Raw genomic sequence first — 57,053 nt, forward strand, 5'->3', positions numbered from 1 at the left:
ATGGTGACGGGCGCGTTCGAAGCGCTGGGCCGGCGCCATGAGCTCGTCGTCGGCGGCAATTGGTACGACCGCAGCGCGCGCTCATACAACGCCTATTCGCTGCCGGGCTTCCCGCCGCAGCTGGTGGACGTCTTCCACTACGACGTCCGCGACTATCCCGAGCCGGCCGATCCGCAATGGGGCAGCCAAAGCGACGTCAAGACGCGGCAGTCCGGCGTCTACGCGATGGCCCGCCTGAAAGTGGCCGACCCGCTGACCCTGGTGCTGGGCACGCGCATGAGCTGGTGGCGCACGCAGAGCGAAAACCTGATGACGGACGTGGCCGCCCCGGCCGTCACCGAACACGGCCGGATGACGCCGTATGCGGGCCTTGTCTACGACATCGATGACCACTGGAGCGCCTACGCCAGCTACGCCGACATCTTCCGCGTGCAAAGCGATCTACGCACCGCCGACGGCGGTTCGCTGCCGCCCGTGGTGGGGTCGAACTACGAAGCCGGCGTGAAGAGCGAATGGCTGGACGGGCGCCTGAACACCTCGTTCGCGCTGTTCCGCATCACCGAACGCAACCGCGCGCAAAGCGACCCCAACTATCCGGAAGTGGGCGATTGCTGCTACCAGGCCAGCGGGCAGGTGCGCAGCCAGGGCATCGAGGCCGAGGTTTCCGGTCGGCTGGCGCCGGGCTGGGAAGTGTCGGGCGGCTACACCTTCAACACCACGCGCTATCTGAAAGACGCGGAGAACGGCGGCGCGCCGTTCCGCACCTTCACGCCCAAGCACATCTTCCAGCTATGGACGACGTATCGGTTGCCCAGCCAATGGAACCGCTGGAGCGTCGGCGGCGGCGTCAACGTGAAGAGCGGCGTCTACACCGAAAGCGCCGTGCAAGGCCCGGTCAGCGGCAGTTCGGTGCGCGTGTCGCAGGGCGGCTACGCCATCTGGAACGCACGCATCGGCTACCGCGTGAGCGATCACGTGTCGTTGGGCCTGAACGTGAACAACCTGTTCGACAAGGTCTATTACCAGCGGCTGGGCAACGCCGACATGGGCAACGCCTATGGCGAACCGCGCAGCGTCATGCTGAACATGCGCGTCAAGTATTGATTGAACCCCAGGAGAAGAACGATGAAGATTTCCTTACAACAGGCGCTGCGCGCCGCCGCCTTCAGCGTTGTGCTGTGCGCAGGCCTGCCGGCGCATGCCGCAACGACAGCGCCCGCCCCGCAGGCGGCGGCGACCGCCGCCGCCTTGTCCGCCGGCGAGTACCGTTGGACGATCGATGACGGCAACGGCGACCCGCCCTACACCTTGCGCCTCTTCGTGCAGCCGCTGCCTTCGGGCGACTACGCGCTGACCGGCAGCCTGCTGCTGGACGACGCCGAGCTGGGCGCCTCCGGGTCGGCGCGGGTGCGCGACGGCAAGCTGGTGCTGGACCTGACCGCCAGCGGCGGCGTGCTGCAAGCGCCGATGGAAGACAGCAAGCGTGCCTTGTATCCCAAGGGCCGCGCGCCGGCGCGCGTGGACTCGGCAGGCTTCGCGACGATGCGCGCGCTGCTGGACCCCGCGACGCTGGGCGGCGTCGTGCAGCGCTATCAGACCAACGTCATGACCGGCCATCTGGTGCAAGGCCCGATGTACGCCAATAGCGTCATCCGCCGCCAGCCCTAGCGCCAAAGGAGGGCGGCGTTCACCTCAGGCGAAGGCCGCCCTCCAGATTGCAGAATAGGCATTTGCCCGCGCGGCGCACACACTCTGTCTCCACAAGTTGATCAATCAATGATCACGTCGGGAGACAAGCATGTTGCACGCGCATCGCTGGCTGGCTGCCGGCGCGATGGCATTCGCCCTGGCAAGCCAGGCCCATGCCGCCTGGCCCGAGCGGCCGATCACCCTCATCATCCCGGCCGCGCCCGGCGGCACCACCGACATCTCCGCGCGGCTGATCGCCGACAAGCTGGGCGCCAAGCTCGGGCAGCAGGTCATCGTCGAGAACCGCGCGGGCGCCGCCGGCATCATCGGTGCGCAGGCGATGGCGCGCGCCAAACCCGACGGCTACACCTTGCTGATGGGCAACATCGGCCCCAACGCGATCAACTACGCGCTGTACAAGACGCTGCCTTACAAGCCCGCCGACTTCGCGCCGGTGACGCTGGTGATTTCAGTGCCCAACGTGCTGGTCGTGAACGAAGCCTCGCCCGCCCGGTCCGTCGCCGACCTGTTGGCCCTGGCCAAGCGCGACCCGGCCAAGGTGTCGTTCGGCAGCTCCGGCTCGGGCCAGTCGCCGCACCTGTCGGCGGAACTCTTCAAGCAGCGCGCAGGCATTCCCGGCACGCACGTGCCCTACAAGGGCGCGGGCCCCGCGGTCGCCGCGCTGCTGGGCCAGCAGTTCACCTTCATGATCGACAACCTGCCCAGTTCGATGCCGTTCATCCAGTCCGGCAAGCTGCGCGCGCTGGCCGTCACCAGCGACCACCGCCTGGCCGAACTGCCTGACGTGCCGACCATGGCCGAAGCGGGTGTGAAGGACATGGTGGTGACCGCCTGGTTCGGCCTGGTCGCTCCTGCCGGCACGCCGCCGGAGGTCATCGGCAAGCTTTACGAGGCAACGCGCGACGTCGTGAGAAGCCCTGAAATCAGCGAGCGTTTCAAGGCCATGGGCGGACAGGCGGGCGGCAACACGCCGGCCGAGTTCACCGCGTTCATCGGCGAGGAGCGCGCCCGCTGGAAACAGATCGTGGACACGGCCGGACTGGCGCAGGAGCAATAAGTGATCGACAAGATTCAAGCATCCATGGCCGAGGCCGTGGCGGCCATCCCCGACGGCGCGTCCGTGCTGGTGGGCGGCTTCGGCGAAGCGGGCGTGCCCTACGAACTGCTGCAATGCCTGGCGGAATCGGGGCGCCGCGACCTGACCATCATCTCGAACAACGCGGGCACGTTCGAACGCGGCATCGCCGCGCTGCTGATCCGCAAGCAGGTCCGCAAGATCATCTGCTCGCATCCGCGTCCGCCCAATTCCGACGCCTTCGCACGCGCATTCCGCGCCGGCGAGGTGGCGCTGGAATGCGTGCCGCAGGGCACGCTGGCCGAACGGCTGCGCGCCGCCGGCGCCGGACTGGGGCCGTTCTATACGCCCACCGGCTACGGCACCGAACTTTCCGCGGGCAAGCATCAGGAAGTGATCGACGGCGTGGGCTATGTGCTGGAGCATCCGCTGCGCGGCGACTACGCGCTGATCCGCGCGCACTTGGGCGATCGCTGGGGCAACCTGATGTACCGGCACGCGGCGCGCAACTTCAACCCGGTGATGTGCATGGCCGCGGGCCACGCCATCGCGCAGGTCGACGAAGTCGTACCGCTGGGCGCCTTCGTGCCCGAGCAGGTCATGACGCAGGGCATCTTCGTGAAATCCGTGGTGCGGGTGGAGGCCTGACATGCAAGACATCACCGGCTTGACCCGCCAGCAGATCGCGCAGCTGCTGGCCAGCGACATCCCCGACGGCGCCATCGTCAACCTGGGCATCGGCATGCCGACGCTGGTGGGCGATTATCTGCCGACCGACAAGGACATCCTGCTGCACAGCGAGAACGGGATCCTGGGCATGGGCCCCGCCGCCAGCGGCGAAAACGTGGACCCGGACTTGATCAACGCCAGCCGCCAGCCGATCACGCTGCTGGACGGCGCGTCCATCACCGAGCACACCGTGTCGTTCGCGATGATGCGCGGCGGCCATCTGGACTACGCGGTGCTGGGCGCCTTCCAGGTGTCGGAGTCCGGCGACCTGGCCAACTGGAAGACCGACGCCGCCGACGCCATTCCCGCCGTGGGCGGCGCGATGGACCTGGCCGTGGGCGCCAAGCAGGTGCTGGTCACGATGGAGCACCGCGGCCGCGACGGCACGCCGAAGATACTGCGGCAATGTACTTATCCGCTGACCGGCAAGGGCGTGGTGACGCGCATCTATACCGACTTGGCGGTGATGGACGTGACGCCCGGCGGGTTGGACGTCTACGCCATGAAGGCCGGCATCAGCGCCGCCTTCCTGCGTTCCGTGACCGATGCGCCGCTGAACTTCCCGGCGACGCCGCGGGTGATCGTGCTGGACCCGGCGGGCGCCCCGCGCTACGCCTGACGGTTTGCGCCCGGCTGCGGGCCAAGGAGACCTCTGATGATCCGTTCCCTTCTGATCGCGGCGTCGCTCTGCGCGCTGTCCGTTGGCGCTGCGCAGGCCGCGCCCGCGTATCCCGACAAGCCCGTCACCCTGCTGATCCCGTATCCGCCGGGCGGCAGCGCCGACATGCTGGCCCGGCCGCTGGGCGCGGAACTGCAGAAGAAGTGGGGGCAGCCGGTGGTGCTGGAATACAAGCCGGGCGCAGGCGGCGCCATCGCGTCCGCGCAGCTGGCGCGCGTCAAACCCGACGGCTACACCTTGCTGATGGTGCTGGCCGCGCACGCCATCAATCCCAGCCTGTATCCGTCCTTGCCCTACGACACCCGCCGCGACTTCGCGCCGGTCTCGCTGGTGGCGACGTTGCCCATGCTGGTGGCGGCGCCGCTGTCCACGCCGGCCAGCACCATTCCTGAACTGATCGCCTACGGCAAGAGCCATCCGGGCAAGCTCAGTTTCGCGTCGGCAGGCAACGGCAACACCAGCCATCTGGCCGCCGAGATGTTCAAGAGCCAGACGGGCGTGGACATGATGCACGTGCCGTACAAGGGCAGCGGGCCGGCAGTCGTCGCCTTGCTGGGCGGCGAAGTGTCGTTGATGTTCGACAGCATCTCCACGTCGTTGCCGCAGGTGCAGGCGGGCAAGCTGAAGGCGATCGCGGTAACGGGCGAACACCGCTCGCCCTTGCTGCCCGACGTGCCGACGGTGGCGGAAAGCGTGCCGGGCTTCGTGGTGAACGGCTGGTACGGGGTGCTGGCGCCGGCGGGCACGCCGCCGGAGGTCGTCAATGCGTTAAGCCGCGCGATCGCCGACGCGGTGGCGCTGCCGGCGTTGAAGCAGCAACTGGCGGGCTACGGCTATGAAACCGTGGGTTCCACGCCGGCTGAATTCGCCGGCCATATCGACCGCGAACTGGAGACATGGAAAAAAGCAGTGGAGGTCTCGGGGGCCAAGCTGAATTGAACAAGGGGCCTGCGGGCCCCTTGTCCGGAGACTCCGCCGCGCTACACCGTCAGCACGCAATCCAGCGCTTCGGGCGCGCGCAGTTTCGCCCGGAACGCGCGCAACTCGTCGCGGCGGAACACATGCACCGTCACGCGGTCGCCGGGGCGGTATTGCGCCAGCAGCAGATCCAGGCCTGCGGGCGCATCCACCCGCAGGCCATCCACCGATACCAGCACATCGCCTGCCGACAGGCCGGCCTGGTGGCCCGCGCCGCCTTCCAGCACGGTGGCCAGCACCAGCGAGTCGCCCTGTTTGCGCGTGCGCACGTCCAGCGACGGGATGTTGGCCGCCGTCTTCCATTGCAGCGTGAAACCCTGGCCGGCCAGCAGTTCGGCCAGCGGCACATCGGCCGTGCCGTAGGCGTGGCGCGCGATGAAGCGGCGGGTGTCCACCCCGGTGGCTTCCTGGATCAGCGCAGGCAAGCCGTCTTCGGGCAGGCCTTGCGGATTGCCTTGATAGAAGTCGCGGCCATAGCGGTCCCACAGCAGGCGCATCACGTCGTCCAGCGAATGGCGGCCGGCGCTGTCGCGGCGGATCAGCAGGTCCAGGCCCAGCGCCACCAGCGCGCCCTTGGTGTAGTAGCTGACCAGCGCGTTGGGCGAGTTCTCGTCCTGCTTGTAATAGCGCGTCCAGGCGTCGAACGAGCTTTCCGCCACCGACTGCTTCGCGCGGCCGGGCGTGCGAGCCACGCTGGTGATGGTCTTGGCCAGCAGGCGCAGGTAATCGGACTGCGTGATCGTGCCCGAACGCAACAGCAGCAGATCGTCGTAATAGGACGTGAAGCCTTCGAACACCCACAGCAGGCGCGTCAGGTCGGGCTGGTCAAGATGGTAGGGCGCAAAGGCTTGCGGCTTGATGCGCTTGACGTTCCAGGTATGGAAGTATTCGTGGCTGACCAGGCCCAGAAAGCCGCGGTAGCCTTCGCCCTGGCCTTGCTGGCCCAGCACCGGCAGATCCTTGCGCGAGGTCATCAGCGCGGTGCTGGCGCGATGCTCCAGGCCGCCGTAGCCGTCGCCCGTCACCATGGTCATGAAGACGTAGCGGTCGGCGCTGTCCAGGAAGGGCGCGCGCTTCGTGCGGGGTTCGAAGAATTCGATCTGCGTTTCGCAGATCTTCTTCACGTCGCCCGTGATGCGGGCCAGATCCAGGTTCGGCGTCACGCCGGTGAACACCAGTTCGTGTTCCGCCCCGTGGGCGGTGAAAGTCGCCACATGCGGCGTGCCCATTTCCACGGGGTGGTCGATCAGCGCGTCGTAATCCGGCGCCAGGTACAGGCCGAAGCCGTGGCGGCGGGCGGCGCCCTTGTGGCCGCGGGCCTCCGGCAGGCTGGTATAGACCTTCCAGCCGTCCAGCCCGCGCGGCGGCGCCAGGTCCACCAGGCAGGGCAGATGGTCCTGGCCATGCACGCGCAGGAACACGCTGGTGCCGTTGAAGAAGCCGTGGCTTTCGTCCAGATGCGCGCCGCGTACCGACAGGTCCCAGGCGTAGACTTCGTATTCGATCCGCAGCGGGCCGTCGCACGGCGCGGCCTGCCAGGTATGGTTGTCGATTTTGTCGACATTCACGCGCCGCGCGCCCGCATGCGCCGTCAGCGATTCGATCTGGCGCGAGAAATCGCGGATCAGGTAGCTGCCGGGAATCCACGCCGGCAGCGACAGGCGCTGGCCTTCGGCGCAAGGCGTGTCGACGGTTAGGGTTATCCGGTAGCGGTGTCCTGCCGGATCGAATGGCGCAAGGCGGTACAGTATCGGAAAAGCGGCATCTGATTTTTTCATGCTTCTATCTTATTACTGGAGACATTCAATGAGCGAGTCGTTTGTACTGGTCGAAACCCGGGGCCGCGTCGGCCTGCTGACGCTGAACCGCCCCAAGGCGCTGAATGCGCTGAACGATCAACTGATGGACGAGCTCGGCGCGGCGCTGCTGGCGTTCGAGGCGAATGCCGACATCGGCTGCGTGGTCATCACCGGCAGCGAGAAGGCCTTTGCCGCGGGCGCCGACATCGGCGCGATGAAAGACTGGTCGTACATGGACGTGTACGGCAGCGATTACATCACCCGCAACTGGGAAACCTTAAAGCGCATCCGCAAGCCCGTGATCGCCGCGGTTGCCGGCTACGCCCTGGGCGGCGGCTGCGAACTGGCCATGATGTGCGACATCATCATCGCCGCCGACACCGCCAAGTTCGGCCAGCCGGAAATCAAGCTGGGCGTGATTCCGGGAGCCGGCGGCACGCAGCGCCTGCCGCGCGCGGTGGGCAAGGCCAAGGCCATGGACCTGGCGCTGACTGCCCGCATGATGGGCGCCGAGGAAGCCGAACGCGCCGGCCTGGTGTCGCGCGTGGTGGCCGCCGACAAGCTGATGGAAGAAGCGCTGGACGCCGCGACCGTCATCGCGTCGATGTCGCTGCCGTCCGTCATGATGGCCAAGGAATGCGTGAACCGCGCGTTCGAAAGTTCGCTGAACGAAGGCCTGCTGTTCGAACGCCGCGTGTTCCATTCGCTGTTCGCCACCGAAGACCAGAAGGAAGGCATGGCGGCGTTCACCGAAAAGCGCAAACCGGACTTTAAACACCGTTAAGCCTTGTTACGTCCGCGCGGCAGGCGCGGGCAAGGCCGGATTCACCCCACGCGCCCGCACCGGGCGCGTTTTTCATGGGTGTCCGGGGCGGGTTTGTGCGTTGCGCCTTGAAACGTCTGGGCAGCACCTTGTTGCAGACTTCTTCCCTATGCTGGGTAGGCGTCATCAAGAGGTGCCGCGCCAGAGCGGCTTGCCCAACCTGGCAAGTCCCGCGCGGCGGCTCGCTTGCAAACAAAATCAAGAAGGAGCCTTGCATGCGTACTTTTATCGCCAATCGCCGGTGGTCCGCCGCAGTACTTGCGGGGGCGCTCAGCGCCTGCTTCGTGACCGCCACTCAGGCTCAATCGCCGCAGTCCACGCTGCGCCTGGTGTCCGAAACGCCCTATCCCGCCAACACTGCCGCGCCGCAAATGAGCGAGCAGGACCTGCGCGACACGGCCATCGACGCCTATGTCTACGCCTATCCCATGGTGCTGATGGAGCTGGCGCGCCGCAAGGCGACTGCCGTGCAAAGCCCGTTGGACGGCCGCGCGCCGGTGAACCAGTTCGGCCACAAGACGGCTTTCCCGGACCCGCGCGCCGCCGATACGCCGTGGCCCAGCGCCGATGCGCTGTATTCCAGCCTGTGGTTCGACGTGTCGCAGGCGCCGTTGATCGTGAACCTGCCCGACACCGGCGGACGCTATTCGGTGCTGTCGGCGCTGGACATGTGGAGCGACGTGTTCGCCTCGCGCGGCACCCGCACCAACGGCCCCGGCCCGCAATCCTTCGCCATCGTGGGCCCGAACTGGCAGGGCAGCGTGCCCGCCGGCATCGACGTGATCCGCAGCCCGACCGCGACCGGTTGGCTGATCGGCTGGACGCAGACCGGCGGCCCGCAGGACTACGCCGCCGTCAACCAGATCCAGGCCGGCATGACCGCCACGCCGCTCCTCTCGCAGACGGCGTCCACGCCGGTGCGCGGCAGCCGCTACGCCGGAGGCGCCTACCCGCAGACGGGGGCCGGCGTGGGCTCGGCCCCGATCGGCAGCGGCCTGCCGATGCCCATGCCGGTGAACCTGCCCGAGGGCACGCCGGCCGAGCAGGCGGCCAGCATGGACGCGGCCTCGTTCTTTGCATTGTTCTTCGATGTGTTGCGCAACAATCCGCCGCACGCCAATGATTCGCCCATTCTGGACCGCATGCGCCGCATCGGCCTGGACGGCCGTCAGCCGTTCTCTTACGGGCGCTTGAGCCCGGCCGTGCAGCAGGCCTTGGCCGATGCACAGCCGCTGGCGGGCCGCCGCATCGCCGATGGCGTGTCGCGCCTGGGCACGCCGATCAACAACTGGAACACGGTCCTCTCGGGCATCGGCACGTATGGCACGGACTATGCGCGCCGCGCGGCCATCGCCTACGCGGGCCTGGGCGCGCCGACGCCGGAAGACGTGCTGTATCCGGTGACCGTGGCCGACGCGAAGGGCCGCCCGCTGGATTCCCGCGAAGACTACGTGCTGCACTTCGACAAGGGCCAGCTGCCGCCGGTCAACGCGTTCTGGTCGCTGCAGGTCTATAACGACAAGCACGGCTTCGCCGACAACCCGGCCAACCGCTACGCGCTGCGCAGCACCGACGCGCTGAAGTACAACGCGGACGGATCGCTGGACATCTACATCCAGCGCCGCGACCCGGGCGACAAGAAGCGTTCGAACTGGGTCAGCACGCCGGCAGCCGACGGCCCGTTCCTGCTGAGCCTGCGCCTGTATTGGCCGCAAGACACGGCGCTGGACGGCTTGTGGGCGCCGCCGCCGGTCAAGGAAGACTAAAACCCCCGCGGGCGGTTGGAACCGCCTGCCGGAACAAAGCGGCCCCGATGTCGGGGCCGTTTTTTTTGAAGGAGAGGTGATGGGCTGCGCAAGGCTTGCGCACCCGCCTGGGAGCCGGCTTGAAGGCCGCGTTCGCGTCCCTATTTTTTGTGTGGTCCTTGGTGCGTGCTACCCGTTGTTCGCACCTTACAAACCCCCGAAAGTTCATTTGCTTGGGCAAAAAGAATCACGCTATACTCTGCGGGTTTGACGCTTGCGGGATAAGAACACGTGGCGGCTGGTAAGCAGTGGATGGGAGTGGAATGCACGCGGAATGCAGGGTAGAGGGCGCTAGATAGCGCGCGGCTGAATAAGCAAACCCCCAGCAAACCCGGGCAGGCTGAATCCAGACACTAGCGCGTACTGAAAAAGCGGTGCCTTTGACTCATGTAAGGCCAAAGCATCAGGTTTCAAGTGCGGGCACGCCGGTTCTGATAGGGGCAAGAAGTACAGCGGGGAAGTTTGATGCAGCAGAACTCGATGCAACATGTGCAACAGGGTTTGTTGGACCAGGACGAGATGGACAAGGTTCTGGTTCTTAGCGACGCGGATCGCGCGGCGCTGGATGCTCAAGCTAGCCGCGGGCTCCTGTTGGCATTGGCGGCGCAAGGCGCCATGGGGCTCGCAGCGGCAGTAATTGCGGGGGTTGTCGGAGGGGCGGCGGCGGGTTGGTCGGCGCTGGCGGGGGCGGGAGCGTATTTCATACCCAATGCGTTGTTCGCATTGCGCCTGGTTGTCAGCGTTCGGGCCGGTCGCACCAATCCCTTTACCTTTCTCTCTGGTGAGTTGATCAAGTTGTTCGCAACGGCGTTGCTGTTGTGGGGGCTTTCGCGTGTGGCGCAGGACACCCTGGTGTGGCCCGCCGCATTGCTCGGTCTGATACTCACATTGAAGGGCTACCTCCTGCTCTTGATGTTCCGCAAGTTGTCTTAGCGCCGAGTAGTAAGTAGCGGCAAACGTGATCGTGGAATCGTCCGGCTCGCAAGGGCCGGGCATACAGCAAATAGGGTAGGATTCAAATGGCTGCTGCCAGCGACGTGTCGCCTCAGTCCGCGTATATTCAGCATCACTTGGTGCACCTGAACAATACCGGTGAGAAACAGAGCGCAATTGCTCAGTTCGACATCATCAATTACGACTCGTTGTTCTGGTCCGGCCTGATGGGCCTGATCGTCATTTTCTTCCTGTGGCGCGCTGCTCGCCGCGCCACCAGTGGCGTGCCGACCCGCTTCCAGGCATTCGTGGAAATGATCGTCGACATGGTCGACGACCAGGCCAAGGGCATCGTCCACAACGCCAAAAGCCGTCTTTTCATCGCCCCGCTGGCGCTGACCGTGTTCCTCTGGATCATCCTGATGAACGCGCTCGACTTGCTGCCGGTTGACCTGTTGCCCTCCATCTGGCGCCTGACCGGCCTGGGTGCCGAGCACGGCGATCCCCTGTACTACCACCGCATTCTGCCGACGGCCGACCTGAACGTGCCGATGGGCATGTCGCTGGGCGTGCTGCTGTTGATGTTCTATTACGGCATCAAGATCAAGCACCCGGGCGGCTTCGTCAAAGAACTGTTCACTGCGCCGTTCCATGCGCATGGCCTGGCCGCCGTCGTGCTGGCCCCGTTCAACCTGCTGCTGAACCTGATCGAATACGCCGCCAAGTCCGTGTCGCTGGGCATGCGGTTGTTCGGCAACATGTTCGCCGGCGAACTGATTTTCATGCTGATTGCCCTCTTGGGCGGCGCCTGGACCGGCTTCAACGGTGCCAGCATCGGCTTGGGAATCGGCCACATCCTGGCCGGCTCCATCTGGGCGATCTTCCACATCCTGATCGTTCTGCTGCAGGCCTTCATCTTCATGATGCTGACGCTGGTGTATCTCGGCCAGGCACACGAAGGCCACTGATCCCCCGAATTTCTTGCGCTGGCCACCCGGCCAGCGTGGGATAGCAAGATTATCTTGCATTGAGCTGTACCCCTTATTTTTCAATTTTTGACTTCAGATTTCTAACCAAGGAGTTGTCATGACCAACGTCGCTTTCGTTGCCCTCGCTTGCGGTCTCATCATCGGTTTGGGTGCTATCGGCGCTTGCATCGGCATCGCACTGATGGGCGGCAAGTATCTGGAAGCTTCGGCTCGTCAGCCTGAGCTGATGAACGCTCTGCAAACGAAGATGTTCCTGCTGGCTGGCCTGATCGACGCGGCATTCCTGATCGGCGTGGGTATTGCCATGCTGTTCGCCTTCGCCAACCCGTTCGTCGGATAAGGCAGCGCCCGCCGGCGAATAGGCGGGTCATGACGCTGGCGGCGATGTGGGCGCAAGTCCCGTCGCCGGTCAGCACAGTATCGAGTGCTCCGTGACGCCCCTTTCCGGGTGCGGTCGGAGCCGCAAGGTGTTAAAGGAACGACCGTGAATCTGAACGCGACGATCATTTTCCAGATGCTCGTGTTCTTCGTTCTGGGCTGGTTCACGATGAAATTCGTGTGGCCTCCTCTGACGAAGGCGATGGACGAGCGCCGCCAAAAAATCGCCGACGGCCTTGCCGCCGCCGAGAAGGGCAAAGCCGACTTGGCTCAAGCCCAGGCGCGTGTCAGTCTTATCGAGGCTTCTGCCAAGTCCGAAAACCACGCCCGCATCATCGAGGCCGAAAAGCAAGCCGCCTCCCTGATCGAGCAAGCCCGCCGTGAAGCGGAAGCTGAACGCGCCCGTATCGTGGCTCAAGCAGCTCAAGATGCCGCGCAGGAAGTCCAGCGCGCTCGTGACTCGCTGCGCGACGACGTTGCCGCGTTGGCTGTCAAGGGTGCTGAACAGATCCTCAAGCGCGAGGTTGACGCCCGCGCCCACGCCGAGCTGCTGAACCAGCTTCGCGCGCAGCTTTAATCCGGGACCGTCATGGCTGAACTTTCCACTGTTGCCCGGCCCTACGCTGAAGCGCTCTTCAGCGCAGCGCGCGACGACAAGGCCGGCTTGCCGGCTTGGGCCGACCTGGTCAGCGAAATGTCGCAGGTCGCCTCCAACCCCGACGTGCGCGAGGCCATGGCCGACCCGCGTCTGGGCGACAAGCAGCGCGTTGAGCTGTTTTCCGGCCTGATCAAGGCCGAACTGCCGCAGGCCGCCCGTAATTTCATCGAGCTGCTGGTTGAAAACGACCGACTGCTGCTGCTGCCCGACATCGCCACGCAATTCGTGGTGCTGCGGAATCGTCACGAGGGCACGGCGCAGGCGGAAATTACCAGCGCGTTCGAACTGAGCGACGACCAGGTCAAAGAACTGGTTGCCGCGCTCGAACAAAAATTCGGCCTCAAGCTCAAGCCCAACGTCACCGTCGACAAGTCGTTGATCGGCGGCGTGCGCGTGGCTGTCGGCGACCAGGTGCTCGATACTTCCGTACAAGCCCAATTGGTCCGCATGCGCGATCAGCTCGCCGCTTAAGGCAACTAACAGGATTCCAGGAGTCAATATGCAACTCAATCCCTCCGAGATCAGCGAACTGCTCAAGAGCCGCATCGAGGGCCTGGGCGCTTCGGCTGATGTCCGTACTCAGGGCACCGTCGTGTCCGTGACCGACGGTATTACCCGCATCCACGGCTTGTCCGATGTGATGCAGGGCGAAATGCTCGAATTTCCCAACAACGTTTTCGGTCTGGCGCTCAACCTCGAGCGTGATTCCGTCGGCGCCGTTATCCTCGGTGACTACACCGGCATCTCCGAAGGCGACCAGGTCAAGACGACCGGCCGCATTCTGGAAGTCCCGGTCGGTCCGGAACTGAAAGGCCGCGTGGTCAACACGCTGGGCGAGCCGATCGACGGCAAGGGTCCGGTCAACGCCAAGGAAACCGACATCATCGAAAAAGTGGCGCCTGGCGTTATCGCCCGCCGCTCGGTGTCGCAACCGCTGCAAACCGGCATCAAGGCTATCGACTCGATGGTGCCGATCGGCCGCGGCCAGCGCGAACTGATCATTGGCGACCGCCAGACCGGCAAGACTGCCGTCGCTGTCGACACGATCATCAGCCAGAAGGGCAAGGGCGTCACCTGCGTGTACGTCGCTATCGGCCAGAAGGCTTCCACGATCAACAACGTGGTCCGCAAGCTGGAAGAGCACGGCGCGATGGAATACACCATCGTCGTGGCCGCTTCGGCTTCCGACTCCGCCGCCATGCAATACCTGGCCGCCTACGCCGGTTGCACGATGGGCGAATACTTCCGCGATCGCGGCGAAGACGCCCTGATCGTTTATGACGATCTGACCAAGCAAGCCTGGGCCTATCGCCAAGTGTCGCTGCTGCTGCGCCGTCCGCCGGGCCGCGAAGCCTACCCGGGCGACGTGTTCTACCTGCACTCGCGCCTGCTGGAACGTGCTGCCCGCGTGAACGAAGACTACGTCGAGAAGTTCACCAACGGCGCCGTCAAGGGCAAGACCGGTTCGCTGACCGCGCTGCCGATCATCGAAACGCAAGCCGGCGACGTGTCCGCCTTCGTTCCGACCAACGTGATCTCGATCACCGACGGCCAGATCTTCCTGGAAACCGACCTGTTCAACGCCGGTGTCCGCCCCGCAATCAACGCCGGTATCTCGGTGTCGCGTGTGGGTGGCGCTGCGCAGACCAAGGTCGTCAAGAAGCTGTCCGGCGGTATCCGTACCGACTTGGCGCAGTACCGTGAACTGGCCGCCTTCGCGCAGTTCGCTTCCGACCTGGACGACGCGACCCGTCGCCAGCTGGAACGCGGCAAGCGCGTGGTGGAACTGCTCAAGCAGCCGCAATACCAGCCGCTGCAAGTGTGGGAACTGGCCGTCACGCTGTACACGGTCAACAACGGCTACCTGGATGACGTGGACGTGGCCCAAGTGCTGTCGTTCGAGAAGTCGCTGAAGGATCAGTTGAAGGCCAAGCATGCGGCCATGATCCAACGCATCGAAGACACCAAGGAACTGTCCAAGGACGACGAGGCCGAACTGGCCACCGCCGTTCAGGAATTCAAGAAGCACGGTGCTTTTTAAGAAAGTGATGGGTTAGGCGTCTGCAACGCCTCACCCATCCTTACCGGATGGTTGAGGCGTGAGCGGAACCCATCGGCCAGTCTTCACAGGAAAGCGCAATGCCCGGAATTAAGGAAATCCGAACCAAGATCAAGAGCGTGCAAAACACGCGCAAGATCACCAAGGCGATGGAAATGGTCGCCGCATCCAAAATGCGCAAGGCGCAGGAACGGATGCGTGCTGGTCGTCCGTACGCCACCAAGGTGCGCGAGATTGCTGCGCACCTGATGCAGGCCAACCCCGAGTACAGCCACCCGTACCTGGTCGAACGCGAAATCAAAGCGGTCGGCGTGGTCATGGTGACGACTGACAAGGGTTTGTGCGGCGGCTTGAACACCAACATCACTCGCGTGACGTTGGGCAAGCTGAGAGAGTTCGAGAAAAACGGCATCGCCGTGCAAGCGACCGCTTTCGGCAATAAGGGCGTGGGTGTGCTGACCCGTATCGGCGCCAAACTGGTTTCCCAGGAAGTGCAACTGGGCGACAAGCCGCAACTGGACCGCCTGCTGGGCGCGATCAAGGTGCAGCTGGACGCCTACCTGGATGGCCGCATCGACGCGCTGTACGTGGCTTCGACCCGCTTCGTCAACACGATGAAGCAGGAGCCGTTGTTCTTGCGTCTGCTGCCGTTGGCCAGTGGTTTGGAAGATCCGTACCAAACGGGTGCTGAAAGCCTGGCCAAGACGTCGGAAGTGAAGTCGGACTACAGCTGGGATTACATCTACGAACCCGACGCCCGTAGCGTGATCGACGACCTGCTGCAGCGTTACGTTGAAGGCCTGCTGTATCAAGCCGTGGCCGAGAACATGGCTTCGGAGCAGTCGGCCCGGATGGTCGCCATGAAGGCGGCGTCGGACAACGCCAAGAAGGTCATCGGAGAGCTGCAACTGGTCTACAACAAGACCCGTCAGGCCGCGATCACCAAAGAAATTTCGGAAATCGTAGGGGGCGCTGCCGCCGTTTAAGGCAGGCAGCTCCCATCTAAAGCTATCAAGCAAGGAATCGACATGAGCAACGGAACCATCGTTCAGTGCATCGGCGCCGTGGTGGATATTCAGTTCCCCCGCGATCACATGCCCAAGATCTATGAAGCGCTTACCCTGGCCGACGACGAGACCTCCTCGTTCGCCGAAAAGGGCCTGACGCTGGAAGTGCAGCAACAGTTGGGCGACGGCGTGGTGCGTACCATTGCGCTGGGCTCCAGCGACGGCCTGCGCCGCGGCATGAAGGTCAACGGCACGGGCGCCCCGATCTCGGTGCCGGTCGGCACCGGCACGCTGGGCCGCATCATGGACGTGCTGGGTCGTCCCATCGACGAAGCCGGCCCGATCCAACACGAAGAAAAGCGTGGCATCCACCAGAACGCTCCCCGCTTCGACGAACTGTCGCCGTCGGTGGAACTGCTGGAAACCGGCATCAAGGTTATTGACTTGGTGTGCCCGTTCGCAAAGGGCGGCAAGGTCGGCCTGTTCGGCGGCGCCGGCGTGGGCAAGACCGTGAACATGATGGAACTCATCAACAACATCGCCAAGCAGCACAGCGGTTTGTCGGTGTTTGCCGGCGTGGGTGAGCGTACCCGCGAAGGCAATGACTTCTACCACGAAATGGAAGAGTCGAACGTTCTGGACAAGGTCGCGATGGTGTTCGGCCAGATGAACGAACCCCCGGGCAACCGTCTGCGCGTGGCACTGACCGGCCTGACGATGGCCGAGAAGTTCCGTGACGAAGGCCGCGACATCCTGTTCTTCGTGGACAACATCTACCGCTACACGCTGGCCGGTACGGAAGTGTCCGCACTGCTGGGCCGTATGCCGTCGGCCGTGGGCTACCAGCCCACGCTGGCTGAAGAAATGGGCAAGCTGCAAGAGCGCATCACGTCGACCAAGACGGGCTCGATCACCTCGATCCAGGCCGTGTACGTCCCTGCGGATGACTTGACCGACCCGTCGCCTGCCACGACCTTCCAGCATTTGGACTCCACCGTCGTGCTGTCGCGCGACATCGCGTCCCTGGGTATCTACCCGGCCGTGGATCCGCTGGATTCGTCCAGCCGCCAGCTCGACCCGCAAGTCGTCGGCGAAGAGCACTACGCGGTCGCCCGCGGCGTGCAGCAGACGCTGCAGCGCTACAAGGAACTGCGCGACATCATCGCGATTCTGGGTATGGACGAACTGTCGCCCGACGACAAGCAGGCCGTGGCCCGCGCTCGTAAGATCCAGCGCTTCCTGTCGCAGCCGTTCCACGTCGCTGAAGTGTTCACGGGCTCGCCCGGCAAGTACGTCCCGCTGTCGGAAACCATCCGTGGTTTCAAGATGATCGTGGACGGCGAGTGCGATTCCCTGCCGGAACAGGCCTTCTACATGGTCGGTTCGATCGACGAGGCCTTCGAGAAGGCCAAGAAACTGCAATAAGGAACCGATATGGCTACCCTGCATGTGGATGTCGTCAGCGCAGAGGAAGCGATCTTCTCCGGTGAGGCGAAGTTCGTGGTGCTGCCTGGCGAAGCGGGTGAACTGGGCATTCTGCCCGGCCACACCCCGCTGATTTCGCGCATACGCCCCGGGACGGTCAAGATCGTTCGTGCCGACCAAGGCGAGGAAAACATCTTCGTCGCCGGGGGCATTCTGGAAGTGCAGCCGGGCAGCGTGACGGTTCTGGCCGACACGGCTATCCGTGCCTCCGACCTGGACGAAGCCCGCGCCCTGGAAGCTCGCAAGAAGGCCGAAGAGGCCCTGGCGAACGCCAAGGACAAGGCTGACATCGCTGTCGTCGAAGCGGAACTCGCCATGCTGGCTGCGCAAGCCATCGCGGCGCGCAAGCTGCGTCAAGGCGGTCGTTCGCACTAAGCGGCAAAGCGGTGCCCGGGGTTCGCCCCGGATTGAAAAAAGCGGCCCTAAGGCCGCTTTTTTCATGCCCGCGCGGTATTTGTCGGCAAGCCGTTGCCGTGCCTGTCGGGCGACCGCAATGCGTTCGACACGAATGGCGGCGCGGGTGCCGCGACAGTAGCCTTCAACTTTGCCTGGAAAGCCAAAGGAGGAAGCGTGCGAGACGTCCTGGATTGCGGGGTTTTACTTGCACCCGGCCACGAAAACGCCATGCGCGATTGGGTGGCCCGGCATCAAGCCCGGCTGGCGCGGATCCGGCTGCATCTGGTGCCGTTGCGGGGCCCTGATGCGCAGGCTCCTGATGTGCAAGCCCCTGAAGTACAAGCCCCCGATGTGCAGGCGCTGGCGCGCCTGGCGGTGCAGCTCAGGCGGTACGACGGCTGCATCCTGCCCGTGACGCCGGCCACGGCCGCCTGGGCGCGCATGGCCCTGGCTCAGGCGGGCGCCGCGTTGACGACCCCTGTGCTGCTGTTGATGGACGACATGAAAGCCCCCGCCATCGAAGACCTGCTGGGCCTGGGTGCGGCGGATTTCATCGCGCAACCGGCCTGCCTGGAAAGCGTGCGGGTGCGTGTTGGTCGGATGGCACGGCCGGCGGCGTGGCGCCATCCGGCGCGCGTCGCCGTGCAGGAACCCGCCGCCAGCTACCGGGGATCCGACGCGGCGGCGGCTCACGGGTGGCCAGGGCTGCCCCGCTCAACCCGGCCCCGCGTTCCGGCGGCGTTCGTCGAACAGGCGTTGGCCGGCATGCGGGAAAGCCGGGGCGCGAGGGAAATGTGGGGCACAAGCGATACGCTGGACCCCCGGGACGCGCGCGGCGTGCGGCGCCTGCCGGCGCTGGAACCGTTTCGCGTGGCGAAATCCCTGGTGGTGGACGGCTTCGAGCGGGACTACATCCGCCACGCCCTGTCGCGCCACGGGGGCAACGTGGCCCAGGCGGCGCGGGCCTGCGCCAAGCACCGGCGCGCCTTTTGGGCGCTGATGCGCAAGCACGGCATCGAGGCCGCGCCCTACCGGCAGGCGGCGCTGGCGCGCAGGTTGGAGGATTGAACTGCCCCCGACTTGCGCCCAGACAAGCGCGGTCCAGCCACGGGGCGCGCCTTGTCAGCTTGGGGGAAGTAAAATCACGGCTTCCGATCATCGAGGATAGTCGTGTCTGCTTCCAGTTTGAAGAACGATGTGTTCTTGCGCGCGCTCCTGCGCGAGCCCGTGCCCTATACCCCGATCTGGCTGATGCGCCAGGCGGGTCGCTACCTGCCCGAATACCGCGCGACGCGCGCCCGGGCGGGCTCTTTCATGGGCCTGGCTCAGAACCCGGACTACGCGATGGAAGTCACATTGCAGCCGCTTGAGCGTTTCGACCTGGATGCCGCCATCCTGTTCTCGGACATCCTGACCGTGCCGCACGCGATGGGCCTGGGCCTGGACTTCGCTGAAGGCGAAGGCCCGCGCTTCGCCCGCCCGGTACGCACCGAGGAAGACGTGGCACGCCTGGCCGTGCCCGACATGGACAAGCTGCGCTACGTGTTCGACGCGGTCAGCGTGATCCGCCGTGAACTGGACGGCAAGGTGCCGCTGATCGGCTTTGCCGGCAGCCCGTTCACCATCGCCTGCTACATGGTCGAAGGGCAGGGCAGCGACGACTACCGGCTGATCAAGACGATGCTGTATTCGCGTCCGGATCTGCTGCACCGCATCCTGGAAATCAACGCCGAAGCCACGCTGCAGTACTTGAATGCGCAGATCGCCGCCGGCGCGCAGGCCGTCATGCTGTTCGACAGCTGGGGCGGCGTGCTGGCCGACGGCCTGTTCCAGCAGTTTTCGCTGGCGTACACGAAGAGAGTCGTGGCCGGCCTGACCCGCGAACACGAAGGCCGGCGCGTTCCGGTCATTGTCTTCACCAAGGGCGGCGGCCAGTGGCTGGAGCAGATCGCGGCTTGCGGCTGCGACGCGGTAGGGCTGGACTGGACGGTGGACCTGGCCGCGGCCCGCCGCCGCACGGGTGATTCCGTGGCCTTCCAGGGCAACCTGGACCCAATGGCGCTGTTCGGCGGCGCGTCCGCCATCCGCACGGAAGCCCGCCGCGTGCTGGACGCTTTCGGGCCGGTGGGCAAGGGCGGCCACGTGTTCAACCTGGGCCACGGCATTTCGCGTTTCACGCCGCCGGAAGCGGTAGCGGAATTGGTCGACGAAGTCCACCAACACAGTCGCTCGCTCAGGGGGTAAGTGAGTGAACGCTTCGGTCCGAAGGGCCGAAGTTTGAGGGCCCCGGCAAGCACTTGTGCACAGCAAGATTTTGCTCGGGGAAAACCCTTTGGAAGCTAGTTTACAATCTTGGAAGCTTGCATAAGTAGTTGTTTTAAAAAACAAAAATCAAGTTTTCCACCGGATTGCAACGGCGTACGAAATCTACGCATATTCCAAATCTTGACATTGCTCCAGCCTTTTCCCCAAAGTTATCCACAGGCGGGGGCTGGAGCAAGCCGGCGCATCGGGGCGACAATTGCCCCGTGGTGCCTCCCGCAAGCCGTTTCCCGCCATCCAGGTCCTACCCGCCCCATGCACCGTCCAAGCCCCCATGTCTGAAGTGCCGCCGAATACGACTCCCGCAGCGGTTTGCTGGGTGCGCGTGGCGCTGGACGTGCCCTTGCCCGGCCCCTTCGATTACCGCAGCGACGCGCCCGTGCCGGTCGGGTTGCGGGTGATCGTGCCGTTCGGCCGGCGCAAGATGATCGGCGTGGTGGTGGAGAACCCGGCCGAGCCGTCTTTCGACCCCAAGCAGATCCGGCCCATCGAACAAGTGCTGGACGACCTGCCGCCTTTTGACGAGGACTGGCTGCGCCTGGCCCGGTTTGCCGCGGACTATTACCAACGGCCCTTGGGCGAGGTCATGCTGCCGACGTTGCCGCCGCCCTTGCGCAAACCCACCGCCTACCAGGGCAAGCGGTCGGCGGGCGGGCCGGTCGCGCGGCTGGACAACCGCAAGCGCAAGACGGCGCGCGCGCCGGCCAAGGCCGATCAGCCGCCCGAACTGAACGAGGCGCAGGCCGCTGCCGTGGACGCCATCGGCGCGCTGGCGGGATTCAAGCCCGTCCTGCTGCATGGCGTGACGGGCAGCGGCAAGACCGAGGTGTATCTGCGGGCCGCCGAACGCGTGCTGGCAGCGGGGCGCCAGGTGCTGCTGATGGTGCCCGAAATCAATCTGACCCCGCAGCTGGAAGGCGCGTTGCGCGCCCGTCTGGAGGCGTTGGTGGGCCCGGACGGGCTGGCGGTCATGCACAGCGGCCTGTCCGACGGCGAACGCCTGCAGGCCTGGGCCCGCGCCCAGCGCGGCGAGGCGCGCATGCTGCTCGGCACGCGCATGTCGATCTTCGCGCCCTTGAGCAAGCTGGGCCTGATCGTCGTGGACGAAGAACACGATGCGTCTTACAAACAGCAGGACGGCCTGCGCTATTCGGCGCGCGACCTGGCGGTATGGCGCGCCCATGACTTGGACATCCCCGTGGTGCTGGGGTCGGCCACGCCGTCGCTGGAGACCTGGCAGCACGCCGAACGTGGCCGCTATCTGCGCCTGACGCTGCCGGCGCGGGCGCGTTCCAGCAGCCTGCCGTCCATGCGGCTGGTGGACACGCGCCGCCTGCAGATGAAGCACGGCATGTCGCCGCACCTGCTCGAAGCCATCGGCCAGCGGCTGGAACGCAAAGAGCAGTCGCTGGTCTTCCTGAACCGGCGCGGCTACTCGCCGGTGCTGCATTGCCAGTCGTGCGCATGGGTCAGCAATTGCCCGCGCTGCACGGCATTCACCGTACTGCACCGCAACGAGGGCCGCGGCCATCGCCTGCAGTGCCACCATTGCGGCTATCAAGCGCCGGTGCCGCATGCGTGCCCGGAATGCGGCGACCAGGATCTGGCGCCGATGGGCCGCGGCACGCAGCGCGTCGAAGAACACCTTGCCGAGTTGTTCCCGGGTGCGCGCATCTTGCGCATCGACGCCGACAGCACGCGCAAGAAGGGCAGCGCCGAGGCGCTGTTCGCCTCGGTGCACGCGGGCGAGGTCGACATCCTGGTCGGCACGCAGATGGTGGCCAAGGGCCACGACTTCGCGCGGCTGGGGCTGGTGGGCGTGCTGAATTCCGATTCGATGCTGTTCGCGCACGACTTCCGCGCACCCGAACGCCTGTTCGCCCAGTTGATGCAGGTGGCGGGTCGCGCCGGGCGTCACCAGGGCAATGGCGAAGTGCTGATCCAGACCGGCTACCCCGAGCAGCCCGTGTACCAGGCGCTGCTGCGCCACGACTACGCGGGCTTTGCGCGCCATGCGCTGCACGAACGCGAAAGCACTGGTCTGCCGCCGTTCGTCTATCAGGCGCTGCTGACGGCCGAGGCGCGCGAGCTGAAAGTGGCGCAAGCCTTCCTGGAGCGTGCGCGGGTGCTGCCCGAGGGCGAATGGGCGGCGGATTTCCCCGGGCTGGACGCGATCATGCTGTACGACCCGGTGCCGCTGCGTGTGGTGCGGGTGGCCAACATCGAACGCGCGCAGCTGCTGGTGGAAAGCGCCAGCCGGCCCGCCTTGCAGGCGTTCCTGGCGTCGTGGTCGCACCACCTGCCCTACATCGCCAACGAGGCGCGCGTGCGCTGGCAGCTGGAAGTCGATCCGCTGGAGATCTGAGCCTTCGGCAACTGCCGATGCGCCATCCATCCGATTGTTCTATGATCGTCTTCCTCTATCGCGCTGGCGCGGCAGGCCCGCATCGGCGGCTGCGCCCGTCCCCATTTTCTCGCGTATTACCGGCCCGCTGACGGGCGGCCGCAGGCCTTGCGCCTGGCGGCCGCATCCGCATTGCGGCGATCGCGATGCATGACGATCCAACTCACAATGTCCGCAAGCGAATCTATTGGTCAAGGCATGAATCCCGCCCAGAAAGAGGCGGTGCTTTACCTGGACGGCCCGTGCCTGGTGCTGGCCGGCGCCGGTAGCGGCAAGACGCGCGTGATCACCCAGAAGATCGCCTATCTGCTGCGCGAATGCGGCTACATGGGCCGCAACGTGGTGGCGCTGACCTTCACCAACAAGGCCGCGCGCGAGATGGACGAACGCGTGAAGACGCTGGTGGACCGCAAGCTGTCCAAGGGCCTGATCATCAGCACGTTCCACTCGCTGGGCGTGAAGATGCTGCGCGAAGAGGCGCGCAACGCGGGCCTGAAACCCACGTTCTCGATCCTGGACGCCGATGACGCCATGTCCATCATCCAGGAACTGCTGGCCACGACCGACAAGGCCCGCCTGCGCCACGTGCAGGGCATCATTTCGCTGTGGAAGAACGCGCTGCTGGAGCCTGACGACGCCGCGCGCGAAGCCGTCACGCCGGGCGACGTCGAAGCGGCCAACATCTACCGCAGCTACGCCGCCACGCTGGCCGCCTATCAGGCGGTGGATTTCGACGACCTGATCCGCATTCCCGCCTTGCTGCTGGCCAGCAACGAGGAAGTGCGCACGCGCTGGCAGAACCGCGTGCGCTACCTGCTGGTGGACGAATACCAGGACACCAACGTGTGCCAGTACCGCCTGGTGCAACTGCTGACCGGGTCGCGCGCCATGTTCACGGCGGTGGGCGACGACGACCAGGCGATCTACGCCTGGCGCGGCGCCACGATCGAGAACCTGGCCAAGCTCACGACTGACTACCCCAACATCAAGCTCATCAAGCTGGAGCAGAACTACCGCTCGGTGCAGCGCATCCTGGCCGCCGCCAACCAGGTCATCGAAAAGAATCCCAAGCTGTTCGAGAAGAAGCTGTGGTCGGACCTGGGCGTGGGCGAACCGATCCTGGTGTCGGCGATGGACGGCGAAGAGCAGGAAGCGGAATCCATCGCCATGAAGGTGTCGGCCTCGCGCTTCGAGCGCCAGGCCCAGTGGAAGGATTTCGCCATCCTGTACCGCAGCAACCACCAGTCGCGCATCCTGGAGCAGGCGCTGCGCAACCTGAAGATCCCGTACACGATCTCGGGCGGGCAGAGCTTTTTCGACAAGACCGAAGTGCGCGACGTGCTGTCGTATCTGCGCCTCTTGGCCAACGACGACGACGATCCCGCATTTATCCGCGCCGCCACCACGCCCAAGCGCGGCATCGGCCAGGCGACCTTGCAGGTGCTGGGGCAGTACGCGGCCGCGCGCGAGATCTCGCTGCTGGCGGCGGTGGCCGAGACCGGCCTGGAAAGCCAGCTTGCACCGCGCCAGCTGGACCCGCTACGCACCTTCGCCGAGTTCATCCGCCGCATGCAGTGGCGCGCCGGGCGCGGCGCGGCCTCGGGCAAGGACGCGGCGCCCGCCGAACCCGCGGGCGCCATCCTGGACGATCTGGTGGAAGCCATCCAGTACGAGCGCCACTTGTTCGAGCTGTTCGAAGAACGCCCCGCGCAGACGCGCTGGCAGAACGTGCTGGAACTGACCGGCTGGCTCAAGCGCAAGGCCGAAGAAGACAACATGACGCTCTTCGACCTGGTCCAGCACGTGGCGCTGGTCACCATGCTGGAGCGCGGCGAGGAAGACGAGCCTGATGCCGTCAAGATGTCGACGCTGCATGCGTCCAAGGGCCTGGAGTATCCGCACGTGTACCTGGCCGGCGTGGAAGAAGGGCTGTTGCCCCACCTGGGCAAGGACGACGAGGTCGGCGACCCCGCGCGCGCGGCCGAGAACCTGGCCACGCGCATCCAGGAAGAACGCCGTCTGATGTACGTGGGCATCACGCGCGCGCAGCGCAGCCTGAACCTGAGCTGGTGCAAGCGCCGCCGGCGCGCCCGCGAAGACCTGGTGCGGGAACCGTCCCGCTTCATCGAAGAGATGGGGCTGGGGGACGTTCGCGTGCAGGAAGACGAAGCCACGGCCGCCATGAATCCCAAGGAGCGCATGGCGATGCTGAAGGCGCTGCTGAAGAAGTAGCGCGAGAGCCGGCGCCATGAAAGACGACGTCCGATATCACCCGGTGCCCGGCACGCCGGGTCTGGTGCTGGGCCAGGCGCGGTTCAGCGAATTCCAGTTCGACCGCCACTACCATGTCGATTACCACATCGGCCTGGTCACGCAGGGCGTGCAGCGGCAGAGTTTCCGGGGAAAGAGCATCCTGCTGGGCCCCGGGGGCATCGCCTTGATGCCGCCCGGCGAGATCCACGACGGCGCGGGCGTCGGCGACTACGGCGCTTCCTACACGTTGAAGACATTCCGCCTGTCGGCCGAGCTGATGCGCGGCTTCATCGAAGAGGTGTCGGGCGCGGCGGCCGATGAACGCTTCTTCGGCACGCTGGTGGAAGATGCCGCGCTGGCCGCCCGTTTCATGGCGTTGCACAGCGCGTGGATGTCCGGCGCACCGGCGACGCCGCTGGCGCAGGAATCGCAATCGCTGGCGCTGATGGGCGCCTTGTTCGCGCGGACCGGCGCCGTGCGGCCCGAAGCCATCAAGGGCGGTCTGTCGGCCGCGCATCTGCGCGTGGTGCGCGACTACTGCCAGACGCACCTGTGCGAGAAGATCGCGCTGGACGATCTGGCCGGGCTATGCGGGTTGAGCCGCTTCCAGTTCCTGCGGCGTTTCACGCATTCCGCCGGTTTGACGCCGCATGCGTGGCTGGTGCGGTTGCGGCTGGAGCGCGCCTGCGCGGCGCTGGCCACTTCGCAGGTGTCGGTGGCCCAGGTGGCGGCGGATGTGGGCTTCTACGATCAGAGCCACTTCAACCGCGCTTTCCGCGTGGCTTACGGCGCGCCGCCTTCGGCCTACCAGCCCGGGGCGTAGGCGAAGAGCGGACGCATCGGCAAAGGCGTCAGGACACCCGTGCGCGCAGCGCGGACAGGAAGTGGTCCACGTCCTGCGCCTGCGTGGCGAACGAGGTCACCAGACGCACGACGCCGGGGCCCCAGCGGTCGTGATAGAAGCGGAAACCGTCGGCCAGCAAGCCTTCGATGGCGGCGGCGGGCAATTGGCAGAACAGGATATTGGCGTCGGCCGTGCCTTGCAGCGTCACGCCCGGCAGCCCCTGCATGCCGGCCGCCAGGCGCGCGGCCATGGCGTTGGCCTGGCGCGCATTGCGCAGCCACAGGTCGTTGTCCAGATACGCTTCCAGCTGCGCCGACAGCAGCCGCATCTTCGAGAACAGATGGCCGCCGCGCTTGCGCCGGAATTCCAGTTCGCGGGCACGGTCCGGATTGAACAGCACGATGGCCTCGGCGCCCAGCACGCCATTCTTGGTGGCGCCGAACGACAGGATCTCGACGCCCGCCTTCCAGGTCATTTCCGCGGGCGTGCAATCCAGGCTGACCAGCGCGTTCGCAAAGCGCGCACCGTCCATATGCAAGGGCAGGCGGGCGTCGCGGCAGACGGCGCCGATGGCGTTGAGTTCATCCAGCATATAGACGCCGCCGGTTTCGGTGGCCTGCGTGATGCTGACGCAGGACGGCTGCACGGAGTGCACGTCGCCCACTTTGCGGCGGGCCTCGACGGCCAGCTCCGCGGGGTCGATCTTGGCGGCCTCGCCGCCCAGCAGCTTGAGCCGCGCGCCGTGCGTGTAGAACTCCGGCGCGCCGCATTCGTCGTTGGCGATATGGGCCTGCGCGTGGCACAGCACCGCGCCCCAGGGCGGGGTCAACGCGGCCAGGCTGATCGAATTGGCGGCGGTGCCGGTGGGCACCAGCAGCACGTCCACGTCGTGTTCGAAGATGTCGGCCAGCTTGCGTTGCACGCGCAACGTCCCATCGTCCGCGCCATAGGCCGGCGCCTGGCCCGCGCCGGCGCGCATCAGGGCTTCGAAGACTTCGGGGCTGGCGCCGGCGATGTTGTCACTGGAAAAACCCTGTTGCAGGGCGGGGACGGATGAGGGCGTATTCACGGGGGCAGATTCCGGCTGATACTGGGAAAAGTCCACTATGCCGCCGCGTTGGCGCGCAAGCTTGTAGAAAATTGCGGGTCGCTCCTACACTGGGCAGGTCTGTCTTGAAGGAGCGCGTCATGTGTCGTTGGCTGGCTTACACCGGTAATCCCCTCCAGATGGAGAGCGTGCTGTTCAAGGCGAAGCACTCCCTGATCGACCAGAGCCTGCACTCGCGCCTGGGCGCCACCACGACGAACGGCGACGGTTTCGGGCTGGGCTGGTACGGCCGGCCATCCGCGGACAGGCCGTCGGAGCCGCCGTTCCGCTACCGCAGCGTGCATCCGGCCTGGAACGACCGCAATCTGCGCGAAGCGGCGCGCGCGATCCACGCGCCCTTGTTCGTGGCGCACATCCGCGCGGCCACCGATACGCCTGCGCAGGAAACCAATTGCCATCCGTTCCGGCACGGGCAGTGGCTGTTCGTGCACAACGGCGTGATCCGCGACTATCCGCTCTTGCGCCGCGATCTGATGCTGATGATCGCGCCGGCGTATTTCGGGTCGCTGGAAGGGTCCACCGATTCCGAGGTGATGTTCCTGCTGGCGCTGACGTTCGGCCTGGAGGAAGACCCGATTCCGGCGCTGGCGCGCATGGTGGGCGCGGTAGAGGAGACCGGGCGGCGCCATGGCGTGACGCATCCCATCAACATGACCGTCTGCGCGCTGGACGGCGAACGCCTGATCGCGGTGCGCTATTCCAGCGAGGCCGATTCGCGCACCTTGTTCCACAACACCTGCGTTCGGCACCTGCGCGAGCTCTATCCCGAAGATCCGCAGATCGCCGCGCTGGACGAGGACGCCTTCCTGCTGCTGTCCGAGCCGCTGACCGAGATGCCCGGCGCCTGGGAAGAGGTGCCCGAGGCCACGGCGATCATCGCCGGCCGCGGCGACGTGACGCACTATCCGTTCGCGCCGATTCCGCCCGGCGAGTGACCGCCAGGTGAACACAGGGTAAAAACGCCGTAAAACGCGATAAGTAGGCCCTACGCCGCGCAGGCGGGCCCGGCGATAAAAGGGGTCATCAAGCACGTATCTCCCATATGGGGGAGAATGCGTGTCGCATGACTTTGCGACGTCCTGGGCCGCGAAAGCACCCTAACTGAATAAGGAAGTTGCATGACTACTAGCAAAACCCCGCAGGCCTCTGACGCATTGGCGGTGTTTACGCACACGGGGAGCACCCCGGTTCGCTTTGAATTGCACGACAAGGGCGTGGTCAGCCAGCAGGGCGACACGCGCCAATACGCCGCTTTCGCGGATATCCAGGATCTCTGCCTGTTCGCCTCCGGGCCGGACGCCGCAGCGGGCCCGGTCAACAGCCTGGCCTATCGCACGGACGCGGCAGAAGACTGGACCGTAGTGCCCAGCGGCACCAGCGAATTCCCCGTGTTCATGGACGGATTCCGCTCGCGCTACGTCGAGCAGCGCCTGCCGGTGCTGGAAGCGATGATCGCCAATGGCGCGCGTGTTCCGTTCCGCTATGTGAAGGCCGGCGAATTCCCTGGCCTGGAAACGCAAGAGCTGGCCCTGTCGGCCGAAGGCCTGCATATCGGCGGCGCCACCTGGCCCTACGAGTCGCTCAAGCGCATCGACCTGAATGACTGGACCGAGACGGTCACCCTGCAAGACGACAACGGCAAGACGGTGTTCTCGTGCCTGGCCACGCGCATCCTGAGCTCGGACCTGTTGGTCAACCTGGTTTACGACCAGTTGGGGCAGACGGCGGAATACGCCTGACCGGGACACGACCCCAAGCGGCGCCGGGCGCGCCGGCTTATCCCGGATGAAGAAAGGGCCGCTTGCAGCGGCCCTTTTCCATTCAATGCCCCGCGTGCAGCGCGGGGTTCAAGGTGCCCCAGGCGGCGGTGCGCACCAGGCACTCGACGGCGCCCGTCTGCGAGTTGCGGCGGAACAGCAAGCCGTGCTGGCCCGCCAGCTGCAGGGCTTTCACGACGGCGCCTTCCGGTGTCAGCACGCGGGTGCCGGCGGTGACGTAGCAGCCGGCCTCCACCACGCAATCATCGCCCAGCGAAATGCCCAGGCCGGAGTTCGCGCCCAGCAGGCAGCGCTTGCCGATGGAGACCACTTGCTTGCCGCCGCCCGACATGGTGCCCATGATGGAGGCGCCGCCGCCGATGTCGGTGCCGTCGTCGACGAGGACGCCCGCGCTGATGCGGCCTTCGACCATGGAGGCGCCAAGGGTGCCGGCGTTGAAATTGCAGAAGCCTTCATGCAGCACGGTGGTGCCGGGCGACAGGTGCGCGCCCAGCCGCACGCGCGCGGTGTCGGCGATGCGTACGCCGCCGGGCACGACGTAATCGGTCATGCGCGGGATCTTGTCGATGCCGCGGATCTCCAGGGTCTGGCCGGTGGCGCGAAGTTGCCAGCGCAAGGCGTCGACCTGGTCGACGGCGCAAGGACCGACGGAGGTCCACGCGACATTGGCCAGCACGCCGAACAAGCCGTCCAGGTTGGCGTCGTGCGGACGGATCAGCCGATGGCTGAGCAGATGCAGGCGCAGGTAGGCGTCATGCGCGTCGGCAGGCGGTTCGTCGAGCGAGGGGATCGCGGTGCGGACGGCGACGATATCGACTTTGCGGCGGGTGTCCCGGATGAGGGCGGTGGGAACGTGCTCACCAAGCGCGGCGCGCGCTTCTTCAGGCGTCAGATGCCGGGTACCGCCGGCAGGGGTGTGATCGGCAAGCGAAGGCCGCGGATACCAGGTATCAAGAACGGTGCCGTCAGCGGCAAGAGTGGCAAGGCCGTAGGCGATGGCGCTTTGATGTGCGGGTGCGGCGGACATGGCGAGGGTTTCTGGACTGGGATTGGGGGATTCTAGGCGATTGCGGGGGCGGCGCGGGGGATCTTCGTGGGGAGTACTTTGGGTCTTCGTTGGACGCCGTTCAGATCTTCGTGGGTCGCCCGTCGTCGGGGTCGAGTGGGTGGCGCGCGCCCACGATTGCGGTCCGGAGCCTTCGCTCCGGACTGCCCTCTCGTCATCTTCGTTGCGGCCTGCGGCCGCTGCCTTCAGATTCCCTCGGGCGCATCAAGGTTGCGCGCCACCCACCCGACCCCGGCGACGAGCTGCGCCGTCTTGGTTTGTGCGCTGCTAGAGCGCTGTTTACTCACGAGATTTTCGGGGCCCGCCTCATGCGGCCGCGCGGGCGGCCGCATTCTGCATACGTATCGTTGATGCGTCGGGGCGGTAGTCGCTTGCGCGCTGGTGGTGAGTGGTTTGCTAATGGTTCCCGCAGTCAGGTGGGGGAGGTGGAGCGACGGGTGGCGCGCGGCAGATAGTTGCTTGCTTGGCCAGGCCTGTACGCGCGCCACCCGTCTAAAAGGGAGGCCGGTGATGGGGGCCGGCGATGTCGCGCTTCTGACGGTTTGATCGTCAATCGTGAATGGGTCTTCAACCATGCATTGACCATAGAATCTTGTATGTTTTTATAGCACTTACCGATCTCACGTCGGGGGTGCTGGGGACCGGGACGCACCCATCCATCAGCCGTCATTAGCGGACTGACGTCGGTAGATATCCCACCCCGCCAAATACGTCGATTAAGAATCTAGCGGCCGTGACCGCCGATTGATCGCAAGACGAGGCTGCGCCTGTCCAGCGAACGGCATAAGCACGTGGGATAGCAAGTTCAGGTCCAGCACGCGTTGGATGCCTTGTCGCAGTTGGCAGATGCGCTTGATGGGGCCGTTCTGGTGACGGCCGTAACCCGCATCCCGTTCGCCTCTTCGGACGCAGTGGTGGCCTACGCGGGGCTAGACCCCAAGCCCAAAGAATCTGGAGCCTACAAAGGCCTGCGCAAACTCAGCAAGCAGGGCGATGCGGCCCTGAGAAGCCTTGCCTATAACGCGGCAACTTCAGCCAGCCGAACGGCTGCCTTCAAACCCCTCTATGCAGCGTTACGAGCCAAGGGCTGGGCCTCAAGACAGGCCCTAAACATCATCGCCAGAAAACTCCTACGCATCGCCTTCGGCGTATGGAAATCGCGCAAACCCTTCGACGTCAATCGCTTTATCGCCAACCAGGCTTGCGCCAAACCATAGAATCTACGGAGCACGATCAACAACATCACGACGCAAGACGCCGCCAAGTCCCCGAGGCCGCCCGCGCGGCCGACAAGGGACGACTCCGCGAGATCCTTCAAACCCGAACGAAGCGAGAGAAGAACTCCCGCAACGCCACCCACATGCGAAGCGCAATCACCATGACGCAAGACGATGCGTAAGCTCCCCAAGGCCGCCCGCGCGGCCGGCCGGGAGCGGGCCCCGCAAGATCATCCACCACTCAAAATTGTTGACGAGAACGCAAGCACACCGTTCTCCCCAGCGGCGGTGAGATTTCAGCCGGCAGAGCTCTTCGCGGCGGTCCCCCGGGGCGTGCGGGGAGTCGATAAGCCCGAGGGAATCTGAAGGAACTGCCGCAGGCAGTGACGAAGATGACAAGGGGGCAGTCCGGAGCGAAGGCTCCGGACCGCAATCGTTGACCCGCACGCCCCGGGGGACCGCCGCGAAGGGCGTCTAAAGAACCACCACCGCCACAAAAGAACTCAAGCCAATTCCCGAAGCAACAATTCCCAAAACTTCAACCGCTGCTCCAACGTCGACACCAGAATATATTCATTCAACGTATGCGCGCCATCGCCATCCGCGCCAAGCCCGTCCAACGTCGGGATCCCCATCGCCGACGTGAAGTTCGCGTCGCTGCCGCCGCCGGTCATCGGCGCGTCTTCCAGCAGGAAACCCGCACGGTCCGCATAGCCTTGCACCAGCGCCAGCAAAGCGGCCGCTGCTTCCGTCTTCACCATCGGCGGACGGTTCAGTTCCACATTGATGTCCAGCTCCACATCCGGACCTACCGCGCACAGTTCGCGCATCCGGCGCAGCACGTCTTCGGCCGCGCCCATGTCCGGCACGCGGAAATCCACCACGCAACGGCACAGGGCCGGCACGGTGTTGGTGACGGTGCCGCCGGCGATGGTGCCGACGCTGACCGTGATGCCGCGGTCGTAGTCGGTCATCGCTTCCAGCGCCAGCACCTGGTGCGCCATTTCGCGGATCGCGCTGCGGCCCTTCTCATGCTGCATGCCGGCGTGGGCCGGGCGGCCTTTGACGTTCAGGTTCAGCATGCCCGTGCCCTTGCGCGCCGTCACGCACTTGCCACCGTTGGGGCGGGCCGGTTCGCAGACCAGCGCGTACTTGGCGTTGGCCGCGAAGCGTTCGATGTGCACGCGGGACGAATGGCTGCCGGTTTCTTCGTCGGGCACCACCAGGAAGTCGACGGGCAGTTGCGTCGCGCCGGGGCGCGCCACGCCGGCCAATGCCGTCAGCGCCAGGTAGATGCCGGCCTTCATGTCGTAGCTGCCGGGGCCGTAAAGGCGGTCGCCGTCGATGCGTACCGGGTTCTCCAGCAGCGTGCCCACCGGATGCACCGTGTCCATGTGCGCCAGGATCAGGATGCCGGGGCGGGTGTCGCCGGGGGCGCGGTTGGTGGCGTAGAGCAGCGGGCCGGTGGCGGGGCCCAGCGACGACAGTTCCACCGTCAGGCCGGCGGCGGCGGCGTAGTCGGCGATGATGCGCGCCATCGCGGCGATGCCGTCCGGGAAGTTCGACGGCGATTCGCATTGCAGCCAGCTCTGGATGCCGGCGACGATCTGTTCAGTGCTCTGAGTGTTGGACATGGCGGTATCGGTAATCAGCAACGGAAAAGGGGAAGGGCGGTCAGGCGACCTGCTGGCCGGCCAGGCGGGCCAGCTCGGCGGTGTCGGGCATCTTGCCCTCGAACCACAGGCTGGCGCACACGGCCGACATGGCGCGGCCGTCGTGGCCGATGCCGGGCACCACTTGCAGCGTCCAGCCGAACGGCACGCCGCGGCGTTCGGCTTCTTTCTTGCCGAAGTCGTAGTAGTTCTGCGCGCGGGCGAAACGGTGCGGGCCCTGGCGCATGGCGGCGGGTTCCGACGGCAGGTTGGGGTCGTCGGTCGCGATGTCCTGGTCGCCCGCCAGCAGGGTCATCGGATAGGCCAGCAGCTTGACCAGGTGCTCTTCGGTCAGGCCGACGCCGTCCATGCCTTCGGGGAAGGGATGGTCGAAGGTGGGCAGCGTGTACCAGCCCGGGTTGCCGGCCGCCACCGCCTTGAACGGCGCGTGGGACTGGCTGCTCATCAGGCGGTGCACGAACTGGCCGCCGGCCGAATGGCCGAACAGGTAGATGTTCTGGCCATCGGTGATCTCGCCTGCGATCATGTCCTTGATCACGTTGCCGACCAGCGCGTAGGTCCAGCCGTCGATGTGGCGCGGATTGCCGCCGGCCGAGAACACGCGGCCGTTGTTGTAGCTTTCGACGCCGGGCCAGATCTCGTTGGAGAAGGTCAGCGCCACGATCAGCAGCTTGTGCTTGTCGGCGGCCTCGACCCAGAAGTCGCGGTATTCGTCGCCGTTGCGCAGCACGCCGTGCTGCACGATGACGACCGGGCGGTCGGGCGTGTAGCCGTACGGGCGGTACGTCTGCAGCTTGAACGGGCGGTCGGAATTGCGGTCTTCATCGATGTACAGGATGGCGTTGCGGCCCGCATGGCCCATTTCGATGGCGATGCGGTCCACATTGGACATGTCGGAGGGTTTCATCAGGCGCTCGCTTCATTCAGGTGGCAGGCCGACCAGTGGCCCGCCGAGATTTCTTTCAGGACCGGCGCCTGCTCGCGGCAGCGCGGCATGGCGTGGGGGCAACGGGGGTTGAACGTGCAGCCCGGCGGCGGGTTCAGCGGCGACGGGATCTCGCCCTTGATCGGCGTGAACTTGCGGCCGCGGCGGGCCACGTCCGGCACTTCGGCCATCAGGGCCTGGGTGTACGGGTGGTTGGCGCGCGCGAAGATCTCGGCCGCCGTGGAGATCTCCACGATCTTGCCCAGGTACATGATCGCGACGCGGTCCGAGATGTGCTTGACCACGCCCAGGTCGTGGCTGATGAACAGGTACGTGAAGCCGTGCTGTTCGCGCAGGTCCATGAACAGGTTGATCACCTGCGCCTGGATCGACACGTCCAGCGCGGCGACGGGCTCGTCGCAGACCAGGAACTTGGGCGCCACCATCAGCGCGCGGGCGATGCCGATGCGCTGGCGCTGGCCGCCCGAGATCTGGTGCGGGAAGCGGTCGCGGTACTCGGCGTCCAGGCCCACTTCCTTCAGGGCCTGGTCGATGCGGCCGGGGATATCGGCGGGCGGGGCCAGCTTGTGTACCTTGAGCGATTCGCCCAGGATCTGGCGCAGGCGCTGGCGCGGGTTCAGCGAGGCCTGCGGGTCCTGGAAGATCATCTGCACGCCCAGCGTGTAGGCGAGCTTTTCGGCGCCGCGCAGGCGCACGGCGTCCTGGCCCTGGTACAGCAGTTCGCCTTCGCTCTGGCGGTGCAGGCCGGCCACGACGCGGCCCAGGGTGGACTTGCCGCAGCCGGATTCGCCCACCAGCCCGACCACTTCGCCGCGCTTGATGGACAGGTCCACGCCGTTAACGGCATACACCGTGCGGCGGTCGATGGGGCGGCCGGCCAGGGCCAGGATGCGTTGCGCCAGGTCGGGACGCTGCTCGAAGCGCTTGTGGACGTTCTTGAGCTCGATGACGGGGGTATCGGCTTGGCTCATGCTTCTCGTGCCTCGCGGGCTATCGGCACGTAACAGCGATAGCTGCGCGGACCTTCTGTGGTGACTGAGGGGGCTTGTTCGGTGCAGCGCGTGATCGCCTTGGTGCACCGCGGACGGAACGCACAGCCCGACGGGCGGCCCGCCAGGCTGGGCGCCATGCCGTTGATCTGGTGCAGGCGCGCGCCGGGCTGGGTGGCGCCGGGCATCGAATCCAGCAAGCCCTTGGTGTAGGGGTGGCGAGGAGACTCCAGCACCTGTTCGACCGGGCCGCTTTCGACGATGCGGCCGGCATACATCACGGCCACGCGGTCGGCCAGTTCGGCCACCACGCCCAGGTCGTGGGTGATCCAGATCAGCGCGGTGTTGTGCTCGCGGCAGATCTCCTGCATGCGGTAGAGGATCTGGCCCTGGATGGTGACGTCCAGCGCGGTGGTGGGCTCGTCGCAGATGATCAGGTCGGGCTTGTTCAGCATCGCGATCGCGATCGCCACGCGCTGGCGCATGCCGCCCGAGAACTCGTGCGGATAGCTCTTCAAGCGCTTTTCCGGCGACGGGATGCCGACCATCGCCAGCGCCTCGCGGCAGCGTTCCTCGGCTTGCGCGCGCGACACGTTCTCGTGCGTCAGGATGGCTTCCATCATCTGCTCGCCGATGCGCAGCACCGGGTTGAGCGTCATCAGCGGGTCCTGGAAGATCATGGCGATGCGGTTGCCGCGCAACTGGCGCATCTGCTCTTCCGTGAGCTTGCGCAGGTCGGCGCCCTTGAACTTCACTTCGCCGTCCACGACTTCCCCGGGCGGGTCGATCAGACCCAGCAGCGAGAAGCCCGTGACGGATTTGCCCGAACCCGATTCGCCGACCAGGCCGACGATTTCGCCGCGGCGCACCGTCAGGTCGACGCCGTCGACCGCCAGGTACGCGCCGGCTTCGGTATGGAATGCGGTGCGCAGGCCGCGCACCTCAAGAAGAACGTCACTCATCGCTTCGGGTCCAGGCTTTCACGGAGGCGGTCGCCTACGATGTTGATGGATAAGATCAGGACCAGCAGGGCGATGCCCGGGAACAGGCTGATCCAGTAGTCGCCCGACAACAGGTATTGGAAACCGTTCGAGATCAACAGGCCCAGCGACGGCTCGGTGATCGGCACGCCGACCCCCAGGAAGGACAGCGTCGCTTCCAGCGCGATCGCGGTGGCGATCTGGATGGTGGCGAATACCATGACGGGGCCCAGGCAATTGGGCAGCAGGTGGTAGACCATGATGCGCCACGCCGGGTATCCCAGGTTGGCGGCGGCTTCCACGTATTCCTTGCGGCGCTCCTGCAGCGCGCGGCTGCGCATGATGCGGGCGTAGTGGCCCCACTGCACCAGCACCAGCGCCAGGATCACCTTGTCGACCCCGCGGCCCAGCACCACCAGCAGCACCAGCGCCACCAGGATGGTCGGGAAACCCAGGATGAAGTCGACGATGCGCATCAGCACGGTGTCGACCAGGCCGCCGACATAGGCGGCGACAAGGCCGACCGCGCCGCCGATGGCGGTGGCCAGCACGACGGCGGACAGGCCCACCATCAGGCTGATGCGCAGGCCATACAGGATGGCGCTGAGCATGTCGCGGCCCTGGTCGTCGGTGCCGAGCCAGGCGATGCTGCCGTCCATCAGCGCCTGGCGCGGCGCCAGGCGGCCGTCCATCAGCGACAGGTTGGCCAGGTCATACGGGTTCTGCGGCGCGAAGTACGGGGCGAAGATCACCAGGACCACCAGGATGGCCAGCGCGATCGCCGAGCCGCGCACTGTGGGGCGCGCGCGCAGTTTCTTCAGGATGGAGGCGCGCTGGGGCGTCTCAGCCAGAGGCTGGACGGTGCGGGTGCGGCCGGGATTGGGAGAGTTAGCCATGGCGGATTATTGAGCGGGGGTCACGAGCTGCACGCGCGGGTCGAGCGCGGCGTACAGGATGTCCACAACCAGGTTGATGACCACGAAGATCAGGGTGACCAGCATCACGTACGCGACCACCACGGGGCGGTCCAGCTGGTAGACGCTGTCGATCAGCAGCTTGCCCATGCCCGGCCACGCGAACACGGTCTCGGTGATGGTGGAGTAGGCGATCAGGCTGCCGAACTCCATGCCGATCACGGTGACGACGGGGATCAGGATGTTGCGCAGGATGTGGCGGCGCACGATGCGGCCGGGCTTGACGCCCTTGGCGCGCGCGAACTTCACGTAGTCCTGGCTGCGGGCCTCGACCACGCCGGAGGCGGTCAGGCGCAGCACCAGCGCGATGTTGGCCAGCGCCAGGTTGATGGCCGGCATGATCAGGTGCGACCAGCCGTCGGCGGTCAGGATGGACAGACGCACGCCCAGCACGGTGACGGTGTCGCCGCGCCCGGTGGCCGGCAGCCAGCCCAGCCAGACGGCGAACAGCAGGATCAGCATCATGCCTTGCCAGAAGTTCGGCAGCGAAAAGCCCAGCACGGACGACGCCATGATGCCGCGGCCCAGGTAGTCGTCGCGGTACAGGCCGGCGACCAGCCCCAGCGGGATGCCGACCACACAGGTCAGCATGATGGCCACGAAGACGAGCTCGAACGTGGCGGGGATGCGTTGCACGATCAGTTCGACGGCGGGGATGCCGTGCACGAAGGACGTGCCCAGATCGCCGTGCAGCGCGCGCCACAGGAACCCGGTGTACTGCTGCCACACGGGCAGGTCCAGGCCCAGGCGGGCGATCATCGCCTCGCGGGCGGCCTGGCTGGCTTCGGGGCTGACCAGCAGTTCGATCGGGTCGCCCACGGCGTACACCGCGAAGAAGACCACGACCGATACGGCCAGCAGCACGAACAGACTCTGTATCAGTCTGCGTAGGATGAACAAGGCCACGTGATGATTTCCTTGGTGGGCTCAGGGTTTGCGGGCGCCGCGTGCTTACTTGGCGGGCTTGGCCGACATGGCCAGGGTGTACTGATCGGCCCGGCCTTCATAGGCCAGTCCCTTCTTGAACGCCCAGATGCTGCTTTCGAAATGCAGGGGGATGCTGGGCAGGTCGGCCAGTGCAAGCGTCAGGGACTGTTGCAGCAGCTTTTCCCGCTCGGCAGGATCCACCGTCACCAGCGCGCGCTTGAACACGCCGTCGAACTCGGGGTTGTCGTAACCGCCGTAGTTACTGGTGCCCAGGCCCTGGTCCTTGTCGAACCGGCTGACCCAGTATTGTAGGAAAGACGAGGCCTCGCCGGTCTCGGACGACCAGCCGCCCATCGCGAAGCTGAATTCGCGCTTGGCGCGCTTGGGGAAATACACCGAACGCGTCATGGCGTCCACCGTCGTCTTGATGCCCACGCGCGACAGGTATTGCGCGACAGCCTGCGAGATCTGGGCGTCGTTGATGTAGCGGTCGTTGGTGGACGAGACGGCCAGTTCGAAGCCGTTGGGGTAGCCGGCTTCGGCCAGCAGCTTCTTGGCGCCTTCCGGGTCGTACTTCAGTTCGGGCGGGTGCGGCAAGGTGCCGAACATACCGTCGGGCAGGAACTGGTTGGCGGGCGTGGCGGCGCCGTCCATGATGCGGTCGGCGATGGTCTTGCGGTCGATCGCCATCGAAATGGCGCGGCGCACGCGCACGTCCTGCAAGGGGTTCTTGCCGTCGGCGGCCTTGACCGTCGGGCTGGGGCTGCGGGCCACGTCGAACTGGAAATACACCACGCGCACGGACGGCGTGATCACGTAGCCGTAGCCCGGGGTTTCCGAAATGCGCTTCACGTCGCGCGCGGCGGGGTTTTCGATCAGGTCGAAATCGCCGGCCAGAAGGCCCGTCAGGCGCGGGCCGGCCGCGGGCACGGGCACCAGCTTGACGGCCGGCCAGGCCGGCTTGTCGCCCCAGTAGCCGTCGTTGCGGACCAGCTCGATGGCGGTGCCCTTCACATAGGACTTCAGCGTATAGGGGCCCGTGCCGACCACGTCGCGGCCGCCGTTGAAGTCGGCCACGGTGGGCCAGGGGCCGGTCACACCGCACTTGTTCTTCAGGTCGAAGGTGATGGGGCCGTGTAGGGCGATGCCGCTCCACAGCATGGCGGTGCGGGTCAGGTCGTTGGGCAGCAGCGGGTAGGGCTTGTGCGTCTTGATGACCAGCGTGTTGCCGTCGCGCGCCTGGACGTCTGCGAACTTCTGGATGATGGCCGGGTATGAGCCGCCGATGGACTGCTCGTTGTTCATCACGCGGCAGAACGTGAAGATGACGTCCTGCGCCGTGAAGGGCTGGCCGTTCGAGAACTTCACGCCGTCGCGCAGCTTGAATTCCCAGGTGGTGTCGTCGACCGCCTTCCAGGACGTGGCCAGCCGGGGGATCAGGTTCATCTTGGCATCCTGCCCTACCAGCGTCTCGAACATATGCGAGGTCATCGCGTCGTTCGGCGTCGCCTGATGGTAGTGCGGGTCCATCGACGTGGGTTCCGACGACAGGCCGATCTTCAGGGTGGACGGCGGGGTCTGGGCCTGGACGGCCGCCATACAGGCGGCAAGCGTACAGGCCAGCAATGCGCTGCGGGTGATTACCTGGGCTGACATGTTTTTCCCTAGTTGTTATGGGTAGTGCCGGTCGTGCGGGTCAGTGCTGAAGGGCGCCTCTTTGGCGGGCGCGCCTTCGGGTTGAATCGGGGCTGCGGGTCAGGCGATAGGCTGGGCCAGGCGGACGACCGTCACGCCGGGCCGCAGATTCGCGGTGGACGGCATGATCAGCACGCAGTTGTCGTAGGGGGTGGCGACGGCTTCGCCCTCGGACCAGCCGATCACGGTGCCGGCGTCTGCCAGCGTTTCCAGCCCTTTCCAGGGCTCCGCGAAACGGAAGTCGGCGCTCTTGGCGGCGACCGCATGCGTCACGCGCAGCGCGCGTTGCGCCGGGGCGTCGGGCGCGACCCAGCCCGCCGGCAGGTCCGCGGCGTCGACCGTGCCCGCTTCCAGCAGGAAGCGCGCCATCTGGTCGACGGCCACGCCGCGCGCCTCGGGCGCGCCGTGGAAGCCGCATTCGATCAGCAGGGAACGCGTGCCGTTGTCGCCGGCTTCGCCGAAGCGGCCGTAGTCGCGCATGCGCACGCCGGCGGCGTGGCCGGCGTCGGCGATGATGGTGGCGGGATTGCCCAGCGCAAGCGCCAGATCGATATTGCGCTGTTCCATGCCGGTCAGCTGCAGCGGCACGTCGGAATTGCTCATCGAATGGAAATCCAGCAGCCAGTCGGCTTGTTCCACCCAGGGGCGGATTTCGGCGGCGCGGCGGCGTTCCTGGCTGATCGGCAAGGCCAGCTTGTCATCGCTCCAGACGCGGTTCATGTCTTCGTCGACGAAGCGCGCGGGGGCGTAGTTGGTGGCGTCGAAGCGGTCGAACGCGGCCAGGTTGCAGAACGCCAGCGTCAGCGAGCCGCGGCGCGGCCGCAGGCCGGCAGCCAGCGCTTCCTTCAGCGCCCAGGCGCCGCACAGCTCGTTGCCATGGATCAGCGCGCTCAGCATGACGCGCTTGCCCGGCACGCCCGAGTCGAAATGCCAGACGCCCGGCGTTTCCGTATTGCCCAGGCGTTCCGCGGACAGATCCGGACAGGCAAGCAGGAAGGGGCGCGGACGGGGCGCGGATGAGGACGTGGGCATGGGAACTCCGATGAAGCGAGGGGATTGTATAGGGTTGGGGCCAGGCGAGCTTCAATCGCGCACCGGTTCGATGCGGTCCCCGCGAATTCTAGGAGTTTGGCAGCTTTCTCTACAATTAGAATATTTATCGGAAGCTTTGCTGAAAAGGCAAAGGTCTGCCCTGGGTAGCGAGGCATGAGCATGCACGGAATCGCCTTGAAGTACTTTCTGGAGGTTGCCCAGGCGGGCAGCCTGAGCGCCGCGTCTGAACGCCTGCATGTGGCGGTATCGGCGATCAGCCGGCAGATCGCCAAGCTGGAGGAAGAGGCGGGGGCACCGCTTTTCGAGCGTGCGGCGCGCGGCATGGTGCTGAGCCAGGCGGGCAAGCTGCTGCTGGCGCACGCCCGGCGCACCATGCTGGAGGCCGAATCGGTCCTGCAGGAGATCGCGGCCGCCAAGGGCATGGCCCGCAACGAGATCCGGGTGGCCGCGGTCGAAGGCGTCGCCCGCATTTTCGTGCCGTCCGTGATGGCGCGCTTCCACCAGGAACGGCCGAACATCCGCTTCGACCTGTTCGTGGGGTCTCCCGCCGAGGTCAGCCGCCGCGTGGCCGAAGGCGGGGCGGAATTGGGCATGACGTTCATCGCCGAACGCGTCAGCGGGGTCAGCGTGCGGTATTCGCGCCGCGCCCCGGTGCACGCGGTGATGGCGTCGAACCACCCGCTTGCCGGCCGCCGCAGCGTCAGCCTGCAGGACCTCAGCCACTATCCGCTGGCGTTGACCGGTCCGGGGACCACCACGCGGCAGCTCTTCGAAATGGGCTGCGCGCTGGAATCGGTGCAATTGGACCCGGTGCTGACCTGCAACGATTCTTCGCCGCTGCACGGTTTCGTGTTCGGCTCGGACGCCATCATGCTCAGCGGGTACATCTCGGTGGCGTGGAGCCTGCGGCGCGACGAACTGGTGGCGGTGCCGATTTCCAACGCGGAACTGCAATCGCGCACGCTGCAGATCCAGGTGATGCCGGGGCGGGTGCTGCCGCCCAAGGCGGAGGCGTTCATCGAGCTGTTGTCCCGGGAGCTGGATCAGGCGCTGGCAGCCGGCCCGGCGATGCGGCCATAAGCGACGCGTCCCGGCCCGTTCTTGCAGACGGGCGACAAAAAAACGGCTGCCCGCAGGCAGCCGTTTTGTCGTTCAGGCGGACTTGATCACTTCTTGTCGGGCGTGACCGAGGTGGCCAGCGTGTACTGGTCGCGGCGGCCTTCATAGGTGATGCCCTTGCGGAAGGCCCAGATGCTGCTTTCGAAGTGCAGCGGGATCAGCGGCACGTTGTCGAGCGCGATCTGGGTGGATTCCTGCAGCAGCTTTTCGCGCTTGGGCGCATCCACCGTCACGATGGCCTGCTTGTATACCTTGTCGAAATCGGCGTTGGAGAAGCCGCCGTAGTTGCTGGTGCCCAGGCTGTTGGGCGAATCCAGTGACGCGACCCACAGCTGGAACAGCGCCGAGGCTTCACCCGTTTCCGCCGGCCAGCCGCCCATCGAGAAGCTGAACTCGCGCTTGGCGCGCTTGGGGAAGTAGATGGAGGCCGTCATGGCGTCCACGTTGGTCTTGATGCCGACGCGGGCCAGGTACTGGGCCACGGCCTGGGCCACCTGGCCGTCGTTGACGTAACGGTCGTTGGTGGACGACAGCGTCATTTCAAAGCCGTTCGGGTAGCCGGCTTCGGTCAGCAGCTTCTTTGCGCCTTCCGGGTCGTACTTGATTTCCGGGGCCTTGGGCAGGGCGCCGAACATGCCGTCGGGCATGAACTGGTAGGCCGGGGTGGCCATGCCGTCCATGATGCGGGCGGTGATCGTCTTGCGGTCGATGGCCATGGAAATAGCCTTGCGCACGCGCAGGTCCTGCAGCGGGTTCTTGCCGTCGGCGGCCTTGACGAACGGGCTCGGGTTGCGGCCCACGTCCGGCTGGAAGAACACCAGGCGAGTGGACGGCGTGGCCACGAAGCCGAACTTCGGGTTGTCCTTCAGGCGCGGCAGGTCGCGGGCGGCCGGGTTTTCGATCATGTCGAAGTCGCCGGACAGCAGGCCGGTCAGGCGCGGGCCGGCGGACGGCACGGGCACGAACTTCACTTCCTTCCAATACGGCTTGTCGCCCCAGTACTGTTCATTGCGGACGAGTTCGATGCCGGTGCCCTTGACGTAGGACTTCAGCATGTAGGGGCCGGTTCCGATGGAATCCTTGCCGTTGTTGAAGTCGGCCACCGTGGGCCAGGCGCCGGTCACGCCGCAACCCTTCTTCGGGTCGAACGTCAGCTTGCCGTGCTCGACGATGCCGTTCCAGACGATGGGCAGCGAACGGGCCAGTTCGGCCGGCATCAGCGGGAAGGGCTCGCCGGTCTTGATGATCACGGTGTGCGCATCCGGCGTCTGGACGTCGGTGATGCGCTTGGTCATGTCCATGTAGGACTGCGACACGTTGGTTTCGTTGTTCAGCGTGCGGCAGATCGTGAACAGCACGTCTTCGGACGTGAACGGCTTGCCGTTCGAGAACTTGACGTCGTCGCGCAGCTTGAATTCCCAGGTCAGGTCGTCCAGGTTCTTCCACGACGTGGCCAGCTGGGGCGTCAGTTTCATGTCGGCGCTGCGGCCCACCAGCGAACTGTAGACGTGCGCGGAGAACGCGTCGTTCTGCGTCATCTTGTGATAGTGGGGGTCTGCCGAAGTGGGTTCGGCCGACAGGCCGATCTTCAGCGTCTGGGCTTGGGCGGCTGCCAAGGGGATGGCGGCGGCCACAAGGGCCAGGGTGGTGCGCAACTTCATGGTGACAACTCCGGATGGATAACGAACCGGATCGTGCTTGCGGACGAACCCTCGGGCGCGCCGGGCGGACAGCGGGTGTCGGCAGGGGGGGCTTACGGGGGTTTGGCGCCAGGCACGACGGCAAGGGGCCGATTATCGGTAGGGGGTTCGCGCGCTGTCAATGAAGAACGGCGAATCGGGCGCTAGGGAAAACGCCGAGAGGAGGGGCGCGGCAGAAGTGCCGGGAGGGCGTCGCGGGGGCTCCCAACAGCATGAATGGGAGCCGGCGCGGCGCGATGGCGCCGGTGAGGGGCGGACGCCGAAAGTCCGCCGAACGGGTGCCTGGACCGGCCAGGCAGGCCGTTGCGACGGCAGCGCGCCGGGCGGAATCGCGGGAGATCGGTCGCGATTCAGTCCAGCGCAGCTGGTCTTACCACTGAGAGCCGGAGAAGCGCGAGCTGGCGGCGCGGGCCTTGTTCATCGATTCGTTCACTTCGTCGATGAAGGCAAAGACGCTGGCAACAGCGGCGATCACGGTTTGGCCAGCCTTCTTCAGGTTGGTCAGCGGGTGGGAATTCGGTTGGTTCTCGAGAGCGCCGCGGAGCAGGTCGCGCTCCAGCGCGTCGGTCAGGCGGGCAGTGCTATTCAAGGTCAGTTGGCTCATGGTCTTCTCCAGTCCGTTTCGTCTTGGGGTAAACCATTATAGGGATAACCCTAAATTAAAAGCAACGACCTTTTAGGGGAAAACCCTAGTATGTTGTAAAAATGTTTATTCCACGGGGACTTAGCGCGGTTTTACCCTCTGTAGCCCCCCTCAGCGCCCATTGCGCAGGTCGCGCGCGGCGTCCGCCAGTTCCCCTGCCGTCAGGCCGATGGGGCCGATGCCCCGGGCGACCAGCGCATCGGCTGCGGCGCCATGCAGCCACACGGCCCCGACCACCGCTTGCTCGAACGGCAGCTTCTGGGCGATCAAGGCCCCCAGCATTCCGGCCAATACGTCCCCCGTTCCGGCGGTGGCCAACCCGGGATTGCCGCTGGTGTTAACCCGCCGGCTGCCCTCGGGCGAGCAGACGACGGTGGCCGCGCCTTTCAGCACCACCCAGGCTTGGAAGCGCTGCGCCAATTGCCAGGCCGCTTCCCGGCGGTCCGCCTGCACCTGGGCGGCGCTAAGGCCCAAAAGGCGGCCGGCTTCGGCGGGATGCGGGGTCAGCACGACGGGGCCGGCGCCCCAGTTGGGCTGGATGTCGCCCTGGGCCAGCAGGTTCAGGCCGTCGGCGTCCAGCACCAGCGGGGCTTCGCGGCGCAGCACGAACAGTTCCGATAGCGTGTTGGCCGCCAGCGCGTCCGTGCCGATCCCGCAGCCGGCAACCCAGGCGGTGACGCCCCAGTCGCCTTCCAGCAGCGACCGCGCGTCGCGCAGCATCAGCTCAGGCTGCAGCGGATCGCAGGCCAGCGGCGCGGCGTCCTGGGCGAACCCGACCAGCACCTTGCCAGCGCCGGTCTTCAGGGCGGCGCGGGCCGCAAGCAGCGCGGCGCCAGTCATGCCCGGGCCGCCGCCCACGACGCCGACGGTGCCGAAACTGCCCTTGTGCGTGTCCACGCCGCGGGGGGCGAACAGGGCGGGCAGGCTGGCGCGGTCGATGGGGGCGCCGGCGGACGGGGCGGGGGTGTTCATAGGCTGAGGCTCCTTCTGGCTGCCGGCGGGTGGAGGCCGGCGTATCCACTATAGTGCGCAAAAACCAGTACCCGAAAGCGGTCCGGCTTGAGCCCCGCCCATCGGTAATGACAACGCGGAGAAGACAATGACTGACATCACGCTGCAACACTATTCGGCCTACGAGTCCCTGAAGCTGCGCCGGCATCCCGGCGGCGTGCTGGAACTGATCATGGGCGCCAAGGGCGGCCAGCCGGGCAAATTGTCCACGGCGGACGACCGCATGCATCGGGAACTGGCCGACATCTGGCGCGACATCGATACCGACCCCGATACCCGGGTCGTGGTGATCCGTGGCGAGGGCAAGGGCTTTTCGGGCGGCGGCGACCTGGACCTGGTGCAGCAGATGGCCGACGATTTCGACGTGCGCACCCGCGTCTGGCGGGAAGCCCGCGACCTGGTCTACAACATCATCAATTGCAACAAGCCCATCGTGTCCGCCATGCACGGCGCGGCCGTGGGCGCGGGGCTGGTGGCCGGCCTGCTGGCCGACATCTCGATCGCGGCGCGCGACGCGCGGATCATTGACGGGCACACCCGCCTGGGCGTGACGGCCGGCGACCACGCCGCCATCGTCTGGCCGCTGTTGTGCGGCATGGCCAAGGCCAAGTACTACCTGATGCTGTGCGAAACCGTCACCGGGGAAGAAGCCGAGCGGATCGGGCTGGTGTCGCTGTGCGTGGACGAGGCCGAACTCATCACCCGCGCCTTCGAGGTGGCCAACAAGCTGGCCGCCGGCTCGCAGACCGCCATCCGCTGGACCAAGTATTCGCTGAACAACTGGCTGCGCATGGCGGGCCCCACCTTCGACGCGTCGCTGGCGTTGGAATTCATGGGCTTCGGCGGGCCGGATGTGAAGGAAGGGGTCAAATCCCTGCGCGAACGCCGCGCACCCAATTTCCGGCCCGATTCGCCGTTCTGACGGCGCGCCGCTATTTCTTGAAGAACTTCGCGAACGCCGCCTGGGCCTCGTCGGTCTGCAGGCGGGCGCGGAACTGCTGGGCTTCGTAGTCCAGCGTTTCCTGGATGGCCTGGCGGTCGGCGCGTTTCATCATGGCTTTGGTCAGGCGCAACGCCGCGGGCGGCTGGCGCGCCAGGTCGGCGGCGGTGGCCTGCGCCGCCGCCAGCGCCTGGCCCTTGGGCGCGACCGACGTCGCCAGACCGGCCTCGTGCGCGTCGCGGGCGGAAAACGCCTTGCCCTGCAACAGCCATTCGGCCGCGCGGCGGCCCGCCAGACGCGGCATCAGCAGGCTGGAGCCGCCCTCCGGGCACAGGCCCAGCGCCACGAACGGCATGCGCAAGGTGGCGTCTTCGCCGATATGGACGAAATCGCAATGCTGCAGCAGGGTGACGCCGATGCCGATGGCGTAGCCTTCGACCGCGGCGATCACCGGCACGTCCGCCAGGGTCAGCGCCCGCAGGAACGTCAGGCCGGCGCTGTCGCCCGCGCCGCGCTCGGCCTGGAAGTCACGCAGGTCGTTACCGGCCGTGAAATGCTCGCCCGCGCCGGTCAGGATCACCGCCGACACCGACGCGTCGGCCGACGCCTGCGAGATCTGCTCGGTCAAGGCGGCGTACGTCGCCGTGTCCAGCGCGTTGCGGCGGTCCTGGCGGTCGATGGTCAGCGTCAGGACGGCGCCTTCGCGCAAGGCTTTCAGGCCCGCGCTCATGCGCAGGTCCTGCTGGCCAGTTGCGCCCGGGCTTCGTCGTACTCGCGGCGCAGCGTTTCGACGATCTTGCGGGTGGGTTCGACGCTGCCGATGCCGCCCACGCCCTGGCCCGCGCCCCAGATGTCCTTCCACGGCTTGACCCGGGACGAACCGAAATTGGACGCGCCGCTGTCCGGCTGCGGCAGGTTGGCCGGGTCCAGCCCGGCGGCGGCGATGCTGGCCTTCAGGTAGTTGCCCGGGATGCCGGTGAAGAACGGGGTGTACAGGATGTCGGAGGCGCTGGCGTCGACGATGGCGGACTTGTAGCCTTCGCTGGCGTTGGCTTCCTCGCTGGCGATGAAGCGCGTGCCCATGTAGGCGAAGTCCGCGCCCATGGCTTGCGCGGCCAGCACGTGCGCGCCGGAGGTGATGGCGCCCGACAGGATCAGCGGGCCGTCATAGAAGCGGCGCACTTCGGACACCAGCGCGAAGGGGCTCAGCGTGCCCGCATGGCCGCCCGCGCCCGCGCAGACCAGGATCAGGCCGTCCACGCCGGCCTCAAGCGCCTTTTCGGCATGGCGGATCGTGGTGACGTCGTGGAACACCTTGCCGCCCCAGTCGTGCACGCCTTTGACGAGGTCGCCGGGGGCGCGCAGGCTGGTGATGATCAGCGGCACGCGGTGGCTGGCGCACACGGCCAGGTCCTGCTCCAGGCGGTCGTTGGACTGGTGGATGATCTGGTTCACGGCGAACGGCGCCACGGCGGCGCCCGGATTCGCTTCACGGTACGAGGCCAACCCGGCCTGCACTTCGTCCAGCCAATCGGTCAGCAGACTTTGCGGGCGCGCGTTCAGGGCCGGGAACGAGCCCACGATGCCGCTCGTGCATTGGGCGATCACCAGCGTCGGGTTGGAGACGATGAACATGGGGGCGCTGATGACCGGCAGGGACATCTGGCCGTACAAATCTGTCACGAGAGAGTGGGGCATAGCGTCGTCGCGTTGTGTTCAGGGTCAGTCCAGAAGGGGGGCCTGCAGACAGGCTTGAGTCCCCGAGGCGGATGTGCCTATAATTACCTACCGACCGTCCGGTAATTAATTAATCTTTATTTAACGGCATGCGCCGAACCGCTGTCAATGGAGGCCTGCCCGGCCCCTTGGCCGCCTGCGGCGCAGCCTCTTGCAAAGGCTGTCATGGCGACCTCCGCCCCTCCCGCCCAGAAGCGCGCCCGCGCCGGCCGGCCCCCCACGCTGGCGGCCCCGCGCGAACGCATTCTGGAAGAAGCCGCCAAGCTCTTCGCCCAAAGCGGCTACGACGGCAGCTCCGTGTCGGACCTGGCGGCCGCCATCGGCGTGTCCAAGGCGGCCATCTACCACTACTACACCACCAAGCAGGACATCTACGACGCCATCATCCTGGGCGTGCTGAGCGGGCTGACCCAGAACGTGGGCCAGGACGTCGACCGCGCCGACGGCGCCGCCGCCCGGCTGCGCGCGTTCATGGTGGGACACGCCCGGTACTTCGAGCAGCACCACGCCGAATTCGTGACGATGCTGATCGGCTATTCCGGCATGGCCCTGCCCGAACGCGAAGACGCCGCCCGGCTGCGCGACGGCTACGAGAAACGCCTGCGCGAACTGATCGCCGAGGGCGTGGCCGACGGCACGTTCCGCGCGCTGGACGTGGCCGCGACCGGCCGCGCCGTGCTGTCCATGCTGAACTGGATGGTGCGCTGGTACAAGCCGGGGCAGGGCGACAGCGCCGAAACCATCGCCGCCGGCTATTTCGATCTCCTCGTGGGCGGCATGCGCGCCTGAGGGCCGCCGCCCTGGCCCCCCGCACCGCATCGCTGCATCACCTTCCCGCATCACATCCCCGCATTTTTGTGAGACTCCCATCATGGCCCTGGACACCGAAACCCTGAACCTGCTGCTGGACGCCGTGCGTCGCTTCGTGCACGAACGCCTGATCCCCGCCGAAGACGAACTGGCCACGAGCGGCCAGGTGCCGCCCGACATCGTCAACGAGATGCGCGAGCTGGGGCTGTTCGGCCTGTCGATCGCTCCGGAATTCGGCGGCCTGGGCCTGACGATGGAAGAAGAAGTGCGCGTGGTGTTCGAGCTGGGCCAGACCTCGCCGGCGTTCCGTTCGCTGGCCGGCACCAACATCGGCATCGGTTCGCAGGCCATCGTGCTGGCCGGCACCGACGACCAGCGCACCCGCTACCTGCCCAAGCTGGCCAGCGGCGAACTGATCGGTTCGTTCGCGCTGACCGAGCCCGACGCCGGGTCCGACGCGATGGCGCTGCGCCTGTCCGCCGAACGCGACGGCGACGGCTACGTGCTGAACGGCACCAAGCGCTACATCACCAACGCGCCGATCGCCGGCCTGTTCTCGGTCATGGCGCGCACCGCGCCCGAGCGCCGCGCCAATTCGATCTCGTGCTTCCTGGTCGAGGCCGGCACGCCCGGTCTGAGCATCGGCAAGCCCGACAAGAAAATGGGCCAGGCCGGCGCCCTGACCAGCGACGTGGTGTTCGACAACTGCCGCGTGCCCGCCAGCGCCCTGCTGGGCGGCGAAGAAGGCAACGGTTTCCGCACGTCGATGCGCGTGCTGGACAAGGGCCGCCTGCATATCTCGGCGCTGTGCGTGGGCATCGCCGACCGCCTGCTGTCCGACGCCGTCAAGTACGCGATGGAGCGCAAGCAGTTCGGCCAGCCGATCGCCGAGTTCCAGCTGATCCAGGCGATGATCGCCGACAGCCAGGCCGAACTCTATGCGGCCCGCTGCATGGTGCTGGACGCCGCCCGCCTGCGCGACCGCGGCGAGAACACCACCATGCAAGCCGCCTGCGCCAAGCTGTTCTCGACCGAAATGGTGGGCCGCGTCGCCGACCGCGCCGTGCAGATCCATGGCGGGGCGGGCTACATGTCGGAATACGCGGTGGAACGCTTCTACCGCGACGTGCGCCTGTTCCGCATTTTCGAAGGCACGTCGCAGATCCAGCAGCTGGTGATCGCCCGCGAAACGATCAAGGCCCATTCCTGATCCGGAGAATGGCGGGTTGCGCGCGCAACCCGGGCTAATATCGCATATGACGCGCCAGCGGCTCGGACCGCTGGCATGACAGACTCCAGTCTGGCTTGCGCTGGCCGCCAGCCGGACGTTTTCATTTCCCATCTAGCGAAAAGAACACTGATGTCGCAACGTCCCGCTCCCCTTACCGGCATACGCGTGCTGGATCTGACCCGCGTACTGGCGGGCCCCTGGTGCACCCAGAACCTGGCCGACCTTGGCGCCGAGGTGATCAAGATCGAACGCCCCGGCGCCGGCGACGACACGCGCGCCTGGGGGCCTCCGTACCTGAAGGACGAAGCGGGCAACGACACGACCGAGGCCGCCTACTACCTGTCCGCCAACCGCAACAAGCTGTCGGTGGCGCTGGACATCGCGTCGCCGCGCGGCGCCGAACTGGTGCGCGAACTGGCCCTGCAAAGCGACATCCTGGTTGAGAACTTCAAGGTGGGCGGGCTGAAGAAATACGGACTGGACTACGAAAGCCTGAAGGCCATCAACCCGCGCCTGATCTATTGCTCGATCACCGGCTTCGGCCAGACGGGCCCCTACGCCAGCCGCCCCGGCTACGACTTCATGATCCAGGGCATGGGCGGGCTGATGAGCATCACGGGCGAGCGCGACGACCTGCCCGGCGGCGGCCCGCAGAAGGCCGGCGTGGCGGTGGCCGACCTGATGACGGGCATGTATTCCACGGTGGGCATCCTGGCCGCGTTGCTGGAACGCGCCAATAGCGGCCTGGGCCAGCACATCGACATGGCCCTGCTGGATTGCCAGGTGTCGATGCTGGCCAACCAGAACTTGAACTTCATGACGTCGGGCGTGGCGCCCAAGCGCGCGGGCAATGCGCACCAGAACCTGGTGCCCTACCAGGTGTTCGCGGCAGCCGACGGCCACCTGATCGTGGCGGTCGGCAACGACAGCCAGTTCCGCAACTACTGCGGCGCGATCGGCCTGCCCGAACTGTCGGCGGACCCGCGTTTCTCGACCAACCCGCAGCGCGTGAAGAACCGCGCGGAGCTGGTGCCGCTGCTGACCGAGCGCATGGCCACCGGCGGGCGCGACCACTGGCTGGCCGCGCTGGAAGCCGTGGGCGTGCCGGCAGGCCCCATCAACACGCTGGACCAGGTCTATGAAGACCCGCACGTGCTGGCGCGCGGCATGAAGCGCGAGCTGCCGCACCCGGCGGCCGGCCGCGTGCCCATGGCGGCCAGCCCGCTGAAGTTCTCGGACAGCCCCGTCGAGTACCGCCGTCCGCCGCCCATGCTGGGCGAACACACCGCGCAGGTCCTGGCTGAAAAGCTGGGGCTGTCGGCCGAAGACATCCAGGCGCTGGCCCAGAGCCAGGCTTGAACGGGAGACGGAGCGGCGCTTGCGCCGCTCCGTTTTCCCATGCGCCCCGCCACGCCGCGGCGCACACGATCCATTCCAATAAAGGCAGGAGAAGGTTGATGACGGAGATTCAAACCATCGGCGTCGTGGGCGCCGGGGCCATGGGGCGCGGCATTGCGCAGATCGCGGCGCAAGCCGGTTTGCGCGTGCGCCTGTACGACACCAGCGCCGATGCGGTCGCCGCCGCGCGCGAGTCGCTGCGCCAGACGTGGGACAAGCTGGCCCAGAAGGGCAAGATCACCGCCGCCGACGCGCAAGCGTCGCTTGCGCGCGTGGAGTCCGCCACGGCGCTGACCGACATGTCGGCTTGCCAGCTGGTGGTGGAAGCCATCGTCGAACGCCTGGACGTCAAGCGCGACCTGTTCGCCGCGTTGGAAGGCGTGGTCGCGGACGACTGCATCCTGGCGTCGAACACGTCGTCGCTGTCCATCACCGCCATCGCTGCCGCCTGCAAGCGTCCGCAACGCGTGGTGGGCTACCACTTCTTCAACCCGGTGGCGTTGATGAAAGTGGTGGAAGTGATCGACGGCCTGCGTAGCGCGCCCGAAGCCGGCGACGCGCTGGCCGCGCTGGCCCGCCGCATGGGCCACACGCCCGTGCGCGCCAAGGACATGCCCGGCTTCATCGTGAACCACGCCGGCCGCGGCATGAACACCGAAGGCCTGCGCGTGGCGCAGGAGGCCGTGGCTACCTTCGCGCAAGTGGACGCCGTCATGCGTGAGCAGGCCGGCTTCCGCATGGGCCCGTTCGAATTGCTGGACCTGACCGCGCTGGACGTGTCGCACCCGGTAATGGAGTCCATCTACCGCCAATTCTTCGACGAGCCGCGCTTCCGCCCGTCGCCGATCACCACCGTGCGTTTGGCCGGCGGCCTGATCGGCCGCAAGGCCGGCGAAGGATTCTACGTCTACGCCGACGGCCAGAAGCAGGTGCCCGCCGAGCCGCCCGTGCCGGCGCTGCCGGAAGGCCTGAAGGTGTGGGTCAGCCCCAAGCACGCGGAAGGCTATGCGCGCGCGTCGGCGCTGATCGAGAAGCTGGGCGCGACGCTCGTCACGGGCGCCACGCCTGATGCCGACGCGCTGATCGTCGTCACCCCGTTCGGCGACGACGTCTCGACGTCGGTGTCCGCGCAAGGGTTGAACGCAGGCCGCACGGTCGGCCTGGATACGCTGTATGCGTTCGACGGCGCCAAGCGCCGCACCGTCATGGTGTCGCCCGCCACCGAAGCCAAATGGCGCGATGCCGCCCATGCGCTGCTGGCCGCCGACGGCGTGCCGGTGACGGTGATCGAGGATTCGCCGGGCTTCATCGCCCAGCGCATCGTGGCCATGATCGTCAACATCGCCAGCGATATCGCGCAGCAGAGAATCGCCACGCCGGAAGACATCGACCAGGCCGTGACGCTGGGCCTGGGCTACCCCGTCGGCCCGCTGGCGCTGGGCGACAAGCTGGGCGCCGACCGCATCCTGGAAATTCTCAAGAGCATGCAGCGCGTGACGGGCGACCCCCGCTATCGCCCCAGCCTGTGGCTGCAGCGCCGCGTGCAGCTGGGCTTGTCGCTGCTGAAGTCGTCGGCGGAGTAAAACCCGCCGGGAAGCTGGCGAAAGAATGCCGGCGAAAAAAAGCCCCTTGAGCGATCAAGGGGCTTTTTGCTGGGCGGGCCGGAATTATTTGGCCGCATCCACCATGTATTGCACGGCTGCGCGGATGTCGTCTTCCGAGGCGTTGGCCGCGCCGCCCTTCGGGGGCATCGGCGGCTTGCCTTGCATGGCGACCTTCACCATGGCGTCCATGCCGGTCTTGATGTACGGGTCCCAGGCGGCCTTGTCGCCGAACTTGGGCGCGTTCGCCACGCCGGTGGCGTGGCAGGCGAAACAGACGCTCTTGTAGAGCTTCTCGCCCGCCGGGTTGACGGCGGCGGCCTGAGGCGCGGCGGCAGGTGCAGCCGCCGGTGCCGCAGCAGCCGGGGCAGCTGCGACGGCCGGTGCGGCAGCAGCAGGCGCTGCCGCAGCAGGCGCGGGGGCGGTGGCAGGCGCCGCATCCGCTTCCTTCTTCGCGCCTTCTTCGGCGGGAGCGGCGGGTTCAGGCAGCGAGGCGCCGGACTTGTTGGCCATGTACACCACGGCGCGCGCGACTTCATAGTCGGACAGCGTGGGGTTGCCGCCCTTGGCGGGCATGCCGCCCTTGCCGTGCAGGGCCACGTTCAGCATCGTGTCGTAGCCGGACTTGATGAACGGCGCCCAGGCCGCGTTGTCGCCCATCTTGGGCGCGCCGGCGATACCGGCGGTGTGACAGGCCGTACAGACTGCGGCAAAAACCTGTTCGCCCGTCTTGAAGACCCGGGGCGCGTTGGCGTCGACCAGCGCAAACCCCGCGACCGGCGCGATGCGCTTGGTGACGGCTTCTTCAGTCAGGGTATCGGACCCGGCGCCGACTTTGGTGCCGGAGACCACCATGTTCACCAGGAGGATGATGATGGCGATTGGGATCACGAAAGACAGGACGATCGTGACGACCAGTTGCTTGGGGGTCTTGATGGGGGAGGAGTGCTCTTCTATGTGTTCCTGCTCGTTGCTCATGACCAAATCCTGCTAACGGGTGGGGCGCCTGGCGGCGGCAACAGAAAATCAGTAACTGCACAAATCGGCGAACCCGTGACGCATCCGCCTGCAAGCAAACGCTGGATTATATAACGGTGTCAGGGACGCCCGTCCAATGCATCTGCCCGGGTTTTCGATGAGATTGAACGATGATTTGATCTACTTCATGCACACTATCGAAAACTAGGTACAATGTCGCCTCCTTGCGCTGCGCCCGTAGTTCAATGGATAGAATGAGAGTTTCCGAAGCTCTTGATACAGGTTCGATTCCTGTCGGGCGCACCATAGATTCAAGGACTTACGTTTTTTTGGGCCCATTTTGGGCCCAAACAGCGCAAATTAACGCGGGTTCTTTGGAGTCCGTCAGGGCTCCAGTGGTGGCAAATGATCGGCGTAAAGAGCCGCCATTTTCGCCTTTTCCCGCTGGTTGGATTCGCCGTCGATCCACTTCGAATAGACGCGGAAAAACATCTGCGCGTTCTTATGACCCATCTGGCGCGAGAGATATCCAGGATTCATGCCGGCGTGCAGTCCGAGCGTGGCATACGTATGCCGCGTCTGGCGCGCATCCCGATCCCGGATTCCTAACGCGGCAAGCGTAGGGCGCCACACCTTCTGAACCGCATCCGCCGTATCGACGAATGGCTTTCCTGTTTCAGGATTCAAAAAGACATGGCCTCCAGGTTCAAACGTGAGTTGCCTCTGGCGTCTGATAGCTTCCAGCGCCGGCCCCTGTAGGTCCACGTCGCGCGACTTGTACGTCTTGGTGGCTTTGTTGTGGCGCCTCACGAGTGCCCGGTCGATCCGGATCTGCTCCCTGGAAAGATCCACGCGAGGCCACTGAAGAGCGATCTGCTCTGACGGCCTCACACCGGTAAAAAACGCGACTTCGAAATAGTTGCGCCAGGTCGCATTGAAGTGTTCGTCGATGTGTTGCACGACTTGGAGCACTTCTGACATGAGCAGTGGATCTGGTTCTGGATCTTGGCCTTTACGGCTTTCGATCTCCAGCGTGATGTTCTCCGGAGCTTTCCTCATCTTGAATGCCAACGCCCAAACTTGCCGAGCCGGCGTCATGACGTTGTTGAACGTCTTGGCCGCCATGCGCGGAAAGTCGGCCAAGTCCATTGCGAGCTCTTCATAGGTGATCTCCGCGATTGGGCGATTTCCATACAAAGGGCGCCATCGCGAGTTCAAGAGGTTCTCGTATTCGCTGAGCGTCGTTGGCGCTTTGTGGCTGATAAGCTTCAGCCACATGTTTGCTACCTCGTTGAACGTGACTTCTCTGGCCGCCTCTTTGATCGGAATGCTGGGGGACTCGGGGAAGTAGCGAGCGAAGTCGTCCCAAGTGAAGACGCCGAGGTCGATCGCTTGCAGAATCTCGCTGCGCATGCGTGCCGCAGCGCGCATGTTGGCGGCGGTGGGGCGCAGTGCTACGCGCTCGCGGAAGCGGCGGTCATTCCATCGGAAGTCGATTCGGATCGACGTCGTCCGCGCGATGATCCCTTCGAGGTGCTCTTTGATACCCATTCGTCGTACGCTTCAAGATTGATGTGTTGTCGGTTGTCGTCGGACCATTTCCAATGCTTGCCTTCGATCAAGTGGCCGTCTCGGATCAGATGCCGGAAGGAGTGGATCGATCTGCCGGTGCATTCGGCAGCTTTTTCCATGACGACCCATACAACGGGTCGATAGCGTAAAGGCATGAGTCTTTCCTCATAACGTTGAGTAGGCGAAGTAGCCGAATCCGATAAGGGCCTCGCTGAGCACAAGGATCCAGGCTGCTCGCGTCTTGGTTATCGTTGCGTATCCCGCCGTGGCTACGATCGCCCCGGTGAAAAATCCAAATCCAGTGGTCATGTTGTGACTTCGATGCCTCCATAGGCCGAGCCGACTAGAACAGCGGGAGAATGAAATATGTCCCCGTGGCGAAGACAATGCAGATAATGAAGTCGATCAGCCACTCCCCTCTTTGAGAGAACCTCAAGGAAAGGCATGCCATCACGCCGGCCAACAAGACAGAAATGACTGTGAAGCCAACTTCCGCCGCACTCTGCCTCGACGCTTCCACCATTCCCGAATTCAAAACGATTATTAGCACTGCCACGTTGAACATGACAACGAGGGATGCGACGGCGTCTCTAGTGGAGCCCCGCATGCCAGCATTCACGAATGTGGCATTCAAGACGCCCACGACGAGGCATATAGCCAGGAATGTAGAGTCGTTTTGAATCATGGCCTTTCGAGTTGCGATGGTATTGGTGGCGGAAAATCCGGAAGAGGGTCCCCGATTGAGGCGTTCCAAGACCACCATCCGTCTTTGCCGTATGTTTCGTCGTAATGGGCGCCCTTTTCCGCTTTGCGCGCCAAGTACTCTGGCGTGCTCATGCCCCATACCTCTAGCGGCGCTGGCGTGTGCCTGTCGCGCAACCAAAAGTCCGGGAACGCTGCGTCTTCGCCGGCATCAAAGCGGAGCGGCTTCTCGAAGCGCCGCTTCTCCGCGACTAGCTTGTCAGCGACCAGAGCCTCGTAGCCGGAATCGACCGGGATCCAGTCCCGCGTGGTTTGCATTAGCGCGATATCGACGACCTGTGCGCGCATGCTGCCCCCGGAGGACTTGGGCGGATCCGTCTGTACGACGGCGATGACGGCATTTCCCGCCCGCCAAGAGTCGATCTCTCGCGCAAAGCGGCGCTCCAACGGTTCCCAGACGTTTTCATCAAGGTTTAGATACGGGATGCCGTGAAATCCGGCGATGGGCAGTGTGGCGCTGCCATCCATTCCTTCTTGGTGCTGCGCGAGCGGTGCCACTACAACCAAGCGCCGTCGTTGGGTGACCGCGTCCAAGGCTTTGGCTTTGTTGTGACCAGCTTGCTGCCCGCCTGCAGTGGGCGTGGCGATCACAAGGTTTTGAGCCAGTCGGACACGTCCTGCGTAGGTAGTCATTGCCGAGCGCATCAAGTGGTAATGCACCACGCCTAGATTGCGCTTTCCTTCCATGCCTGGCGACCATGCGTGCAGCCCGGCCTGCGTCCAAAGAAAGTGCAGGAGACCGAGCAGTGTCATGCTGGCTTGGCCGGTTCGCGGGCGCGTCGCGGGCATCGACGGCGCGGCAGTGGGCGACGCGTCCCCTTCTTCTGGAGCGGCTGTCGCACGCTGTTGAAGCCCTACCTTCAGCTTAATCTTGACCGCGCCGTCGTCGAGCTCCTGGACGACACCTCGTCGATAGGATCCGAGCCCGGACATGCTTGGATCCACACCGTAGTAGACGCAGTCTTCGCTGTGCTCTGATCCTGTCTCGGGAAAGCGGGCCAGGTGGAAGCGATCGGAATTCGAGCGGCTATGGATTGACAGGCGCCGTTCGCCGGTGCCACTGCAAGTGCATCGGACTTCTGCCTTGCCGTGTGCCATCAGCAGTACGCGCTTCCAACCGTCCTTGAATTGATCAGCCGTTTGAAACTCGGGCGAGTACGGTCGGGTCATTCCGCCCAGCGTGACCTCGACGGCATATAGCTTTCGATCCATCAGTCATCTCCGGCACCGATGTCCCTCAGAATGAGGAAGAACAAAGCCCCCATGGGGACGAGGAAACCGCGCATAACGACCACAGCGATCTGTTGATAGATGTTCAGTTCGCTGAACGAGTCGAAAGAAAAGGACATGGCGAAGTTCGCGACGATGAACATCGCCAAGCCAGCAAGCTGCATGGCGATAAGCCAGCGCAGGAGCGCTGTTTTACGCTTCAGTGCACCTGGCGCTATAGGGACCTCCTTTTCCTTCAGGCCATAACCGACCAACCGGGCCCATGCGGCGTATGCGACGCAGATCAGTCCCACGGAGACGGCACCCCACAACCGGCCGCCCAGGGACGCCAGCCACAGGACGGTTCTCCATTCTTCAATTAGCTTTCCAACCGTGGCCATCACCACGACGATCAAGACCAGTCCTATTGCGACCTTTATCGCGGACGAAGCCATTAACGTGCTGTTTGGATTTCGATGCGTGGGCTCTTTCTTGTGCAAGATGTATTCCATTTTTCAGATGCCCAGCCTTTCCCGCTGGAGGGGAGACGTAGCCGACGAAGCCAGAGATTGGCTGACCCTTTCTGCTACTTCCGTTCGATCGCACAAAA

Annotated in this window: 52 protein-coding genes and 1 tRNA gene (1 of these 53 only partly in view); 32 read left to right on the forward strand and 21 right to left on the reverse strand. The window is 65.6% G+C overall.

Annotated features, from left to right (window positions below):
• The 6 genes from A9973_RS25580 to A9973_RS25605 form a co-directional block, all read left to right on the forward strand.
• A protein-coding gene (locus A9973_RS25580; RefSeq protein WP_220805658.1) for a TonB-dependent siderophore receptor crosses the window boundary here: on the forward strand, positions 1–1,104 show its 3' portion. Its footprint begins 1,074 nt before the window's first position; 1,104 of the gene's 2,178 nt are visible here — the last part of the coding sequence; the start codon falls outside the window, past its left edge; the stop codon is at positions 1,102–1,104.
• Between the two features lie 21 nt (positions 1,105–1,125).
• A complete protein-coding gene (locus A9973_RS25585; protein ID WP_183016437.1) occupies positions 1,126–1,668 on the forward strand; it encodes a hypothetical protein in 543 nt (180 codons plus the stop codon).
• A gap of 130 nt (positions 1,669–1,798) precedes the next feature.
• Entirely contained in the window at positions 1,799–2,767 is a 969-nt protein-coding gene (locus A9973_RS25590) for a tripartite tricarboxylate transporter substrate binding protein (RefSeq protein WP_183016438.1), read from the forward strand.
• A complete protein-coding gene (locus A9973_RS25595; RefSeq protein WP_183016439.1) occupies positions 2,768–3,433 on the forward strand; it encodes a 3-oxoacid CoA-transferase subunit A in 666 nt (221 codons plus the stop codon).
• A 1-nt stretch (position 3,434) separates the two neighbouring features.
• Complete coding sequence (locus A9973_RS25600) at positions 3,435–4,133, forward strand: 3-oxoacid CoA-transferase subunit B (protein ID WP_183016440.1); 699 nt, start codon at positions 3,435–3,437, stop codon at positions 4,131–4,133.
• 36 nt (positions 4,134–4,169) lie between these two features.
• A complete protein-coding gene (locus A9973_RS25605; RefSeq protein ID WP_183016441.1) occupies positions 4,170–5,132 on the forward strand; it encodes a tripartite tricarboxylate transporter substrate binding protein in 963 nt (320 codons plus the stop codon).
• Between the two features lie 41 nt (positions 5,133–5,173).
• Here the strand turns inward: A9973_RS25605 and A9973_RS25610 are convergent, their stop codons facing one another.
• Entirely contained in the window at positions 5,174–6,949 is a 1,776-nt protein-coding gene (locus A9973_RS25610) for a M61 family metallopeptidase (protein WP_183016442.1), read from the reverse strand.
• Positions 6,950–6,977: 28 nt separating this feature from the next.
• On the opposite strand from A9973_RS25610, the gene A9973_RS25615 reads away from it, so the two are divergent.
• From A9973_RS25615 to A9973_RS25690, 16 genes are all read left to right on the forward strand, one after another.
• Positions 6,978–7,754, forward strand: a complete 777-nt coding sequence (locus A9973_RS25615; protein ID WP_183016443.1) for an enoyl-CoA hydratase — start codon at positions 6,978–6,980, stop codon at positions 7,752–7,754.
• A 254-nt stretch (positions 7,755–8,008) separates the two neighbouring features.
• Entirely contained in the window at positions 8,009–9,559 is a 1,551-nt protein-coding gene (locus A9973_RS25620; protein WP_183016444.1) for a DUF1254 domain-containing protein, read from the forward strand.
• A 558-nt stretch (positions 9,560–10,117) separates the two neighbouring features.
• On the forward strand, positions 10,118–10,531 hold the full coding sequence (locus A9973_RS25625; RefSeq protein WP_183016687.1) for an ATP synthase subunit I: 414 nt from the start codon (positions 10,118–10,120) through the stop codon (positions 10,529–10,531).
• 86 nt (positions 10,532–10,617) lie between these two features.
• On the forward strand, positions 10,618–11,499 hold the full coding sequence (gene atpB, locus A9973_RS25630; RefSeq protein WP_183016445.1) for a F0F1 ATP synthase subunit A: 882 nt from the start codon (positions 10,618–10,620) through the stop codon (positions 11,497–11,499).
• Between the two features lie 118 nt (positions 11,500–11,617).
• On the forward strand, positions 11,618–11,860 hold the full coding sequence (gene atpE / locus A9973_RS25635; protein WP_003815363.1) for a F0F1 ATP synthase subunit C: 243 nt from the start codon (positions 11,618–11,620) through the stop codon (positions 11,858–11,860).
• 144 nt (positions 11,861–12,004) lie between these two features.
• On the forward strand, positions 12,005–12,475 hold the full coding sequence (locus A9973_RS25640; RefSeq protein ID WP_006227275.1) for a F0F1 ATP synthase subunit B: 471 nt from the start codon (positions 12,005–12,007) through the stop codon (positions 12,473–12,475).
• Positions 12,476–12,487: 12 nt separating this feature from the next.
• Complete coding sequence (locus tag A9973_RS25645) at positions 12,488–13,027, forward strand: F0F1 ATP synthase subunit delta (RefSeq protein WP_006227274.1); 540 nt, start codon at positions 12,488–12,490, stop codon at positions 13,025–13,027.
• Between the two features lie 28 nt (positions 13,028–13,055).
• Entirely contained in the window at positions 13,056–14,597 is a 1,542-nt protein-coding gene (atpA, locus tag A9973_RS25650; protein ID WP_088591228.1) for a F0F1 ATP synthase subunit alpha, read from the forward strand.
• A gap of 98 nt (positions 14,598–14,695) precedes the next feature.
• A complete protein-coding gene (gene atpG, locus A9973_RS25655) occupies positions 14,696–15,601 on the forward strand; it encodes a F0F1 ATP synthase subunit gamma (RefSeq protein WP_183016446.1) in 906 nt (301 codons plus the stop codon).
• A gap of 42 nt (positions 15,602–15,643) precedes the next feature.
• The gene (gene atpD, locus A9973_RS25660; protein WP_183016447.1) at positions 15,644–17,047 is read left to right on the forward strand and encodes a F0F1 ATP synthase subunit beta; all 1,404 of its coding nucleotides are present in this window, start codon (positions 15,644–15,646) and stop codon (positions 17,045–17,047) included.
• Between the two features lie 9 nt (positions 17,048–17,056).
• Complete coding sequence (locus A9973_RS25665; protein WP_105559610.1) at positions 17,057–17,482, forward strand: F0F1 ATP synthase subunit epsilon; 426 nt, start codon at positions 17,057–17,059, stop codon at positions 17,480–17,482.
• 249 nt (positions 17,483–17,731) lie between these two features.
• Positions 17,732–18,571 carry a helix-turn-helix domain-containing protein gene (locus tag A9973_RS25670; protein ID WP_183016448.1) on the forward strand — a complete coding sequence of 280 codons (840 nt, stop codon included), beginning with the start codon at positions 17,732–17,734 and terminating at the stop codon, positions 18,569–18,571.
• Between the two features lie 102 nt (positions 18,572–18,673).
• Positions 18,674–19,747 (forward strand): uroporphyrinogen decarboxylase, encoded by a 1,074-nt coding sequence (gene hemE / locus A9973_RS25675; RefSeq protein ID WP_183016449.1) that lies wholly within the window; start codon positions 18,674–18,676, stop codon positions 19,745–19,747.
• 352 nt (positions 19,748–20,099) lie between these two features.
• Positions 20,100–22,190, forward strand: a complete 2,091-nt coding sequence (locus A9973_RS25680; RefSeq protein ID WP_183016450.1) for a primosomal protein N' — start codon at positions 20,100–20,102, stop codon at positions 22,188–22,190.
• A 207-nt stretch (positions 22,191–22,397) separates the two neighbouring features.
• Entirely contained in the window at positions 22,398–24,461 is a 2,064-nt protein-coding gene (locus tag A9973_RS25685) for a UvrD-helicase domain-containing protein (RefSeq protein ID WP_183016688.1), read from the forward strand.
• A 16-nt stretch (positions 24,462–24,477) separates the two neighbouring features.
• Complete coding sequence (locus tag A9973_RS25690) at positions 24,478–25,305, forward strand: AraC family transcriptional regulator (protein ID WP_183016451.1); 828 nt, start codon at positions 24,478–24,480, stop codon at positions 25,303–25,305.
• A gap of 28 nt (positions 25,306–25,333) precedes the next feature.
• Here A9973_RS25690 and A9973_RS25695 read toward each other — a convergent pair whose 3' ends face one another.
• Positions 25,334–26,395 carry a low specificity L-threonine aldolase gene (locus tag A9973_RS25695; protein ID WP_183016452.1) on the reverse strand — a complete coding sequence of 354 codons (1,062 nt, stop codon included), beginning with the start codon at positions 26,393–26,395 and terminating at the stop codon, positions 25,334–25,336.
• Positions 26,396–26,514: 119 nt separating this feature from the next.
• Between A9973_RS25695 and A9973_RS25700 the strand changes: the two genes are divergently transcribed.
• Together A9973_RS25700 and A9973_RS25705 are read left to right on the forward strand one after the other, a co-directional pair.
• A complete protein-coding gene (locus A9973_RS25700) occupies positions 26,515–27,369 on the forward strand; it encodes a class II glutamine amidotransferase (protein WP_183016453.1) in 855 nt (284 codons plus the stop codon).
• A 183-nt stretch (positions 27,370–27,552) separates the two neighbouring features.
• Positions 27,553–28,173: a hypothetical protein gene (locus A9973_RS25705; protein WP_183016454.1), complete on the forward strand. Its 621-nt coding sequence runs from the start codon at positions 27,553–27,555 to the stop codon at positions 28,171–28,173.
• A gap of 82 nt (positions 28,174–28,255) precedes the next feature.
• Here A9973_RS25705 and dapD read toward each other — a convergent pair whose 3' ends face one another.
• Positions 28,256–29,239: a 2,3,4,5-tetrahydropyridine-2,6-dicarboxylate N-succinyltransferase gene (gene dapD / locus A9973_RS25710; protein WP_183016455.1), complete on the reverse strand. Its 984-nt coding sequence runs from the start codon at positions 29,237–29,239 to the stop codon at positions 28,256–28,258.
• Positions 29,240–30,108: 869 nt separating this feature from the next.
• Between dapD and A9973_RS25715 the strand changes: the two genes are divergently transcribed.
• Entirely contained in the window at positions 30,109–30,495 is a 387-nt protein-coding gene (locus A9973_RS25715; RefSeq protein ID WP_183016456.1) for a transposase, read from the forward strand.
• A 503-nt stretch (positions 30,496–30,998) separates the two neighbouring features.
• On the opposite strand, the gene A9973_RS25720 is transcribed toward A9973_RS25715, so the two are convergent.
• The 8 genes from A9973_RS25720 to A9973_RS25755 form a co-directional block, all read right to left on the reverse strand.
• The gene (locus tag A9973_RS25720; protein ID WP_183016457.1) at positions 30,999–32,129 is read right to left on the reverse strand and encodes a M20 family metallopeptidase; all 1,131 of its coding nucleotides are present in this window, start codon (positions 32,127–32,129) and stop codon (positions 30,999–31,001) included.
• Positions 32,130–32,169: 40 nt separating this feature from the next.
• Entirely contained in the window at positions 32,170–33,075 is a 906-nt protein-coding gene (locus A9973_RS25725) for an alpha/beta hydrolase (protein ID WP_183016458.1), read from the reverse strand.
• Positions 33,075–34,085 carry an ABC transporter ATP-binding protein gene (locus A9973_RS25730; RefSeq protein WP_183016459.1) on the reverse strand — a complete coding sequence of 337 codons (1,011 nt, stop codon included), beginning with the start codon at positions 34,083–34,085 and terminating at the stop codon, positions 33,075–33,077. The genes A9973_RS25725 and A9973_RS25730 overlap by 1 nt, the downstream gene beginning before the upstream one ends.
• Positions 34,082–35,065, reverse strand: coding sequence for an ABC transporter ATP-binding protein (locus A9973_RS25735; RefSeq protein ID WP_183016460.1), 984 nt, complete (start codon positions 35,063–35,065; stop codon positions 34,082–34,084). The genes A9973_RS25730 and A9973_RS25735 overlap by 4 nt, the downstream gene beginning before the upstream one ends.
• Positions 35,062–35,979 (reverse strand): ABC transporter permease, encoded by a 918-nt coding sequence (locus A9973_RS25740; protein WP_183016461.1) that lies wholly within the window; start codon positions 35,977–35,979, stop codon positions 35,062–35,064. The genes A9973_RS25735 and A9973_RS25740 overlap by 4 nt, the downstream gene beginning before the upstream one ends.
• A 6-nt stretch (positions 35,980–35,985) precedes the next feature.
• Positions 35,986–36,963 carry an ABC transporter permease gene (locus A9973_RS25745; RefSeq protein ID WP_006227256.1) on the reverse strand — a complete coding sequence of 326 codons (978 nt, stop codon included), beginning with the start codon at positions 36,961–36,963 and terminating at the stop codon, positions 35,986–35,988.
• A 45-nt stretch (positions 36,964–37,008) separates the two neighbouring features.
• The gene (locus A9973_RS25750) at positions 37,009–38,640 is read right to left on the reverse strand and encodes an ABC transporter substrate-binding protein (protein ID WP_183016462.1); all 1,632 of its coding nucleotides are present in this window, start codon (positions 38,638–38,640) and stop codon (positions 37,009–37,011) included.
• A 99-nt stretch (positions 38,641–38,739) separates the two neighbouring features.
• On the reverse strand, positions 38,740–39,711 hold the full coding sequence (locus tag A9973_RS25755) for a succinylglutamate desuccinylase/aspartoacylase family protein (protein WP_183016463.1): 972 nt from the start codon (positions 39,709–39,711) through the stop codon (positions 38,740–38,742).
• A gap of 180 nt (positions 39,712–39,891) precedes the next feature.
• Between A9973_RS25755 and A9973_RS25760 the strand changes: the two genes are divergently transcribed.
• The gene (locus A9973_RS25760) at positions 39,892–40,812 is read left to right on the forward strand and encodes a LysR family transcriptional regulator (RefSeq protein WP_183016689.1); all 921 of its coding nucleotides are present in this window, start codon (positions 39,892–39,894) and stop codon (positions 40,810–40,812) included.
• 86 nt (positions 40,813–40,898) lie between these two features.
• Here A9973_RS25760 and A9973_RS25765 read toward each other — a convergent pair whose 3' ends face one another.
• From A9973_RS25765 to A9973_RS25775, 3 genes are all read right to left on the reverse strand, one after another.
• On the reverse strand, positions 40,899–42,512 hold the full coding sequence (locus A9973_RS25765; RefSeq protein ID WP_183016464.1) for an ABC transporter substrate-binding protein: 1,614 nt from the start codon (positions 42,510–42,512) through the stop codon (positions 40,899–40,901).
• Between the two features lie 409 nt (positions 42,513–42,921).
• A complete protein-coding gene (locus A9973_RS25770; protein ID WP_183016465.1) occupies positions 42,922–43,155 on the reverse strand; it encodes a hypothetical protein in 234 nt (77 codons plus the stop codon).
• 150 nt (positions 43,156–43,305) lie between these two features.
• Positions 43,306–44,166 (reverse strand): NAD(P)H-hydrate dehydratase, encoded by an 861-nt coding sequence (locus tag A9973_RS25775; protein WP_183016466.1) that lies wholly within the window; start codon positions 44,164–44,166, stop codon positions 43,306–43,308.
• 127 nt (positions 44,167–44,293) lie between these two features.
• On the opposite strand from A9973_RS25775, the gene A9973_RS25780 reads away from it, so the two are divergent.
• Entirely contained in the window at positions 44,294–45,127 is an 834-nt protein-coding gene (locus A9973_RS25780; RefSeq protein ID WP_183016467.1) for an enoyl-CoA hydratase/isomerase family protein, read from the forward strand.
• A gap of 10 nt (positions 45,128–45,137) precedes the next feature.
• Here A9973_RS25780 and A9973_RS25785 read toward each other — a convergent pair whose 3' ends face one another.
• Positions 45,138–45,875 (reverse strand): enoyl-CoA hydratase-related protein, encoded by a 738-nt coding sequence (locus A9973_RS25785; protein ID WP_183016468.1) that lies wholly within the window; start codon positions 45,873–45,875, stop codon positions 45,138–45,140.
• Positions 45,872–46,843 (reverse strand): nitronate monooxygenase family protein, encoded by a 972-nt coding sequence (locus A9973_RS25790; protein ID WP_183016469.1) that lies wholly within the window; start codon positions 46,841–46,843, stop codon positions 45,872–45,874. Before A9973_RS25790 ends, A9973_RS25785 begins: the two co-directional genes overlap by 4 nt.
• Positions 46,844–47,047: 204 nt before the next feature.
• Here A9973_RS25790 and A9973_RS25795 point away from each other — a divergent pair, with 204 nt between their 5' ends.
• The 4 genes from A9973_RS25795 to A9973_RS25810 all read left to right on the forward strand — a co-directional run bounded on the left by A9973_RS25795 (position 47,048) and on the right by A9973_RS25810 (position 51,904).
• A complete protein-coding gene (locus A9973_RS25795) occupies positions 47,048–47,671 on the forward strand; it encodes a TetR/AcrR family transcriptional regulator (protein ID WP_183016470.1) in 624 nt (207 codons plus the stop codon).
• An 82-nt stretch (positions 47,672–47,753) separates the two neighbouring features.
• Complete coding sequence (locus tag A9973_RS25800) at positions 47,754–48,902, forward strand: acyl-CoA dehydrogenase family protein (RefSeq protein WP_183016471.1); 1,149 nt, start codon at positions 47,754–47,756, stop codon at positions 48,900–48,902.
• Positions 48,903–49,052: 150 nt separating this feature from the next.
• The gene (locus tag A9973_RS25805; protein WP_183016472.1) at positions 49,053–50,282 is read left to right on the forward strand and encodes a CaiB/BaiF CoA-transferase family protein; all 1,230 of its coding nucleotides are present in this window, start codon (positions 49,053–49,055) and stop codon (positions 50,280–50,282) included.
• Positions 50,283–50,380: 98 nt separating this feature from the next.
• Positions 50,381–51,904 carry a 3-hydroxyacyl-CoA dehydrogenase gene (locus A9973_RS25810; protein ID WP_183016473.1) on the forward strand — a complete coding sequence of 508 codons (1,524 nt, stop codon included), beginning with the start codon at positions 50,381–50,383 and terminating at the stop codon, positions 51,902–51,904.
• 84 nt (positions 51,905–51,988) lie between these two features.
• On the opposite strand, the gene A9973_RS25815 is transcribed toward A9973_RS25810, so the two are convergent.
• On the reverse strand, positions 51,989–52,900 hold the full coding sequence (locus A9973_RS25815) for a cytochrome c5 family protein (RefSeq protein ID WP_183016474.1): 912 nt from the start codon (positions 52,898–52,900) through the stop codon (positions 51,989–51,991).
• A 231-nt stretch (positions 52,901–53,131) separates the two neighbouring features.
• Here A9973_RS25815 and A9973_RS25820 point away from each other — a divergent pair.
• Positions 53,132–53,206 (forward strand) — tRNA-Arg (locus A9973_RS25820).
• A gap of 78 nt (positions 53,207–53,284) precedes the next feature.
• On the opposite strand, the gene A9973_RS25825 is transcribed toward A9973_RS25820, so the two are convergent.
• The 4 genes from A9973_RS25825 to A9973_RS25840 form a co-directional block, all read right to left on the reverse strand.
• A complete protein-coding gene (locus A9973_RS25825) occupies positions 53,285–54,451 on the reverse strand; it encodes a site-specific integrase (RefSeq protein WP_183016475.1) in 1,167 nt (388 codons plus the stop codon).
• Between the two features lie 364 nt (positions 54,452–54,815).
• On the reverse strand, positions 54,816–55,157 hold the full coding sequence (locus tag A9973_RS25830; protein ID WP_183016476.1) for a hypothetical protein: 342 nt from the start codon (positions 55,155–55,157) through the stop codon (positions 54,816–54,818).
• Positions 55,154–56,446 carry a DUF1173 family protein gene (locus tag A9973_RS25835; protein ID WP_255469287.1) on the reverse strand — a complete coding sequence of 431 codons (1,293 nt, stop codon included), beginning with the start codon at positions 56,444–56,446 and terminating at the stop codon, positions 55,154–55,156. The genes A9973_RS25830 and A9973_RS25835 overlap by 4 nt, the downstream gene beginning before the upstream one ends.
• The gene (locus tag A9973_RS25840; RefSeq protein WP_183016477.1) at positions 56,446–56,943 is read right to left on the reverse strand and encodes a hypothetical protein; all 498 of its coding nucleotides are present in this window, start codon (positions 56,941–56,943) and stop codon (positions 56,446–56,448) included. The genes A9973_RS25835 and A9973_RS25840 overlap by 1 nt, the downstream gene beginning before the upstream one ends.
• Positions 56,944–57,053: the final 110 nt, after the last annotated feature.

Origin of the sequence: Achromobacter sp. UMC46, assembly GCF_014170335.1 — a bacterium.
In the GTDB taxonomy this organism is placed as follows: Bacteria; Pseudomonadota; Gammaproteobacteria; order Burkholderiales; family Burkholderiaceae_B; genus Achromobacter.

Excerpts from the sequence above, each read along its gene's own strand:
- A9973_RS25740 (WP_183016461.1), bottom strand. The coding sequence starts at position 35,979 with ATGGCTAACTCTCCCAATCCCGGCCGCACCCGCACCGTCCAGCCTCTG.
- A9973_RS25645 (WP_006227274.1), top strand. The coding sequence starts at position 12,488 with ATGGCTGAACTTTCCACTGTTGCCCGGCCCTACGCTGAAGCGCTCTTC.
- atpA (WP_088591228.1), top strand. The coding sequence starts at position 13,056 with ATGCAACTCAATCCCTCCGAGATCAGCGAACTGCTCAAGAGCCGCATC.
- A9973_RS25800 (WP_183016471.1), top strand. The coding sequence starts at position 47,754 with ATGGCCCTGGACACCGAAACCCTGAACCTGCTGCTGGACGCCGTGCGT.
- A9973_RS25700 (WP_183016453.1), top strand. The coding sequence starts at position 26,515 with ATGTGTCGTTGGCTGGCTTACACCGGTAATCCCCTCCAGATGGAGAGC.
- A9973_RS25825 (WP_183016475.1), bottom strand. The coding sequence starts at position 54,451 with ATGGGTATCAAAGAGCACCTCGAAGGGATCATCGCGCGGACGACGTCG.
- A9973_RS25625 (WP_183016687.1), top strand. The coding sequence starts at position 10,118 with ATGGACAAGGTTCTGGTTCTTAGCGACGCGGATCGCGCGGCGCTGGAT.
- A9973_RS25765 (WP_183016464.1), bottom strand. The coding sequence starts at position 42,512 with ATGAAGTTGCGCACCACCCTGGCCCTTGTGGCCGCCGCCATCCCCTTG.
- A9973_RS25670 (WP_183016448.1), top strand. The coding sequence starts at position 17,732 with ATGCGCGATTGGGTGGCCCGGCATCAAGCCCGGCTGGCGCGGATCCGG.
- atpE (WP_003815363.1), top strand. The coding sequence starts at position 11,618 with ATGACCAACGTCGCTTTCGTTGCCCTCGCTTGCGGTCTCATCATCGGT.
- A9973_RS25805 (WP_183016472.1), top strand. The coding sequence starts at position 49,053 with ATGTCGCAACGTCCCGCTCCCCTTACCGGCATACGCGTGCTGGATCTG.
- A9973_RS25785 (WP_183016468.1), bottom strand. The coding sequence starts at position 45,875 with ATGAGCGCGGGCCTGAAAGCCTTGCGCGAAGGCGCCGTCCTGACGCTG.
- A9973_RS25610 (WP_183016442.1), bottom strand. The coding sequence starts at position 6,949 with ATGAAAAAATCAGATGCCGCTTTTCCGATACTGTACCGCCTTGCGCCA.
- A9973_RS25615 (WP_183016443.1), top strand. The coding sequence starts at position 6,978 with ATGAGCGAGTCGTTTGTACTGGTCGAAACCCGGGGCCGCGTCGGCCTG.
- A9973_RS25795 (WP_183016470.1), top strand. The coding sequence starts at position 47,048 with ATGGCGACCTCCGCCCCTCCCGCCCAGAAGCGCGCCCGCGCCGGCCGG.
- atpD (WP_183016447.1), top strand. The coding sequence starts at position 15,644 with ATGAGCAACGGAACCATCGTTCAGTGCATCGGCGCCGTGGTGGATATT.
- A9973_RS25730 (WP_183016459.1), bottom strand. The coding sequence starts at position 34,085 with ATGAGCCAAGCCGATACCCCCGTCATCGAGCTCAAGAACGTCCACAAG.
- A9973_RS25780 (WP_183016467.1), top strand. The coding sequence starts at position 44,294 with ATGACTGACATCACGCTGCAACACTATTCGGCCTACGAGTCCCTGAAG.
- A9973_RS25810 (WP_183016473.1), top strand. The coding sequence starts at position 50,381 with ATGACGGAGATTCAAACCATCGGCGTCGTGGGCGCCGGGGCCATGGGG.
- A9973_RS25815 (WP_183016474.1), bottom strand. The coding sequence starts at position 52,900 with ATGAGCAACGAGCAGGAACACATAGAAGAGCACTCCTCCCCCATCAAG.
- A9973_RS25590 (WP_183016438.1), top strand. The coding sequence starts at position 1,799 with ATGTTGCACGCGCATCGCTGGCTGGCTGCCGGCGCGATGGCATTCGCC.
- A9973_RS25665 (WP_105559610.1), top strand. The coding sequence starts at position 17,057 with ATGGCTACCCTGCATGTGGATGTCGTCAGCGCAGAGGAAGCGATCTTC.
- A9973_RS25690 (WP_183016451.1), top strand. The coding sequence starts at position 24,478 with ATGAAAGACGACGTCCGATATCACCCGGTGCCCGGCACGCCGGGTCTG.
- A9973_RS25725 (WP_183016458.1), bottom strand. The coding sequence starts at position 33,075 with ATGAAACCCTCCGACATGTCCAATGTGGACCGCATCGCCATCGAAATG.
- A9973_RS25585 (WP_183016437.1), top strand. The coding sequence starts at position 1,126 with ATGAAGATTTCCTTACAACAGGCGCTGCGCGCCGCCGCCTTCAGCGTT.
- A9973_RS25830 (WP_183016476.1), bottom strand. The coding sequence starts at position 55,157 with ATGATTCAAAACGACTCTACATTCCTGGCTATATGCCTCGTCGTGGGC.
- dapD (WP_183016455.1), bottom strand. The coding sequence starts at position 29,239 with ATGTCCGCCGCACCCGCACATCAAAGCGCCATCGCCTACGGCCTTGCC.
- A9973_RS25720 (WP_183016457.1), bottom strand. The coding sequence starts at position 32,129 with ATGTCCAACACTCAGAGCACTGAACAGATCGTCGCCGGCATCCAGAGC.
- A9973_RS25685 (WP_183016688.1), top strand. The coding sequence starts at position 22,398 with ATGTCCGCAAGCGAATCTATTGGTCAAGGCATGAATCCCGCCCAGAAA.
- A9973_RS25605 (WP_183016441.1), top strand. The coding sequence starts at position 4,170 with ATGATCCGTTCCCTTCTGATCGCGGCGTCGCTCTGCGCGCTGTCCGTT.
- atpB (WP_183016445.1), top strand. The coding sequence starts at position 10,618 with ATGGCTGCTGCCAGCGACGTGTCGCCTCAGTCCGCGTATATTCAGCAT.
- A9973_RS25835 (WP_255469287.1), bottom strand. The coding sequence starts at position 56,446 with ATGGATCGAAAGCTATATGCCGTCGAGGTCACGCTGGGCGGAATGACC.
- A9973_RS25680 (WP_183016450.1), top strand. The coding sequence starts at position 20,100 with ATGTCTGAAGTGCCGCCGAATACGACTCCCGCAGCGGTTTGCTGGGTG.
- A9973_RS25790 (WP_183016469.1), bottom strand. The coding sequence starts at position 46,843 with ATGCCCCACTCTCTCGTGACAGATTTGTACGGCCAGATGTCCCTGCCG.
- A9973_RS25600 (WP_183016440.1), top strand. The coding sequence starts at position 3,435 with ATGCAAGACATCACCGGCTTGACCCGCCAGCAGATCGCGCAGCTGCTG.
- A9973_RS25705 (WP_183016454.1), top strand. The coding sequence starts at position 27,553 with ATGACTACTAGCAAAACCCCGCAGGCCTCTGACGCATTGGCGGTGTTT.
- A9973_RS25775 (WP_183016466.1), bottom strand. The coding sequence starts at position 44,166 with ATGAACACCCCCGCCCCGTCCGCCGGCGCCCCCATCGACCGCGCCAGC.
- A9973_RS25620 (WP_183016444.1), top strand. The coding sequence starts at position 8,009 with ATGCGTACTTTTATCGCCAATCGCCGGTGGTCCGCCGCAGTACTTGCG.
- A9973_RS25750 (WP_183016462.1), bottom strand. The coding sequence starts at position 38,640 with ATGTCAGCCCAGGTAATCACCCGCAGCGCATTGCTGGCCTGTACGCTT.
- A9973_RS25735 (WP_183016460.1), bottom strand. The coding sequence starts at position 35,065 with ATGAGTGACGTTCTTCTTGAGGTGCGCGGCCTGCGCACCGCATTCCAT.
- A9973_RS25770 (WP_183016465.1), bottom strand. The coding sequence starts at position 43,155 with ATGAGCCAACTGACCTTGAATAGCACTGCCCGCCTGACCGACGCGCTG.
- atpG (WP_183016446.1), top strand. The coding sequence starts at position 14,696 with ATGCCCGGAATTAAGGAAATCCGAACCAAGATCAAGAGCGTGCAAAAC.
- A9973_RS25760 (WP_183016689.1), top strand. The coding sequence starts at position 39,892 with ATGCACGGAATCGCCTTGAAGTACTTTCTGGAGGTTGCCCAGGCGGGC.
- A9973_RS25755 (WP_183016463.1), bottom strand. The coding sequence starts at position 39,711 with ATGCCCACGTCCTCATCCGCGCCCCGTCCGCGCCCCTTCCTGCTTGCC.